This window comes from Paraburkholderia solitsugae (genome assembly GCF_013177695.1).
Taxonomy (GTDB): Bacteria; Pseudomonadota; Gammaproteobacteria; order Burkholderiales; family Burkholderiaceae; genus Paraburkholderia; species Paraburkholderia solitsugae.
In genome coordinates this window covers 1-43,186 of record NZ_WOEY01000025.1, presented here as the reverse complement: position 1 = coordinate 43,186, position 43,186 = coordinate 1, and the positions used below count along the sequence as shown (strand labels likewise).

The following is a 43,186-nucleotide window of genomic DNA, read 5'->3' as shown; positions in this document are numbered from 1 at the left end:
CTGGACGCCAATCGGCGCAGTCACCCTCAATCCGGAGCGCGAGTCAGTCGTCACGATGGCCTCGCACGCCACACTTAAACAGCCTTTGGCTGCATGACTGAGGCGACAAGTACCTTGACACGCGCCGCAACGCGTCGAGCAACGCCTCCAGAAACAAAATACAAGTGAGCTGCTCGAAAGCTCCCGGGGTGTCGTTCTCAACGATCGACCGTTCGAAACCCGACCACAATCGATCGACGTGCCGCCGTTCGCTGGGCATTGGGCATACTGCGCCCGCCCAGAACTGTTCATCCGTGACCTCGGTGACGAAGTATCTGTTTTCTTGCCTGTAGCCTCTCGTCATCACGGGTTCGACCAGATCGTCTTTTAGACGGATATGGTGGATAGTGCAAACATCAAACACTGTGAGGCGCCAGCGCGAGCGAATGTGTCTCGACTGCGTCATGCACTCAGGGCAATACCTGATCTTGTTCACACGGGTATCACCAGTTTGGCCATTAGGATCGGGCGAAGCGCGTTTGCCCATTCGCCTTCCGGCACTTGCATGCATAGGTATTCGTCATTCAGACGTAGAATGCGTTCCTCATCGAGGCTCGACAGCCCAAGCTTCAAAATTTCGTCCACGACAAAACCTGCTATCGTCCTCCCGTCAGCCTTTCCATCCTGCGACTCGGAATCTTCGTTCGCAGCGCAGCGCCCGTGAACAGTGATCGGTCAATCATGCGGCATGATCGCGCGATTTTCTTTGGCGAGGCGTGAGTGACTCGAACACTCCACCTACGGAATAAGAGCACACGTCGAGAGCCTCCCTGACTACGGGCAGGCGCTCAGTATGTGACTTGTAAGGTGCCAAGGTAACGTGTAGCCCTTCTGCAACAGTGCAGAAACGACCTGGTCGAGTTCGGCTATGCGGCAAAGCAAGACACGCACCTCCTTCCAGAGATTCGAGCTGGAAGCCAAAATTGGGGGCGCATTCGGGGCATCTCTTCTGCTGGGATAGAAAGAGTGCTTATCTGTGGAGGAGTGGGGACCACGCGCCGCGCAAGTGGCGGCCAGTTGAAAAAGCGCTTTGTTTGATGCTGCCGGACACGCGAGCGATCTGACTTTTCTTTGGATACGTCAACTGGACCAGTTGCGTCGTCGACGCTGCCGGCGCAGCCCGCGCTGCTTACCCTCCTATGGGCGTCCTGCAAGGTGGTGGCAACAGGTCAATTTGTTTGCCGTAAGCGGATGGGCGCGACAGGCCCTAGCAGTCGGTTGCGCGACTTCGTCGGACGGTCAACCCCTGAAGGCCTTCGCCGGACCGATGAAGCATGGCACTTCGTGCGGCCAGTGTCTATTTGACGTGCTGCGGTCTCAATCAAAATGCATACACAGCGCCTACGCAGAATCCAGAAAGCAAAAAGCCCAGTCACAAGGACTGAGCTTTTTTGCTTGATTCTTTGGTCGGGCGTGAGTGACTCGAACACTCGACCTACGCATTAAGTGTATTAGCCGGCGCTCGACCGGTCGAACGATGTCAGCGGGGATTTCGGCCATTCCCGACCTAGGAAATGATTCTTCAGAGCGAGTCAAACCTCAAGCCTGCGCCTTTGGCGCACCGCTTCACGGCTTCGGGCTTGATATTCCCCCCGGAAAAGCCGCTATCAAGTCGGAAATCGACGGAATGAACTGACGCTGTCAGTCGAGTCAAATCCGGCTGACTACACGTTAAGAGTCTGCAAATCACGATGACGGGCAGATTTTTCTAAAGATGTAGGTCAGTCGCAGGAACTTTGTCCGGTAGTCGCAAAACTGTGGCGCCAGTCGCACTTACTCTGGCGCCCTACGGCCCGACACAGGTATCAAACGTCAATATTCCCCGCCCGCAACGCATTCGACTCAATGAAAGCCCGACGCGGCTCCACATCATCCCCCATGAGCGTCGTAAAGATGCCATCAGCCGCAATAGCATCCTCAATCTGCACACGAAGCAAGCGACGCACAGTCGGATCCATCGTAGTTTCCCAAAGCTGCCCAGGATTCATCTCACCGAGACCCTTATAGCGCTGCTTGGAAATATTGCGCTCAGCATCAGCCAGCAACCACTTCATAGCGCTCTTGAAGTCGGTAACAGCCATACTCCGCTCACCACGTTTAATGACGGCACCCGTCCCAATCAACCCCTTAAACGTATTAGCGGTATTGATCAGCTGTTGGTAATCCGCGGTCAACTGAAAATCCTGATCCAACACAGAAATCTTCTGATTCCCGTGATGAGTCCGCGCAACGCGCAGCGAGCGCAGCTCACGCACCGGGTCATACATCGTGGTGACCTTAACCTCAGGCTTCAGCGCATCATCACGCAGCTTCGCTTCCAAAGCCACAGCCGAAGCCTCAGCCGCTTCCTCACTGGAGAGGTCAATAACAACTCCATCCATCACAGCCTCAAGCGCCCCAGCGTCATACAACCGGCTCAGACGGTTAACAACAGCTTGAGCCAGCAAATAAGCCCGAGCCAACTCGCCCAACGCATCCCCAGTAATCGGCGTAGCCCCTTCAGAAGCCAACAACTCCGACCCCTGCAACGCCAGCTTCAGAATGTGAGCATTAACCTCAGCCTCATCCTTCAGATACCGCTCATCCTTACCCGCCTTGATCTTGAACAGCGGCGGCTGCGCGATATAGATATACCCACGCTCGATCATGTCCGGCATCTGACGATAGAAGAACGTCAGCAGCAGCGTGCGGATGTGCGCGCCGTCCACGTCAGCATCGGTCATGATGATGATGCGGTGATAACGCAGCTTGTCGAGGTTGTAGTCTTCCTTGCCGATCCCGCAACCCAGCGCCGTAATCAGCGTCACAATCTGCTCCGAAGAAAGCAGCTTGTCATAGCGCGCCTTCTCCACGTTGAGCACCTTGCCGCGCAGCGGCAAGATCGCCTGAAACTTCCGGTCACGCCCCTGCTTCGCCGAGCCGCCTGCCGAGTCGCCCTCGACGATATAAATTTCCGACTTCGCCGGGTCCTTCTCCTGGCAATCCGCCAGCTTTCCAGGCAAACCAACGCCATCCAGCACGCCCTTACGACGCGTCATTTCACGCGCCTTCCGAGCCGCATCACGCGCCCGCGCCGCATCAACAATCTTGCCGCAAATGATCTTCGCGTCGTTCGGCGTTTCAAGCAGGAATTCTTCGAGCGCCTTCGCGACCACATCCTCCACCGGCGCGCGCACTTCCGACGACACCAGCTTGTCCTTGGTCTGCGCGCTGAACTTCGGCTCCGGCACCTTCACCGACAGCACGCACGAGAGCCCTTCGCGCATGTCGTCGCCGGCCGTCTCAACCTTCGCTTTCTTCGCGACTTCGTGATCGGTGATGTACTTGTTCAACACGCGCGTCATCGCCGCACGCAAACCGGTCAAGTGCGAGCCGCCGTCGCGCTGCGGAATGTTGTTCGTGAAGCAGAGCACGTTTTCGTTGTAGCTGTCGTTCCACTGCATCGCGACTTCGACGGCAATGCCGTCCTTCTCGCCGGCGACGTGGAAAATGTTCGGGTGCAGGACGGCCTTGTTCTTGTTGATGTACTCAACAAAACCCTTCACACCGCCCACAAACGCGAAATCTTCTTCCTTGCCGCTGCGCAAGTCGTGCAGGCGAATCCGCACGCCGTTATTCAGGAACGACAGTTCGCGAATCCGCTTGGCCAGAATGTCGTAGTGATATTCGACATTGCCGAAGATCGTCTCGTCGGCCATGAAGTGCACTTCGGTGCCGCGGTTTTCGGTGTCGCCAATCACCGGAATCGGCGACACAGCCACGCCGTCGATCTCTTCGATCACGCGGTTCTGCGGTACGCCACGGTGGAATTCCATGAAGTGCTTCTTGCCGTCACGGCGCACCACAAGGCGCAGCCACGACGACAGCGCGTTCACGCACGACACACCCACGCCGTGCAGGCCGCCGGACACCTTGTAGCTGTTCTGGTCGAACTTGCCGCCGGCGTGCAGCTCGGTCATCACGATTTCAGCGGCACTGCGCTTCGGATCGTGCTTGTCGTCCATCTTGAGACCGGTCGGCACACCGCGGCCGTTGTCGGTGATCGAAATCGAGTTGTCCGCGTGGATGGTGACCTGGATGTCGTTACAGTACCCGGCCAACGCTTCGTCGATCGAGTTGTCGAGCACTTCGAACACGAGGTGATGCAGGCCGGTGCCGTCCGATGTATCGCCGATATACATCCCGGGACGCTTGCGCACAGCCTCCAGACCTTCAAGGATCTGAATGGACGAGGCGCCATAGCCGCTATTGTCGGGTTGCGAATTGTTCGTTTCAGTCATGGATTTTTTCCGGTTCTGCGTTACTGCAAGGTTGCTGCTCGGGACTTTTCAAAACACCATAAAAACGCCAAAGGGGCGCTGCGCCCCTTGGTGTGTTCTTGGTTTTTGGACGCGTTAGATGCGCATCGGCATCACGACGTATTTGAATTCGTCGTTCTCGGGAATCGTGATCAACGCGCTGGAGCTGGCGTCGCCAAGGCTCACTTGCAACATGTCGACCTTCAGGTTCGCGAGCACGTCGAGCAGATACGTGACGTTGAACCCGATATCGACGCTGTCGCCGTCGTACGCGATTTCCAGTTCTTCCTGCGCCTCTTCCTGATCGGCGTTGGTCGACATGATCTTCAACTGGCCCGGCTCGATGATGCAGCGCACGCCCTTGAATTTGTCCGACGTCAGAATCGCGGCGCGTTGCAGCGAACGCTGCAGTTCTTCACGGCCGATCAAGAACTGATTCTTGTGCGACTTCGGAATCACGCGCTGGAAGTCGGGGAATTTGCCTTCCACCAGCTTCGACACCAGTTCGACCTGGCCGAAGGTGAACTTCACCTGCGTCGCGGCGATGTCGATCTTCAGCGTGTCGTCGATGTCTTCCAGCAGACGCTGCAGTTCGAGAATCGTCTTGCGCGGAATGATCACTTCCTGGCGCGCGAACGATCCTTCGATCTTCATCGACGAGAACGCCAGACGGTGGCCGTCCGTTGCGACTGCCATCAGCTGGTCGCCGTCCACCACCAGCAGCATGCCGTTCAGGTAGTAGCGGATGTCCTGCTGGGCCATCGAGAAATGGACCATGCCGAGCAACTGACGGAACGTCTTCTGGGGAACCACCAGGTTCGCGCCGTAGTCTTTAGCTTGAGCGACGGTCGGGAACTCGTCGGCCGCCAGCGTTTGCAGCGCAAAGCGGCTCTTGCCGGATTGCACGGTCAAACGCTTGTCGTTCAGGGTCAGCGTCACTTGCCCGTCGGGCATCGCGCGCAGAATGTCGAGGAGCTTTCTTGCTGCCACCGTGGTCGCGACCGAATCGCCGCCCACGCCGAAATCGGCACGCGTGGTGATCTGCAACTCGAGGTCGGTCGACAGGAACGACACGTCAGGGCCGTTCTTGGTAATCAGCAAATTGGCGAGGATCGGCAACGTATGGCGGCGTTCGACGATGCCGCTCACGGTTTGCAGCGGCCTGAGGAGGTTATCGCGTTCGGTCTTGACCAGTTGCATAGAGTTCCTTCGTTGATATAACGGCCTGCGCGCCTGACTTGCCAGCCTTACAGCGCGCAACCGCGGCTCCCCGCCGGCGCCACGCAGCGCCTGTCACGGCGTGAATTCCGCCCGCGGCCGCCGGGCGGTTAAACCTGTATTGTGCCTGAAAACAGAACCGCTCCCCTAAAATGGGGGCGAGTTCCGAAATAAACAGGTCGATTTTTACGTCCGGGTTGCTTAACCCTTCAGCGTTTGCTCCAGCACGTGCAGTTCGTGGTTCAACTGCGCGTCCGTGCCGCGCTCAGCGGCAATCTTGCGCACAGCGTGCAGCACGGTGGTGTGGTCGCGGCCGCCGAACAGTTCGCCGATTTCCGGCAAACTCTTCTGCGTCAGCTCCTTCGCCAGATACATCGCGATCTGCCGCGGCCGTGCAATGTTCGCCGGACGCTTCTTCGAATACATGTCCGCGACCTTGATGCTGTAGAAGTCAGCCGTGGTCTTCTGGATGTTTTCCACCGAAATCTGCCGATTCTGTACCGTCAGCAGGTCTTTCAGCGCTTCTTTTGTCACTTCGATCGTGATTTCGCGGCCGTGGAACTTCGAATACGCGAGGATCTTGCGCAGCGCGCCTTCCAGTTCACGCACGTTCGAGCGCAGATGCTTGGCGACGAAGAACGCGACGTCTTCGTTCAGGCTCACGAATTCGGATTGCGCCTTGCGCATCAGAATCGCGACGCGCATTTCCAGCTCGGGCGGCTCGATCGCCACCGTCAGGCCGGAGTCGAAGCGCGAGATCAGGCGGTCGTCGATGCCGGAGATTTCCTTCGGATACGTGTCGCTGGTGATGATCACCTGCGCCTTGTTCGCGACCAGCGCCTCGAACGCGTAGAAGAATTCCTCTTGTGTCCGCGACTTGCCGGAGAAAAACTGAATATCGTCGATCAGCAGCAGGTCGAGCGAGTGGTAGTAACGCTTGAAGTCGTCGAACGCCTTGCGCTGGTAGGCCTTCACCACGTCGGACACGTACTGTTCCGCGTGGATGTAGCGAATCCGCGCGCCGGCCTTGTCCATCAGAAGCTGGTTGCCGATTGCGTGAATCAGGTGGGTCTTGCCCAGGCCCACGCCGCCGTACAGAAACAGCGGGTTGTACGAGATGCCGGGGTTGTCCGCGACCTGAATCGCCGCGGCGCGCGCCAACTGGTTGGCCTTACCGGTCACGAAATTGTCGAAGGTCAGCACGGGGTTGAGCTTCGAACGCTCGTACATCGAGTCGTTCTCACCATTGCCGCTCGAGCTCGCGCTTTGGCCCGGACGCCACGTGCGGCGTGCGGCCGCAGCTTCATTCGCGTCGAGGCTGGGGAGATCGAGGTCGGCAGCATCTTCAGCCGCCGCGCGGGCGTTCGCGTTGTGGTCAGCCGCAGCGCGTGCATTCGCGTTGAGGGTCGCCATCGCGCTGTTCGCGCCGTTGGCGCGCGCGGCTTGCGACGCTTGTACGGCACCGACGGCTGCGTCCACGGCGGCCCCACCGCCGTTTGAACCAGACGAATGGCCGCCGCCCATCGGGCCAGACGCGGAAGACGGACGCGACGGAGCCGGCGACGAGGTCGCCGCCGGTGCGCGCATACCGGCTTTCGGGTCCAACACAAATTGCACATCGACCGGCGTCTGCCAGAAATCGCGGGCCATATCGGAAATGCGGCCGGAGAACTGGCTCTTGACCCAATCGAGCTTGAAGCGGTTCGGCGCAGCGATGCTAAGCGTGTTCGCAGCGGCGTCGAAGGCGACCGGGGCCAACGGTTTGATCCACGTCACGTACTGCTGGGGCGTAAGCTCACGCTCCAGCAATGCGGAACAGTGTTGCCAGAAATCGTTCATCGAGTTGCTGTCGTTATGGTGTGCACGGCGGTTCGCCGCTGCCCCTGTCGCGCATACGCAACAAGGCCCTGAGCAGCCAGGCCGAACCAGGCGCGATGGCTCCAGGCGCTTGTGCCACAAGGGTTTGCGGGGCAAGCGAGCCGGAGCAGCGTGCAGAATTTTTGGGAAGTAAGGCGAGATTCTAACGCCAAAACGTCGGCGAAAGGGAGTTATCCACAGGGACTGATCATCTGGCGAAGTCTTCCTGGGGTCAGGCCGAGCCAAGCTAAACTATTGACGGCCAAAAGAAAACCGGTTTAAATAGCGGGTTCCGCGAAAACCAATTCTGTAAACCTCCGGCCATTGCCGCTTCAGCGATGATCGTGCGGTTAATTTTCGATCAGTCGATCAAGTGAGAGCAACATGAAACGTACTTACCAACCTTCCGTTACCCGTCGCAAGCGCACCCACGGCTTCCGCGTTCGCATGAAGACCGCAGGTGGCCGCAAGGTCATCAACGCACGTCGCGCGAAGGGCCGCAAGCGCCTCGCCATCTAAGGTAGGCGAGCGGATTGCGCGCTGTGACTGACGCCCGCGGTGAAGCGGGAACGGCAGGGGCGCCGCAACTGGGCTCGGTTCCGTTGCGAGCGCAAGCCGCCTTCCCCAAAGCCGCAAGGCTACTGAAAACGGATGAATTTTCATCCGTTTTTCGTTTGCGCCCGTGGCGCCGCACCGCGCACTTCGTGGTGTACGGCCGGCCCACCGGTAATGACGCTCGCTTAGGTCTCGTGATCGGCAAGAAGTATGCGCCGCGCGCGGCCACGCGTAATCTGGTACGTCGACTCGCGCGTGAAGCCTTCCGGCTGCGTCGCGCGGAATTCGGCGGTTGGGATGTGCTGCTGCGTTTGCACACGCGCTTCGACAAGAAAGCTTTGCCGAGCGCCTCGTCGCCGCCGTTGAGGGCGTTGTGCCGCAGCGAGATAGAGGCGCTGCTCGACAAGGCAGCGCGCGAAATTGTCCGTCGCGAGGCGCCGCCCGCGGAAGCGCCCAAGACGGAATGACGCTCAAGTGACCACCCGCTTTGCAGCTATAGCAGTCAGGCTGCGCGGGCGTCGCCCGGTACTCCACGTTGCGCGGCGCCGTCCGGCCGCACCAGCCATGCAAACGGTACTCATCGCTTTACTGCGTTTCTACAAGGTTGCTGTGAGCCCTATGCTCGGCAACCGGTGCCGTTTTTACCCTTCCTGTTCTGATTACGCGCGCGAAGCAATCCAGTATCATGGCGCCGCGCGCGGGACTTATCTCGCCGCCAGGCGTATTTGCCGCTGCCACCCGTTTTCCGCGGGCGGCATCGATCTCGTCCCGCCTCCCACTTCTGAAAAGCGCTGACGCGCCGTTCCATCGACACTGAGACAACGCATGGATATCAAACGCACCGTCCTATGGGTCATCTTTTTCATGTCAGCGGTCATGCTGTTCGACAACTGGCAACGCGACCACGGACGCCCGTCGATGTTCTTCCCGAGCGCCAACCCGACCAAGACCGTCGGTAGCGCCGCACCGGGAACCACGACGCCGGGAACCCAGTCCGCCGATCTGCCGGCCACCAACGGAGCAGCGCCCGGCAATGCGCCGGCTGCTGCGGCCCAAGGCCAGCTGATCAGCTTCAGCACCGACGTCTATAACGGCGAGATCGACACCCGCGGCGGCACGCTGTCGAAGCTGTCGCTCGTCAAGCAAGGCGACGGCAAGACGCCCGATCTGGTCATCACGCTGTTCGATCGCACCGCGAACCATACGTACCTGGCGCGCACCGGTCTGCTCGGTGGCGATTTCCCGAACCATACCGACATCTACACGCCGCTGCCGAACCAGCCGCACGATCTGACGGGCGACGCCAAGTCGTTCCAGCTCAGCTTCGAGTCGCCGGTCAAGGGTGGTGTGAAGGTCATCAAGACCTACACGTTCACGCGCGGCAGCTATGTGATCGGTGTCGACACGAAGATCGAGAACGTCGGTACCGTGCCGGTCACGCCGTCGGTCTATATGGAACTGGTACGCGACGACACGCCGGTGGAAACGCCGCGCTTCTCGCACACGTTCATCGGACCGGCTGTCTACACCGAGCAGCACCACTTCCAGAAGATGACGTTCAGCGACATCGACAAGAACAAGGAAGACTTCGTCAATTCGGCCGACAACGGCTGGATCGCGATGGTGCAGCATTACTTCGCGTCGGCGTGGATTCCGCAGCAGGGTGTGAAGCGCGACATCTATGTCGAGAAGATCGATCCGGCGCTGTATCGCGTCGGCGTGAAGCAACCGGTGGCGACCATCGCCCCGGGCCAATCGGCTGATGTGTCCGCGCGTCTGTTCGCCGGTCCGGAAGAAGAGCGCATGCTCGAAGGCATCGCGCCGGGTCTGGAACTGGTGAAGGACTATGGCTGGGTCACGATCATCGCGAAGCCGCTGTTCTGGTTGCTCGAGAAGATCCACAGCTATGTCGGCAACTGGGGCTGGTCGATCGTGCTGCTCACGCTGCTGATCAAGGCCGTGTTCTTCCCGCTGTCGGCAGCGAGCTACAAGTCGATGGCGCGCATGAAGGCGATCACGCCGCGTATGACGGCGCTGCGTGAACGCTTCAAGGGCGATCCGCAGAAGATGAACGCCGCGCTGATGGAGCTGTACAAGACCGAGAAGGTCAATCCGTTCGGCGGCTGTCTGCCGGTCGTGATTCAGATTCCGGTGTTCATCTCGCTGTACTGGGTGCTGCTGTCGTCGGTGGAAATGCGCGGCGCGCCGTGGATTCTCTGGATCCACGATCTGTCGCAGCAGGACCCGTTCTTCATCCTGCCGGTGCTGATGGCCGTCTCGATGTTCCTGCAGACGCGTCTGAACCCGACGCCGCCGGACCCGGTTCAAGCCAAGATGATGATGTTCATGCCGATCGCGTTCTCGGTCATGTTCTTCTTCTTCCCGGCCGGTCTGGTGCTGTACTACGTCGTGAACAACGTGCTGTCGATCGCCCAGCAGTACTACATCACGCGGATGATGGGTCAGTCGAAGACGAAAACGGCCTGATTGATGTCTTGCCTAAGGCGGGCGGTGGTAGCGCCCGCTGGCTGACAGAAGCAGCAGCTAGCCGTAAAAAAAGCCGCCCGGTTTGCGCCGGGCGGCTTTTTTGTTGGCCGTCGATCTACTGGCCCTTTTGATTTGACGCGTCTTCCGGCGCGGCGGCGGTTTCCTGCTGCGTGCCGCCGTCAAATTCAGTGATCAGTTCTTCCACCAGATTGCGCTGACGCGGCGATAAACCCGCGAACCGGTTAGCCATCTGCGTAACCAACTCGATCGTTTCCGGCGTCATTGGATACTTCTCGCCACGGGCAAGCGGTTTAGTCTTGCCGGATGGCGCGGGCCCGTAGTGCAGCCAGTGAACGTCCTTTTGCAGCCACGTCGCTAAAACCTGCAACTTATCGCGCTTCGGAATCGTCGTACCCGCTAGCCATTTGTGCGCGGTTTGCGGCGAGACGGCAGGGCCACTGCTATAAAGCAGATTGAATTCCCTGGCTAAATCGGTCCCACCCTTAACGTCGTTGGGGAGTGAGTCTTTCAGCCGTTTGGCGAAAGCTGCTTTTTCTTTGGAGGTCGGCATGGGCCCGATTGTGCAATTCGGCGCATAATCAGTGGACAACCAAACGCGCAATTTTATTGCTCAAATGAGCTATTTTTAGCCTGAAATCGCCAGCTAATAACGTGTTTCGCGATTTCGTCGAATGTCGTCTTTTCCTTGTCCAGCGTACGTTTTAGGCATTCTAGTGTGTCCATTTTTCGCAAATGTGTCTTAGGCTATCTTAGCTTGTGTGGGATAAATCCCTACTTGTCTTAAGAAACTCATGCCACGTTAGGAATCCGGCCCGGGGCCAGAGCCGGTGGATGCCCGCGTTACAATGCCCCGCGCCCGCTCATGCGCATTCAATCCCTTCTGATAGCCTCGTCCCATGCTCGCCACCCATTCCGATCCGATCGTCGCCATTGCCACCGCACCCGGCCGAGGCGGAATCGGGGTCGTGCGGATTTCGTTCGGCCGCGCCGGGGAAGCCGCCGCGCAGCCATTGATGCAAGCACTCACTGGCCAGGCGCTCGCGCCGCGTCACGCGAGCTATGTGCCCTTCCTTGACGACAGCGGCAGCGCACTCGATCGCGGCATCGCGCTGTACTTTCCCGCCCCGCACTCCTATACCGGCGAGCATGTGCTCGAGTTTCAAGGCCACGGCGGTCCGGTCGTGCTGCAACTGGTCTTGCAGCGTTGCATCGACGCCGGCCGGGCGTTCGGTCTGCGTCTGGCCGAGCCGGGCGAATTCACGCGCCGTGCGTTTCTCAACGACAAGCTGGATCTGGCGCAAGCGGAAGCTGTCGCCGATCTGATCGAGGCCAGCACTGAGGCCGCGGCGCGCTCGGCGGGTCGTTCGCTCGACGGCGCGTTTTCGCGCGACATCCACGCCCTGGTCGAAGAGGTCATCACGCTGCGGATGCTGGTCGAAGCGACGCTCGATTTCCCGGAAGAAGAAATCGACTTTCTCGAAGCCGCCGATGCCCGCGGCAAACTCACGCGGATTCGCGAGCGCCTCGCGCACGTGCTGAGCGAAGCGCGTCAGGGGGCACTGTTGCGCGAGGGTTTGTCGGTGGTGCTGGCGGGACAGCCGAACGTCGGCAAGTCGTCGCTGCTGAACGCGCTGGCCGGCGCGGAGTTGGCCATCGTCACGCCGATCGCCGGCACGACGCGCGACAAGGTCGCGCAAACCATCCAGATTGAAGGCATCCCGCTGCACGTGATCGACACGGCCGGCCTGCGCGATACCGAAGACGAGGTGGAAAAGATCGGCATTGCGCGCACGTGGAGCGAGATCGAGCGCGCGGACGTCGTGCTGCATCTGCTTGATGCGCGGACCGGCATGACTGCCGAAGACGGAACGATCGCTGACCGTTTCCCGAGCGGGGTGCCGGTGGTGCGCGTGCTGAACAAGACGGATCTGACCGGGCTTGCGCCGGCCGCGACACCGCTGGACGCGGATCTCGAGCTCAGCGAAGTGCGGTTGTCGGCGAAACAAGGCGATGGTGTCGCGTTGCTGCGTGAAGAGCTACTGCGAATCGCCGGTTGGCAGGCCGGCGCGGAGAGCGTCTACCTCGCGCGCGAGCGGCATCTGATTGCGCTGCGCGCGGCTCAGGAGCATCTGGCGACCGCTGCAGCGCACGCCGATCAGAACGCCCAGGCGCTGGATCTGTTCGCCGAGGAGCTGCGGCTCGCGCAGGACCAACTGAACTCGATCACCGGGGAATTCAGCTCGGACGACCTGCTCGGCGTGATTTTCAGCCGGTTTTGCATCGGCAAATAACCTGCTGCCAAACGGCGACCTATCATCGCGAGCATTTCGCCAGAGGTCGTCGTCCGCCGAGAAAACGAAAATTGCCTCTGAGCGGCCAGACTGCCCGCCCAAGACCATTTCGGTGAAGCCGCCAGAATGGTACCCCTTGGATCTGGAGCAATGCGCGGGATCACCGACTACCCCTGCCCCATGTCTGCACTGCCGTGCATTGAACATCCTCTGTTGACCAAAAGCCACTTATTTCGTTGGTACACAAAAGCCAGCCAGTCTAAAATTGCCGGCATCCCCGTATCAAACGATCCGCCATGCCAAAACTAGCCGCCCCCCTCACCGAAACGCAGATCCGCGCGCTCGAGCCGCGCGCCACCCGATATTGCGTAGCGGACGGCAACGGCCTCGTCATCGAAATCATGACGACGGGCACCAAGGTCTGGCGCTTCCGCTATTCACTGAACGGCAAGCGCCAGCCGCTCGTCACCATCGGCGACTACCGGATGATTTCGCTGCGGGTCGCGCGCGCCAAGGCGCAGAAGTACGCGGAGATGGTCGCAAGCGGTGTCTCGCCAGTGGCGACAGCGCGCCGCGACCGCGGTGCGGAGAGCAAGGCCGAGGTGCTGCGCGAGGGCGCGGAGCTTTATCTCGCAACGGAGATGGCCGGCAAGTCGGCGGAGTATCAGCGCACCACGCGGCGCGCGCTCGAAAAAGATGTTCTCCCTGCCATTGGCGCCAAACCGATCAAAGCCGTGACGGACGACGACATCCGCGCGATATGCGACCAGATCAAAAGCCGTGGCTCGCCCAAGATGGCGCTGCACACGCGCAACGCGGTCAAGCGGCTCTATGAGTACCTGATCGCCCGGCAACTCGCCACGGCCAATCCGGCAGAGCTCATCCCGGCACGCTTCATCGCAACGCCGGACAGCCGCACCCGCGTGCTCGCGCCAGACGAAATGGGCGCCATGCTCCGGGCGATCTATGCATCGAACATTCGGCGCCCGCTGAAACTGGCTTTGCATCTGCTCGTGCTGACGATGGTGCGAAAATCGGACATCGTCGAGGCGGCCTGGTCCGAATTCAACCTCAACGCAGCGCGATGGACGATCCCCGCCGCGCGAATGAACAAGGTCCGTGAGCATGTGGTGTATCTCTCGCATCAGGCGGTCGCCTTGCTGCGAGAGCTTCAGGACACGAAGACCAGTCGAAATTTCGTCTTCCCGAGCGTCAGGGGCGACGATCGGCCGATCGCCAAAAGTACGCTCAATCAGGCCGTCAAATCGCTCGGACTCGACGTCGAGCATTTCGTCCTGCACGACTTTCGACGCACCGCCGCGACCCACTTGCGCGAGATGGGGCAGCCTGCGGACGCAATTGAAAATGCGCTGGCGCATAGCGTCAAAGACGCTCCGAGCGAAGACAACCACGCCGAACATGCCACGGAACGGCGTCGAACCTTGCAACGGTGGGCGGATTTTGTCGACGAGCAGATCGAGAGCGGCCGACAGGGCGTGATCGGTTAAGCGTGGCAGGTGTGGCAATTTCCTGGCCGGTTGCCGCAGCTCATCTCACCATCGCGCCAGCAGCGCTGCCAGCGCCAGCGCCAGCGCCAGCGCCAGCGCCAGCGCCAGCGCCAGCATATTTTATGGTACACAGAGAAATAAGCATCCACTGCAAGTACCAGCCTATAAAAAGAAAATAATCTTCTTCGCTAGGTTCTTAGTGGCTATCTTCCATACCGCTGTCAGCGCATCCACGCCCATTCCACCGCGCTGCCAGCCAACCCTTCACAGCGTCCTTTTTTCCCGCCGATCATCGTCTAAACTACTAGGACGGATGCAAGCCGGGACGGAGGCTCCCATGTCTGAATCGTTAATGGCTTATTTGCTGGGACCCTTGGTGATGCTGCTGGTCGGCGTGGCGATCTGGGCCGCGTCCCACTATCGCGACAAGACCAAGCCGGAGCGCCTCGAACGCTGGCTCGACACGCATTATGCGGAGTGGCTGCATCACAAGCATTGAGCAGAGATACCCAACAAAAAAAGGCCGTTGCAATTGCGACGGCCTTTTTCTCTGTAATGCGCGAGCATTCAGACTGCGCGCGCTCGCGCTTTTCATTTACCAGCCCGGTTGCGGCTCCTGCGGATACCCGTATTGTGCGGGCGGCGGCGCACCGCACGCCACATACGCGCGCTGGTACTGGTCATAGCAGTATCCCGGCGGCGGCCCCGCATACGCGGGTGCCGGCTGATACACCGGCTGCGCGTAGACCGGCTGCTGGTAAGCGACCACAGGCGCCGGATTCAAGGCGGACGTCACCACCGCGCCCAGCACGGCACCGCCGATCAGCGCACCGACCACATCGCCGCCATCGCCATGAGCCGACGCTTGCCCCGCCACGCTCAGACTCCCGACCATCAACAACGCCATCGCAATTTTTTTCATGTTTCGCTCCCGCCGTTTAGGCATGGAACAGATTGTGTAGGGCGCGCGCGGAAATAGATGCTGCAGTTGGTAACTGGGCATTACGGGTGTAACGTCGCGCGAGCGTCATTGCTCACCATTTTTCCCAAACGGCAAAAATGGTGAGCCTATGTCTGGCGCCCAGCGCTGCATCCGGCCAACACCGCAAAATGCATCCTGGTCTACCGTCATCCATTCCCACGATCAATGTAAAATTCGCCGCATGACCCGTCGGACAAATCCGACGACCCGCAAAGCTTTCCGATTCTTCGACCCCGAGACCCACCAGTCGACAACCGGGCGTCGAGCCCAAGCCAAAAAGTTAAGGGGCGTGCGCGTGAAACAATGGACCATCCGGCAACGGATTCTGTGCAGCTTCGGGATCGTGCTGATCGTGATGCTGGCAATGGCAATCGTCACCTTCGAGCAACTCGGCGGCATCGACCGCGACGCGAAGAGCCAGCAGCAGGACTCGATGCCCGGCCTCTACTACGCGACCGCGATGCGCGCGGCCTGGTTCGAGAACTACACCGTCACCCAGCGTCTCATCTATGTCGATGCGGACCCCGATTCCGTCAAGCGCGACACCGCGCGCCTCGTCGAGACACAGCAAACGCTGCAGAAGCTGCTCAACGATTACGGCGGCACCATCTTCCGTCAGGACGACCGTGACCTCTTCAACGACTTCCGGCAGCAGCACACGCAATACCTGCCGATCCAGGCGTCGCTGATGACCACCCTGCAGACCTCGAAAGAGGGTGCCGTCCGGATCTCCAGCACGCAGCTCACGCCGATCTGGGAAACGGGCCGCCTCTCGTTGCGTAAGCTGGTGGACGACAACAAGACCTACGCCGACCAGGCCGCCGAAAGCATCCGCAGTTCGGTCGAGACGACCCGTATCGTGTTGCTCGTGATGCTGCTGATCGCCGCCGCCGCCGCTGTGCTGTCCGGTTACTGGCTGCTGCGCGCAGTGACCACGCCGATGGCGAAGGTCCTGCAAGTCGTCGACATCATGCGCACGGGCGACCTCACGCAACGTCTGCAACTGAACCGCGCGGATGAAATCGGCGCGCTCGAAGCGGGCTTTAACCGCATGACCGACGAGCTCACCGCACTGGTCGGCCAGGCGCAGAAGTCGGCGGTCCAGGTCACCACGTCGGTGACGGAAATCGCCGCGACCTCGCGTGAACAGCAAGCCACCGCGAACGAAACCGCAGCGACCACGACCGAGATCGGCGCCACGTCGCGCGAAATCTTCGCGACCTCGCGCGATCTGCTGCGCACGATGAACGAAGTCTCCGAAGTGGCAGGCCAGTCGGCGGCGCTCGCCGGCACCGGCCACGCCGGCCTCGCGCGCATGGAAGAGACCATGCGCCTCGTGATGGAAGCCGCCGGCTCGGTCAACGCGAAGCTCGCGATCCTCAACGAGAAGGCCAGCAACATCAACCAGGTCGTCGCCACCATTACCAAGGTCGCGGATCAGACCAACCTGCTCTCGCTGAACGCGGCGATCGAAGCAGAAAAGGCCGGCGAATACGGCCGCGGTTTCGCGGTCGTGGCGACCGAGATTCGCCGTCTCGCCGATCAAACCGCCGTGGCGACCTATGACATCGAACAGATGGTCAAGGAGATCCAGTCGGCGGTGGCTGCCGGCGTGATGGGCATGGACAAGTTCTCCGAAGAAGTTCGGCGCGGCATGCTCGACGTACAGAACGTGGGCGGCCATCTCACGCAGATCATCCAGCAGGTGCAGGCGCTCGCGCCGCGCTTCTCGATGGTCAACGAAGGCATGCAGACGCAAGCCACAGGCGCAGAACAGATCACCCAGGCGCTGACGCAGCTCTCGGAGGCCGCGCAGCAGACGGCGGAATCGCTGCGCCAGTCGACTCAGGCCATCGACGATCTGACGCACGTCGCCAATAGTCTGCGCACCGGTGTATCGCGCTTCAAGGTGATCGCCTGACGCGCCGCGGCGGGCTCGCTCAGACACGCGACGCACACCACCCGTACTCCACCTCAGCCCACGTCCACGCCGATGCTCTTCATCCTCTTCACGCTCGATAGCGAGCGCTACGTGATCGACGCGACGCAGGTGGAGCGCATGATGCCGCTCACGCCGCAGTCGCCGCCGAAGACGATCCCCGGCGCGCCGTCGTGGGTCGCGGGCGTGCTCGATCACGAAGGTGCACCGCTGCCGGTGATCGATCTGCCGGCGCTCGCGCTCGGCCGTCCCGCCGCGCAGTTGATGTCGACGCGTGTCGTGCTGGTGCGCTATCCGCATGCGGGCACCGTGCGCCTGCTCGCGCTCCTGCTCGAAGGCGCAACGCGCACCATCCGTCTGAACAGCGACGCGTTTCATGATGCCGGCATCGACATGCCGCACGCGCGCTATCTGGGCCCGGTCGCCAGCGAAGCAGGTGGTCTGGTGCAATGGATTCGCGTCGAGCATCTGCTGCCCGACGACGTCAAAGCGCTGCTGTTTCCCGAGGCGCACGCATGAACGCGCATCACGACAACGCGCCGCTCTATCGACGCTTCGTCGATCTGCTGCATCGAACCATTGGGCTCGATGCAGCATCGCTCGGTCATAGCGCGATCGAGCGCGCGATCGATCAGCGCGCCGCGGCCTGGTGCGAGGACGGTCACGCCAGCGCCACGCTCTCCGACTACTGGGATGCCGCGCAAGCGTCGCCCTCGATCATGCAGGCGCTGGTCGAAACGGTGGTGGTGCCGGAGACCTGGTTCTACCGCGACGCCGACGCGTTCAGGGCACTCGCGCGTCTCGCGCACGAACGCCTTGACGAGCGCGGCACCGCGCTGCCGCTGCGAATTCTCAGCCTGCCCTGCTCGACCGGCGAAGAGCCGTACACGATCGCGATGACGCTGCTCGATGCCGGCATCGACGCCGCGCACCTGCGCATCGACGCCATGGATATCAGCGAGCGCTCGCTGGCCGTCGCGCAGCGCGCCGTGTACAGCCGCAACTCGTTTCGCGGCAACGCGTTCCCGTTTCGCGACATCCACTTCACGCGCGCCGAAGACGGTTGGCGTCTCGCGCCGCGCATCGCCGAGACAGTCCGGTTTTCGCGCGCCAACCTGATGCAACTCGATGCCACGGCGCTCGGCATCTATGACTTCGTGTTCTGCCGCAACGTGCTGATTTACTTCGACCGTGACGCACAGCAAAGGGCCTTGTATGCGCTCAACAACGTGCTGGCTGAAAACGGCACGCTGTTCGTCGGTCCTGCGGAAACCGGGCTGTTGATCCGTTACGGCATGCAGTCGGCGAAGATTCCTTTGGCGTTCGCATTCCACCGCGCCACGCCCGCTGAAGCGCAGCTCAACGGCTGGCACACCGCGCCGCTCGCCACCGCCGCGGCACTCGCGATGGCGCATTCGCCCGTGCCCGCGCTCGCGCCGCTGCAGGTGTTCTCAGCAGCGCCTTTCGCGTGGCCCGATCCGGTTGCGCGCACATCGTTTAACGCTAACTTACCGCTCACGTTTTCCAGCGGTACGCCGCGGCACGCGACACTCAACGAGATGCCGCCGCACACACCGCTTAACGGCATGTCGGGACGCCCGGCCGACCCCTTGAAACCCACGTCGCAATCGCAAGATCTAACGCAGCCGCAGATCACCTCGCCCACCAACGCCGCACGCGATACGCTGCAAGCCGCGCACGCGTTGGCCGACGCGGGCCGTCTGACGGAAGCCGCGAACGCGATCAACGTCTATCTGGAACAGCACGCACCGCACGCCGAGGCGTTCTACCTGCTCGGTGTGCTGGCCGACGCCAGCGGCGATACGAACCTCGCACGCGGCCAGTATCGCAAGGCGCTCTATCTCGATCCGCAGCACGGCGAAGCGCTCGCGCATCTGGCGACGCTGCTCGAACTCGAAGGCGATCGCAACGGCGCGCGTCTGTTGATGGACCGCGCGTCGCGCGCACAGGGAGCGCAACGTGGTTGAAGACCGCACGGTGACCTTCGACGATTGCTGGAACCGCATCGGCGTGCGTGGTGATTCGTCGTGCGAGCGGCTGGTCGAATACGTGCGTTGTCTGAATTGCCCCGTGTTCGAAGCGGCTGCGGCGAAATTGCTGGAACGGCCGATTCCGCTCGTGGACCTCGCGCAGCATGACGCCCGCACACCGGCGCAACAGCAACGACATGATCCGCAAGGTGCGAGCGAGTCGTTCCTCGTCTTTCGTATCGGCCGCGAATGGCTCGGACTGCCCACGCCAATCTTCAAGCGCATCGTGCAGACTCGGCCGATTCATACGTTGCCGCACCGGCAGCATCGCGCGGTACTGGGCGTGGTGAATGTGCAGGGCGACTTGCTGGTGTGCCTGTCGCTCGCGCATCTGCTGGGTTTCGAGGCCGACACCAGCGCGGCCGACGATAAAGCGCGTCACGATCTGCCGCGTTTGCTCGTGGTCGCGCGCGCAGAAGAGCATGCTGTGCTGCCCGTCGATCAGGTCGACGGCGTGCATCGGATCGCGGTCTCCACCTTTTGCCCGCCGCCGGCGACGCTGTCACACGCTGCCGCTGCGCATACGCGCGCCGTGGCCCCGTGGCGCGGTATGACGGTCGGCCTGCTCGACGCCGATGCATTGTTCGATACCTTGAACCGGAGTCTCGGATGACGGACGACCCGCGCCGCCCGTCGCTGATCGATCTCTTCCGCGAAGAAGCGCGGACCCAGGCACGCGTGCTCAACGACGACCTCCTCGCCCTCGACCGCGCGCCGCGCGATGCCGCCGCGCTCGAGGCCTGCATGCGCGCGGCGCATTCGCTGAAGGGCGCGGCGCGCATCGTCGGTGTGCAGGTCGGTGTCGAACTCGCGCACGCGATGGAAGATTGCTTCGTCGCGGCGCAGGAAGGGCGCGCGTTGCTCGACGCCGCGTGGATCGATGAGTTGCTGCGCGGTGTCGATATCGTTGCGCGCATCGGCAATCATGAGGACGAGTCGGCGCGTGACGCCGTGAGCGCATGCGTGGCGTCGCTGCAAGCGCGTATGGCGGGTGTCGTGCCGCATGGGGCGGCAATGCGGCGGGATGCCGTGCCGCTGGCTGCCTCTGCGCCTGCTGCGAGTCCTGCGCGCATCGCCGGATTTGCATCTGCACCCAGCGTAGCCACCGAGCCGCAAGCCGCATCCGCCGCCGGTGATCACGACGCCGACGCCGCATTCAATCTGCTAGCCAACGCCCTGCGCGCCGAAGCGACGTCGGCCTCAACCGCACCGGCCAGCACGACTGCAAGTGGGTCCACGCCCGCCTCCGCAACCCAATCTTCTCCTACAAGCGCCTCAGCGTCCGACTTTGCAACCGCGTCCGTTCCTGCGAGCGCCTCTGAGGCCACCGCCGCCACCGCATCCACCTCGAACGAAGCAAGCACCCCGGCAACCGACCCCGGCCGCATGCTGCGCGTACGCGCCGACAACCTCGACCGGCTGTTGTCCCTATCCGGTGAATCGCTGGTCGAATCACGCTGGCTCAAACCCTTCGCGCAATCCATGCTGCGGGTCAAGCGCGTCCAACGCGACGGCTCGCGCGCGCTGGATCAGTTGCACGAAACGCTCGCCGACCTGAAGCTCGACCCGCGCGCGCACGCCGCGCTCGAAGAATTGCGCCGCCTCACGGCGGAATCGCAGCATCTGCTCGCCGAGCGTCTGGCCGATCTGGAAAGCTTCGACCGCCGCTCGACGCATCTGTCGCAGCAGCTTTATGATGCCGCGCTGCAATGCCGGATGCGCCCCTTCGGCGACGGCACCAGCGGTCTCGCGCGCATGGTGCGCGACGTCGCACGTTCGCTCGGCAAGAAGGTGCGCTGGCAACTGGTCGGCGAATCGACCCAGGTGGACCGCGACATTCTCGATCTGCTCGAAGCGCCGCTCGGCCACATGCTGCGCAACGCGCTCGACCACGGCATCGAAGCGCCTGCTGTACGCCTCGCGCACGGCAAGCCCGAAGAAGGCACGCTCACGCTCGACGCGCGCCACACCGCCGGCGCGCTGCTCATCACCGTCACCGACGACGGCGCGGGCATCGACCTCGACGCATTGCGCACCTCGATCGTCCGCAAAAAACTGGCGAGCGCGGAAACGGCCGCGCGCCTGTCCGAGACCGAACTGCTCGAATTCCTCTTTCTGCCCGGTTTCTCGCTGCGCGATCAGGTCACCGAGGTCTCGGGCCGCGGTGTCGGACTCGATGCGGTGCATAACGTCGTCAAGCGCGTGCGCGGCACGGTGCGCATCACGCACGAACCCGGCCTCGGCACGCGCGTGCAGTTGCAGTTGCCGCTCACGCTCTCGGTGATCCGCAGCCTGCTCGTCGAAGTCGCGGGCGAGCCTTACGCCGTGCCGCTCGCGCATGTGAATCGCACGCTGCACGTGAGCCGCGCGGAGATCGAATTACTCGAAGGCCATCAGCACATTGCCTTCGACGGCCGCCGCATCGGTGTCGTCACCGCACATCAGATCCTCGACACTGCGCCGCCGGCCAACGAAACCGATACTGTCAGCATGATCGTGATCGGCGACGGTGCGCAGACCTACGGCGTGGTGGTCGATCGCTTCCTCGGCGAGCGAATGCTGGTCGTGCAGCCGCTCGACCCGCGCCTCGGCAAGATCCGAAACATCACCGCCGGCGCGCTGATGGAAAACGGCGACCCGGTGCTGATCGCCGACGTCGACGACTGGCTGCGCTCGGTCGAACGGCTTGTGGCAGGCGGCGATCTGAAACATACGCAGCACGGCGCCGCTCTCGCCGCCCGGCGCGTCACGCGGCGCGTGCTGGTGGTCGACGATTCGCTCACCGTGCGCGAACTCGAACGCAAGCTGCTGGCGACGCGCGGCTACGACGTGACGATCGCCGTCGACGGCATGGACGGCTGGAACGCGGTGCGCAGCGAGCGCTTCGACCTCGTGATTACCGACATCGACATGCCGCGGATGGACGGCATCGAACTCGTCACGCTCATCAAGCGCGATCCGCAACTGCAAGCGCTGCCTGTGATGATCGTCTCGTACAAGGATCGTGAAGAGGACCGCCGCGCCGGCCTGAATGCAGGCGCGGATTACTATCTGGCGAAAGGCAGTTTTCATGACGAAGCACTGCTCGATGCAGTGCGTGATTTGATCGGCGAAGCTTACGGTTAAGCCCACGGGTAAAACGAATGAAAATCGGAATCGTCAATGACCTGCCGCTCGCCGTCGAGGCGCTGCGCCGCGCGCTTGCGGCGCGCCACGACTACGAGGTGCTGTGGGTTGCGCAGGACGGCCAACAGGCGGTCGATTTCTGCACCGCGCAGCGGCCCGACATCGTGCTGATGGACCTGGTGATGCCGAATGTCGACGGCATCGAGGCGACACGCCGCATCATGGCGACCGCGCCGTGCGCGATCCTGATCGTGACCGTCGACGTGGGCGCGAACGCGTGGCGGGTCTACGAAGCGATGGGCGCGGGCGCGCTCGATGCGGTGGATACCCCCTCGCTGAGCGGCCCGGACGCGCACAAGAGCATCGCCACCCTGATCGCGAAGATCGACCGCATCGCTGCGCTGGTCACCGAGCGCAACGCGCCTGGCGCGACGGCTGCGGCGCCGCCCCAAAGCGCGACGAATCGCGACACGCCGCTGGTTGCGATCGGCGCTTCGGCGGGCGGGCCGGCGGCACTCGCCACACTGCTCGCCGGCTTGCCGAAGGATTTCCCGGCGGCCGTCGTTATCGTCCAGCACGTCGACGCGGCATTCGCCGTCGGCATGGCCGACTGGCTCAACCAGCAATCGGCGCTGCCGGTGCGGATCGCCCGCGAAGGCGACCGGCCGCAAGCAGGCGTCGTGCTGCTCGCCGCCACCGACGATCATCTGCACCTGAAGCTGCCCAACGTGCTCGGCTACACGAACGTGCCGGCTGAAACGCCCTACCGGCCTTCCGTCGACGTGTTTTTTCATAGTGTCGTGGCACGCTGGCATGCGCGGGCAATCGGTGTGCTGCTGACCGGCATGGGCCGCGACGGCGCGATCGGCCTCAAGGCGATGCGTACCAAGGGCTATCACACGATCGCACAGGACGAAGCTAGCTGCGCCGTGTACGGCATGCCGAAGGCGGCCGCGGCGCTCGATGCCGCCGCCGCGATCCTGCCTCTGCCGCGTATTGCCGCTGCACTCGCGGCCGCGGTCGCTGCGCGTTAAGACCCGGTAGGCGCACACTAGCTGCACATTAGCCCGCTACGACTCATTGACATTCATTCTGGCTGACCAACATGGACACTCCGAAACCGCATCAGGCCACCACCGCGCAGGAACTCGCAGAACACGATGCGAACGCGCAGGCATACGCGGAGGACGCACCCAATAGCGCCATCGATGACGCGTTAGCGCGCATCCTCGGCAATCCACCCGCGGCCGAGTGCCCGATCATGGTGTTGCTGGTCGACGATCAGGCGATCATCGCCGAGGCGGTCCGCCAGGCGCTGGCCGACGAAGCGAGCGTCGACTTCCATTACTGCGCGTCACCTGAAGAGGCGTTGCGCTGCGCCGAGGAAACCCGCGCGACGGTGATCCTGCAGGACCTCGTGATGCCCGGCACCGACGGCCTCACCCTCGTGCGGCAATACCGGCAAAATCCGGCGACGCGTGATATTCCGATCATCGTGCTGTCGACCAAGGAAGAGCCGCTGGTGAAAAGCGCGGCCTTTGCCGCCGGCGCCAACGACTACCTCGTGAAGCTGCCGGATCGCATCGAGTTGATCGCGCGGATTCGCTATCACTCGCGCTCATATCTGAACCTGCTGCAGCGCGACGAGGCCTATCAGGCGCTGCGTCAGTCGCAACAGCAGTTGCTCGCGACCAATCTGGAACTGCAGCGGCTCACGCATTCGGATGGGTTGACGGGTTTGTCGAATCGCCGTTATCTCGATCAGTACCTGGCCGCCGAATGGCGTCGCGGCACGCGCGACAAGACCGCACTCGGCTTTTTGATGATCGATGTGGATAACTTCAAGGCCTACAACGACACCTATGGCCATGTCGCTGGCGACGAAGTGCTTAAACGCGTCGCGCACACCGTCGAGTCGTGTCTGGGCCGTTCGCCCGATCTCGCGGCGCGGTTTGGCGGTGAAGAGTTCGCGGTGGTGTTGCCAGGGACGTCATCGGGTGGCTTGCGCTTGCTTGCCGAGAAAATCCGCCTCGCAATTGAAGGGCTCGCGATCCCGCATGCAGGATCGGCGGCGGGCGTCGTAACGATCAGCATCGGCGCGGCGAACATCGTGCCGTCCGCAAGCGAACCGGTGACGACGTTGATCGAAGCCGCCGACGTCGGACTGTATCGAGCGAAACGCGATGGGAAGAATCAGGTCTCGGTGAGCGGCTGATCAGCATTGCCACGAAGCAGCGCCCCCGGGCGTATCGCCGCGATACTTGCTGCGTGCTTCGGCGAGCACGCTCGCATCGATTGCGCCTTCGTCCACCAGCGCCTTCAACGCGGCGATCACGATCGACTTGCGGTCCACTTCGAAGAACTCGCGCAACGCCTGACGCGTGTCGCTGCGACCGAAACCGTCCGTGCCGAGCGTCACATAGCGGCGCGGCACGTAGGCTCGAATCAGTTCGGGCACCGCGCGGACATAGTCGGTCGCGGCGATAATCGGGCCGTGCGATGCTTCGAGTGCTTTCGTGACGTACGGTGCATCTGTCGCGTCGCCAAGGCGCTCGTTTCTCTCCGACGTCATCCCGTCACGCTGCAATTCGGTGAAGCTGGTCACGCTCCACACCGCGGCCTCAATATGCCAGTCGTCTTTGAGCAGTTGCTGCGCCGCGATGACTTCACCGAGGATCGCGCCCGCGCCGAGCAACTGCACCTGCGCTTGCGCTTGAACTGGTGAAGTTGTCGCCTGCGCATCCCCGCCAAGCGGATAGATACCCTTAAGAATGCCCTCCCGCAGCGCCTGCAAATCCCCACCCGGCACCGAAGGCTGCGCGTAGTTCTCGTTCATCACCGTCACGTAATAGAACACGTCGCGCTGTTCTTCGACCATCTCGCGCATCCCCTCGTCGACGATCGCGGCAACCTCATAAGCGAACGCGGGATCGTACGCACGGCAGTTCGGAATCGTCGATGCCGCCAGATGGCTCGTGCCGTCCTGATGCTGCAAGCCTTCTCCACCGAGCGTCGTCTTACCCGATGTCGCGCCGATCAGAAAACCTCTCGCGCGCTGATCCGCAGCCGCCCAGATCAAATCGCCAATCCGCTGGAAGCCGAACATCGAATAGTAGATGTAGAACGGCAGCATCGGCAGGTTGTGCACGCTGTACGAAGTCGCCGCCGCGATCCACGACGACACCGCGCCCGCTTCCGAAATCCCCTCTTCGAGAATCTGCCCTTTGGTGTCCTCGCGGTAGTACAGCATCGAGCCGAGGTCCTCCGGCTCGTACAACTGCCCGAGCGGCGAATAGATGCCGACCTGGCGGAACATGTTCGCCATGCCGAAGGTGCGCGCCTCGTCGGCGACGATCGGCACCACGCGTGGGCCGACTTCCTTGTCCTTGAGCAGCGCGGTCAGCATGCGCACGAGCGCCATCGTCGTGGACATCTCGCGACCGTTCGAGTCCAGCGCGAATTGCCCCCAGGAGGACATCGGCGGGACGATCAGCCCCTTCGATGCCACTCTCCGCCTTCTGGGCAGATAGCCTCCCAGGGCAGCTCGGCGAGCATGCAGGTATTGCATCTCCGGACTGTCGTCCGCTGGCTTGTAAAACTTCACCTGTTCGACGTCCTCATCGGTGAGCGGCAGGCGGAAGCGGTCGCGAAACGCCTTGAGGTCGTCGAAGCCGAGTTTCTTTTGCTGATGCGTGGTCATGCGGCCCTGGCCCGAGGTGCCCATGCCGAAGCCCTTCATCGTCTTCGCGAGAATCACCGTCGGCTGGCCGCGATGCGCGAGCGCCTTCGCATACGCTGCGTGCAGCTTGCGCACGTCGTGGCCGCCGCGGCGCAGACGGTCGATGTCGTCGTCGCTCAACTGCGCGGCGAGCGCGGCAAGCTCCGGGTTCTGGCCGAAGAAACGCTCACGGTTGTACGCGCCATCGTTGGCCGAGAAGGTCTGGAACTGGCCGTCGACGGTGTGTGCAAACGCGCGCAGCAGCGCGCCGGTGCGGTCACGTGAAAACAGCGCGTCCCAGTCGGAGCCCCACACCACCTTGATCACGTTCCAGCCGGCGCCGATGAAGTGCGCTTCGAGCTCGTCGATGATGCGGCCGTTGCTGCGCACCGGGCCATCCAAGCGCTGCAGATTGCAGTTGATGACGAACACGAGGTTATCGAGCCCCTCGCGCGCCGCAATCGAGAGCGCGCCGGTCGATTCCGGTTCGTCCATCTCGCCGTCGCCGAAAAAGCCCCACACCTTGCGGCTTTCCGTTTGCACGAGGCCACGATTGGCGAGATACCGCATGAAGCGCGCCTGATAAATCGCGTTGATCGGACCGATGCCCATCGAGCCGGTGGGGAACTGCCAGAAGTCCGGCATCAGCCACGGATGCGGATACGAGCACAGCCCCGGCCCGCCGATCTCGCGACGGTAATGCTGCAGGTGTTCCTCAGAGAGAAAGCCTTCGAGATAAGCCCGCGCGTACACACCCGGCGACGAATGCGGCTGGAAGTACACGAGGTCGCTCGTGCCCTCCTCTCCGCCCGGCGCCGCGGCGCGAAAGAAGTGGTTGAAACCGACCTCGAACAGATCCGCCGCCGACGCATAGCTCGCGATATGGCCGCCGAGTTCGCCGTACGCCTGGTTCGCGCGCACCACCATGGCCAGTGCATTCCAGCGCAGCGCGCCGGCCAGACGTTCTTCGAGATCGAGATTGCCCGGATAGCGTGGCTGCTGATCGAACGGGATCGTGTTCTGGTACGGCGTGACGTTGGTCCGCGCCGATTCCACACCCAACGACAGCGCATGCCCCGCGAGCTTGTCGAACAGAAACTGCGCGCGATCACGGCCGACATGAGCGACCACGGCATCGAGCGCTTCCAGCCATTCGGCGGTTTCCTGCGGATCGGTATCTTCCCGCTCCGCACGTTCCGCGCGCTGGAGATCCACAGACCGCAACTGCTCGCTACCGCTGGACAAATCCGTCATGGCACCACTCCCGCATCAACGCGTTCGGCTCAAGATCGAGTGAGTCAATGGTAACCACGTGCTCACAAAATGAGCATCTCAATTGCTTGTGATCCCACACTGAGATAGGCTATTTATTCCGGATTTGGCCCACACCACAGAATATTTACTCTATGACCACGCCACCCAGACGACTCGACCGCATCGACATCGGCATCCTGAGCCAGTTGCAGCAGAACGCGCGCATCACCAATGCTGATCTGGCCCGCTCGGTGAATCTGTCGCCCACGCCCTGCTTCAACCGCGTGCGCGCGCTCGAAAAGCTCGGCCTGTTCAAGCAGCAGGTCACACTGCTGAATCCAGAGCCGCTCGGGCTGCGCATCAACGTGTTCATTCAGGTGAGTCTGGAAAAACAGGTGGAAGACGCGCTGACTCGCTTCGAGCAGGCGATTTCGGAGCGCCCCGAGGTGATGGAGTGCTATCTGATGACGGGCGATGCCGACTATCTGCTGCGCGTGGTGATGCCGGATATGCAGACGCTGGAGCGCTTCATCGTCGACCATCTGACGAAGATTCCGGGCATCTCCAACATTCGTTCGAGCTTTGCGCTCAAGCAGGTGCGCTACAAGACGGCCCTGCCGTTGCCGTCGTCGGGACTGACACTGGTCGATCCCGACGACGTTTCAACCGACTGGCGCTAGGCGCTCGCCAGACACGCATTCGGCCGCCCGCTGATCCGCGCGTATCACGCACGGCCGGCAGCTTATGCGACAGGTTCTGCTCCGGATGTCGGCGAACGGTGCTGAAGCGCTCCCAATCAGCGGCACCCGGCAACATCAAGCACACTAAGCCACCGATGACCCGCGCGTATAACGCGCAGCCGGCACGCTGTGCGACAGGTTCGGCCCCAGATGCTGGCGAGCGGCGTTGAAGCGCTCCCAATCGGCCGCGTCCGGCAAGGACGGAATCGTCACCAGTTCATGCTGGTCGAGGCCCACGAGCGCGGCGTCCACCATGTCCTCGGCGGTCATCACGATCTGTGACGGCAAATGCTCGACCGCGAGACCGGCGCGGTCCCAGAATGCGGTGCTGGTGGCGCCCGGCAGCACGGCCTGCAGCTGCACGCCCTTACCGCCCACTTCATGATGCAGCGACTGCGTCAGGTTCAGCACGTAAGCCTTGGTGCCGCTGTAGGTGCCGTTCAGCGTCTCCGGCGATAGCGCAACGATCGACGAGATATTGATCACGACGCCGTTGCCGCGCTCCACGAAACCCGGCACGGCCGCTGCCGTCAGGCGCGTCAGCGCTGTCACGTTCAGCTCGATCATGCTGTCGAGGTCGTCGACATTCGAGTCGATCAGCGACGCCGTCGCGCCGACGCCGGCGTTGTTGACCAGCATGGTGATGCCGCGGTCGGCGCGCAAACGCTCCTCGATACGTCGCTGGTCGCCCTTGACGGTCAGATCGGCGGCGATGGTCTCGACATGGCGGCCGGTTTCCGCGGTCAGACGCTCGGCTACGCCCGTCAGGCGTTTGACGTCGCGCGCCACCAGAATCAGGTCGTAACCGCGCCGCGCGAGGCGGTCCGCATAAACCGCACCGATGCCCGACGATGCGCCCGTGATCAATGCTGTGCCCTTGTTTGCTTGCGTTGCCATGTAAAGCTCTCCTTGCGGGCTTAGCGTGTCACCCCTGAGCCCTGATCGATGAATGGGGAAAACTGAAACCGCCGCCGCTGTGCCTTTTTTGTGGGCATCGCGGTGTTGACGAGTGAAGTCTAGGTGCGTAGCCTCTTGTCTCAAATGTCGTATTTACCTCGTTTTAGGACATCGCAATGAAGCGCGTCGGCGTGGTGGTTTTTCCCGGCTTCCAGATCCTTGATATGGTGGCGATCTCTGTGTTCGAGCTGGCGAACCTCGAGGCCGGGCAGCCGGAATACCAGGTGGAAGTCATCTCCGAACAGGGCGGGATGGTGCGCAGCTCGTCGGGCGTCGAGATTGCGACACAAGCGTTCGGCGACCCGGCGTATGACACCGTCGTCGTCACAGGCGCGATGCAGATCGAGCCGTCATCGGCGGGATTGCTGGCGTTTTTGAACGACGCCCTCGCCGCCTCGCGCCGCACCACCAGCATCTGCACCGGCGCTTTCGTGCTGGCCGAAGCGGGCATCCTCGACGGCCGGAATGCCACGACCCACTGGTACCATGCCCGCGACTTGCAGCAGCGCTTTCCCGATACGCGTATCGACGAAGACCGAATCTTTATCGTCGACGGCACCGTGTGGACCTCGGCCGGCATGACGGCCTGCATCGATCTGTGTCTGGCGCTGATCGAAAGCGATCTCGGCGTCGAAGTCTCGCGCGCCATCGCCAAGAAACTGGTGGTCTACCACCGGCGCACCGGCGGCCAGTCGCAGTTCTCGGCCATGCTCGACCTGGAGCCGAAGTCCGACCGCATTCAGGACGCGCTGTCATACGCCAAGAACCATCTCCGCGAGCCGTTGACGGTCGAACAGCTCGCCGACGTCGCGCATCTGAGTCCGCGCCAGTTCAGCCGCGCCTTTCGCGACGAAACGCGCCAATCGCCGGCCAAGGCCATCGAGGCGCTGCGTGTGGAAGCGGCCCGCGCCATGCTCGAAGCGGGCCGTCACTCGATGGAAGCCGTCGCGGCCGAAACCGGCTTTATCGATACCGAACGGATGCGGCGCGCCTTTCTACGCGCGTTCGGCCAGCCGCCGCAAGCGATCAAACGCGCAGCGCGCACGGCGTAGAAGCGTGATGTAACAGATGTAGTGGACAATATGGCCGACAGCAGCTCCACCTTGAACCGCACCGCAACCCGAGAGGACGCGTGATGAATTACGACGACAGCAATCCCTTCGCGAAGATTCTGCGCGGCGAACTACCCTGCATCAAAGTGGCGGAAAGCGACGCCGCGCTGGCCTTCATGGACCTGATGCCGCAAGCCGACGGCCACGTGCTGGTCGTGCCGAAAGAAGCGGCAGTTGAGATTTTCGAGTTGTCGGATGCCTCGACGGTGGCCTGCATGCGCATGGCGCAGAAGCTCGCCATCGCCGTTCGCGCGGCGCTACGCCCCGACGGCGTGTTCATCGGACAGTTCAACGGCGCCGCGGCGGGGCAAACGGTGCCGCATGTGCATTTTCACGTGATCCCGCGCTGGGAAGGACAGCCACTGCGCATGCATGCGCGCGATGTCGCCGATGCCGCCACGCTCGAAGCGCTGGCCAAGCGCATCCGCGACCATTGGCGCGCCGACTGACACCGGGCGCGGCGCAACTGGTCACGCCCCGTAATATGTGTAATGGCCGGTGAAACCAGCCGAACGCGCTGTGCGGCTAGACTGGCGTCTGCCTTGTACCCGCAAGGCATTGAGTGTGGATCTCTTTTTAGCCTGCCCGAAACGGCAGGCTTTTTTATTTGCGGGTCTGATTGGCTCGCGAGTGGCTCGCGAATCGGCCTCACCTCACGGCGACGCGCGCAGCGCGAAGATCCATGCAGGCAGCCGGCCCAACGACTCAAACCCGATGCCGCGAGCGGCGCAGCGGATGCCGCCAGTCAATGCGACGAGGTCTCCCGTACATGGGTTCCATGTGGTCGTGCAGATGCCGATGTTCTTGCCACAATTCGTCAGAGAAAAGAAACGCGACGATAAGCAGCGGGATGACCAGAAAAGCGCCTAATATCAAGTGCTCGATCACGGTAGCCTCCATCGCAAGAGCCTGATTTCATTGTAGAGCACCGCATGTGCCCACACGGTGCCGCGCCCCTCACAAATTTGCGATAAGCGGCCTGCGACAACGCGACGCCCCGCCCTCGCCGAACCCGCGCAGCGCCTCGCGCTGTGCAAGAACGCGTTACGCCGGAGCGAGGCGTTGCAAGAACTCCCCGCGCTGAGCCCGGACTAACAGGAAAGGCAAGCTTGGGCTCTCACATTGAGCTTGCGCACTCAAACCAATAATTCTGAAGGGGAATCCAATGACTATCGAACGCAGCAGCGAACTGACCCTGCGCCCGCTCGAGCGCACCGATCTGCGCTTCGTCCACGAAGTGAACAACAACGCAAAGATCATGCGTTACTGGTTCGAAGAACCCTATGAAACGTTCTCTGAGCTGACCCAGTTGTACGACCAGCACGTGCACGATCTGCGCGAGCGCCGCTTCGTGGCGATCGACAACGCGGGCGAAACCGTCGGCGTCGTCGAGTTGATCGAGCTGGACTATATCCACCGGCGCGGCGAGTTCCAGATCATCATCGCGCCGCAAGCGCAGGGCCGCGGCTATGCCACCGTCGCAACACAACTCGCGATCGACTACGCGTTTTCGGTGCTGAATCTGCGCAAGGTCTACCTGATCGTCGACAAGTCGAATACCGCTGCCATCCACATCTATGAGAAGTGTGGTTTCCGGCACGAGGCCGAGTTGATCGAGGAGTTTTTCGGCAATGGCCGCTATCACAATGCGTTGCGCATGTGCATGTTCCAGTCCGAGTTTTTCAAGGCCAACGAGCACGGCGCGTGACCCCAGTCTAGGTCGCCCAGGGACGCCATGCTGCGTCGCCTGGCAGACCTGGCACCGTTTATCTTCTGCACATACACCGTTATTTCGTGATTTTTGATTAGTCGGGTGAATGACTTTGTGTGCAACGCACCAAATGCGCTCGCCAATTGTATTAATTCACTTAATTGGTGCCCCTCGTTTACGCCAATACGCACCGCAAAGCTTTACTGGTTAAAGCGGTGCGCCCTGCCCGTCTTTTAGTTATCCGTTGCAATCCGCCCTGTTTAAGCTGCTGCTTAAGGTTTAAGCAGGCGCGACAGGCGGTGCGACAATTCGCCGCTGTTGCGACCGCACACAAGATGTGCTTGTCGTTCTCTCGCGTTCTCCTAAAGTGCAAGGTGCGGGTTCGACGTTAAAGTTAAATACATAGCTAACCTGAGTAATTCAACCCGCACCGGAGGAAAATATGAAAATGCGAATCGCCCTTGTTTTCGCCATCGCGGGTTTGGCTGCCGCTTCTGTTCAGGCGCAAGACGCCATGGTCAAGCCGCAGCAAACGATCCAGTTCAAGGCCAATGCGTATGGCTGCCTGTCGAAGGATAAACTCGACGCCGCCGATCAACATGCGCAAGCCGGCGAACAGCAAAAGATGGAGGAATTCTTCTCTGGATATCAATGCGTTTCCACGCCGGAAAACTCAAGTTTCCGCGTTGTGCGTGTGGTCGGCCATGATGTCGAATTTGTGAATTCCGCCAATAGCGATACGCAGGGTCTCTGGGCAAACGATCGATTTATTAAGCAATAAGCTAAACGCCAGCGCGCTGGCGAAACGTCGGCGCGTTTGATTTCGGTGTAAACCCTTCGGCTATAAAAGCCGAGGGGGCTGTGAACCTGCGAGTTATAAAGCGGCTGGGCATTGAGTGCCCGGCCGTTTTTATTTGCGCCCATTTTTCCCATGAGGTGAAGCCGATAAAAAAGCCGATGCGGGCTGTCGATCCGCATCGGCAATACGCCTTCTCGCAAAGCGCAGGGAGAAACGTCTAGCCGTTCAAACGGCGATCAATGCGAGTCGCGCGGTACCGGCGCGCCGCTCGATCCGACCAGGAAGTCGAGATCCGCACCCTGGTCCGCTTGCAGCACGTGTTCGACGTAGAGCTTGTAGTAGCCGCGGTTGGGCGGCGCAGGCGGCTGCCAGGCCGCGCGACGACGCGCGAGTTCTTCGTCGGTGACGTCCAGATGCAGACGACGCGCGTCGACGTCGAGTTCGATCATGTCGCCGGTTTGCACGAACGCGAGCGGCCCGCCTGCGGCCGCCTCCGGCGATACATGCAGCACCACCGAGCCATAGGCCGTGCCGCTCATGCGGCCGTCCGAAATGCGCACCATGTCCGTGATGCCTTTTTGCAGCACCTTCTTCGGCAGCGGCATGTTGCCGACTTCCGCAAAGCCCGGATAACCCTTAGGCCCCGCGCCCTTGAGCACCATGACGCAGTGCTCGTCGATATCGAGCGATTCGTCGTCGATCTTCGCGTGAAATTCCTCGATATTCTCGAACACCACGGCGCGACCGCGATGCTTCAGCAACTGCGGCGTCGCTGCCGACGGCTTGATCACCGCGCCGTTCGGCGCCAGGTTGCCCTTGAGCACTGCAATGCCGGCCTTCGGCTTGAACGGTTCGGCGAACGTCGTGATGACCTTCTCATCATAATTCGGCGCGTTGCGCACGTTGTCCCAGATCGTCTTGCCGTTCACCGTCAGTGCTTCACGATGCAGCAGGCCTTGTTCGCCGAGTTGCTTGAGCACCGCAGGCAAACCGCCCGCGTAGTAAAAGTCTTCCATCAGGTATTCGCCTGACGGTTGCAGATTCACCAGGCACGGTACGTTCGAGCCGAGCTCCCAGTCTTCCAGCGAAAGCTCAACGCCGATGCGTTTGGCCAGCGCGATCAGATGCACGACTGCGTTGGTCGAGCCACCGATCGCCGCATTGGTGCGGATCGCGTTTTCGAACGCCTGGCGCGTGAGGATCTTGTCCATCGTCAGATCCTCGCGGACCATGTCGACGATGCGCCGCCCAGCGAGATGCGCGAGCACCTGCCGGCGGGCGTCGACGGCGGGAATCGCCGCGTTGTGCGGCAAGCCCATGCCGAGCGATTCGACCATCGAGGCCATTGTCGACGCCGTGCCCATCGTCATGCAGTGGCCGCGCGAGCGGTTCATGCACGACTCGGCTTCGGTGAATTCTTCCTGCGTCATGGTCCCGGCGCGCACTTCCTCCGACATTTGCCAGACACCCGTGCCCGAGCCGATGTTCTTGCCGCGAAAGCGGCCATTGAGCATCGGGCCACCGGAAACAGCAAGCGCAGGCAGGTTGCACGACGCCGCGCCCATCAGCAGAGCGGGCGTGGTCTTGTCGCAACCCACCAGCAGGATCACGCCGTCCATCGGATTGCCGCGAATCGACTCCTCGACATCCATCGAAGCGAGGTTGCGGAATAGCATGGCGGTCGGCCGCAAATTGGTTTCGCCGAGCGACATCACCGGAAACTCCAGCGGCAAGCCGCCCGCTTCGTGCACGCCCTTTTTTACATACTCGGCGAGCTCGCGAAAATGCGCGTTGCACGGCGTCAGTTCGGACCAGGTATTGCAGATACCGATCACCGGGCGTCCGTCGAATTCGTCGTGTGGGATACCCTGGTTTTTCATCCACGAGCGATGCAGAAAACCGTCGCGGTCCTTGAGGCCAAACCACGCCTGGCTGCGCAGCGGCTTTTTAGTCTGGTTGGAATCAGCCATGAAATCTCCTGTTGGCAAGCATGTGGGGCGGGGCGTGCGTCAGCGTCAGCGTCAGTGCACGCGCTTGCTGCGGCGGTACTGGTCGAACAGCACCGCGAGCAGCAGAATTCCGCCGCGAATCAGGTATTGGTAGAAGGTCGGCACATTCATCAGGCTCATTGCGTCCTGCACGGAGCCCATGATCAACACGCCGACCAGCACACCGGAAATCGTCGCGACACCACCCGTCAGCGAGACGCCGCCGAGCACGCACGCGGAGATCACGCCGAGTTCGAGACCCACCGACGTTTTCGGGTCGCCGAGACTCATGCGCGACGCCAGCATTACGCCCGCAAAACCCGTCACGAGGCCCTGCAATACGAACACTGTGATCTTGATCCGCGTGACGGGCAAGCCCGCGAGTAAGGCGGCCTCGCTATTGCCGCCAACCGCCAGCACGTTCTTGCCGAACACGGTTTTCTTCAGCAGAAAACCGAACAGCACGAAGCCGACGATGTTGCTCCAGATCGGATACGAAATGCCGAGGAAGGCACCGCCGCCGAGGTCGAAGAAACGCTCCTCCGAAATCATCACCGCGTCGCCGTTCGACGTGATGTAGGCGAGGCCGCGCACGACTTCCATCATCGCGAGCGTGACGATCAGCGAGTTGATCTTGTAGCGCGCGACCAGCACACCATTGACCAGTCCGACCGCGCCACCCGCGAGCACGCCAGCGGCGATGCCAAGCGTCACGCTATGCGTCGCGGTGATCAGGGTGGACGCCACCACGCCGGCGAACGCAACGATCGACGCCACCGACAAGTCCACCTCGCCCAGCGCGAGCACGAACATCATTGTTACGGATATCGAACCAATTAGCGTGACAGAGAGCAGCAGGCCCTGGATGTTTCGCGAGCTTAGAAAATCCGGCACGGTGAACGACAAAACCGCGAACAGGATGACGAACACCATCACGATGCCGGATTTGTTGATCAGGTCCCAGGTGCGCGCGGCGCGCGCGCCCAGGCCCGCGGAAGCGACGGCTGGCGGAGAGGAGTCGGTGGAGGGTGTGTGCATGGTGTCTATTCCGTTTTCGATGGCGCGATTCAATTGGCTTCGGTTGCCTTCAGTGGCCTGATGAGTGCGGCGTGCCTAGCGAGGCAGCGCGAGCTTGATCAGCGCATCGGGCGTGGCCTGCGCCTTCGGCAGATTGCCGACGATGCAACCTTCCTTCATCACGATCACGCGATCCGCCACGCCGATCACTTCGGCCAGATCGCTCGACACGACGATGACCGTGCGGCCCGCTTCAGCGAGCCCATACAGCAGGCCGTAAATCTCGCTGCGCGCACCGACGTCGATGCCGCGCGTGGGTTCGTCCATCAGGAACACGTCGATGTCTTCGGCGAGCCAGCGCGACAGAATCACCTTCTGCTGATTGCCGCCGGAGAGCGTGCCGATCGGCGTGTCGCCGTTGCGCGTTTTGATCGAGAGTTTGCTAATGAACTCCTTGGCGGTCTGCGCTTCTTTGCGGCCGTTGAGCACGTTGAAGCGGCTGAAGTGACGGCGGCAACTGATATTGAGGTTGTCCGACACTGACGCGATCGACACGATGCCTTCCTGCTTGCGATCTTCCGGACACAACGCGACGCCTGCACGCACGGCATCGCGCGGCGTGGCGAAGCGCACGCGCTTGCCTTTGAGCACGATCTCGCCGGAAGCCGGTTTGACTGCACCGTAGATGAGCTTCATCAGCTCGGAACGTCCCGCGCCGACCAAGCCGAAGAAGCCGAGGATTTCGCCCTTACGTGCCTTAAACGAAGCCGGTTCGCGCAAGCCTCGCCCCATCAATTCCCTGACGTCGAGCTGCACGCCGCCGAGTTCGCGTGAGCGGTAGCCGTACACGTCGGCGATTGAACGACCCACCATGCAACTGATCAGGCGATCGCGATCGAGCCCATCACCGGCTTCGAACGTATCGATGCGGCGGCCGTCGCGAAACACCGTCACGCGATCGCACAGCTCGTAGACTTCATCCATCCGGTGCGTGACGTAGATGATCGCGCGGCCCTCGGCCTTTAAAGCGCGAATGATCCGGAACAGTTGCGTGGTTTCGCGCGACGACAACGAACTGGTCGGTTCGTCGAACGCGATCACGCGCGCATCGCGCATCAGTGCCTTGCCGATCTCGATCATCTGCCGCTGACCGATCGACAGATTCTTCACCTGCTGCGCAGGATCGATTTTTTCGCCGAGTCTTTCCAACTCGCGCACCGCACGTGCAAGCAGCGCCTTTTCATCGAGCACGCCGAAGCGGTTGGGCAGGGCGCCGAGCATCAGGTTTTCGGCAACCGTCAGCTCGGGCACCAGATGCAGTTCCTGATAGATGATCGCAACGCCCGCCGCGATGGCCGCCTTGGTGGTGACGAACTGCTGCTCGACGCCATCGAGCAGCAAGCTGCCTGCCGCCGGCTGATTCACGCCGGACAGCACTTTGAGCAGCGTCGATTTGCCGGCGCCGTTTTCGCCCATCAAACCGTGTACTTCGCCGCGTCGTACGTCGAGTGACACCTGGTCGAGCGCGAGCACGCCGGGAAAACGCACGGTGATACCGTCGAGTTGCAGATACGGATCAGTCGACGTAAGCGCAGGCGAGGGCGCTTGCGCGGGTAGCGCCACTTGGCCCGTTTCGCCAGTGTGAGAAACCGTCATCGAAAGCCTCTAGCGGGTGGACAAGCTGTGCGGGCCGATCTCGCGTTGACATGCGTGTGAACGCCAATGTGAAAAAGGCCCGCAGCGTGCAGACTCGAATACCGCTTAAATGCCGAGTTCTTTACGCACGTCCAGCCAGTTGCTGCGCACCATCAGCTTGCCGGTGGTTTGCGTGTCGGCGGGCGGCTGTTTGCCGTCCTTGATCCATTCGACGAGGTTCTCCGTGCTCTCCTTGCCGTGCATCGTCGAACTCACGGCGATCGTGCCGTAGAAGCCCGTCGGTTCCTTCTTCTGGAACTCGGCAAACGCTTCGCCCGCACCGTTGATGCCGACGCCAATCACATCCGCTGCTGGAATGTGCAGTTGTTCCGTCGCGCGAACACCGCCCAGCACGCTTTCCTCGTTAAGCGCGAAGATCACCCACTTCTTGATGTTCGGATGCTGCGCGAGCACCGGCGACGACGCGTTGAAACCGCCTTCGTCATCGGTCGTCTTTTGCGGCGCATCGAAGATGTTTTCCTTCTTGAAGCCACCGGCCAACAACGTTTCCGTTGCGCCGTCGGTACGCAGTTTGGCCGTCGGCAGTTCGTAGTTCGTGATGCGCAGCGCGCCGACTTCTTCCGGCTTCCAGCCACGGCGCTTCATCTCTTCGGAGATCGCCGTGCCGACCTGATTGCCGATCTTGAATGCGGACATGCCCAGATGCGGCACGTTCGGCAACGGCTTGCCGGTGGAGTCGACCAGTTGATCGTCGACCGTGACGAACTTCATGTTGTAGCGCTTCGCGCGCGCCTGAATCGCCGGCCCGAGTCGCACGTCGGGCGCGCAGATCACGAAGCCTTGGGCACCTTGCGCGCCGAGGTTGTCGATTGCGGCCAGCACTTTTTCACCGTCCGACGCGCCGATATTGACCACCGAGAAGCCGTCCTTCTGCCCGAGCGCGGTGGCGGCTTTCTGTTCGTTGATGAACCAGGCCTGTTCCGGCATCTTCACGAGGAAGCCGACTTTGAGTGGCTGATCCGCGTGCGCGGAGAATTGTGCGGCAAAAGGTGCGGCGAGCGCCGCGGCGGCAATCGCGGATAGCGTCAAACGGCGAAGCGTGCTGGTCATACCTGTCTCCTAAGATTGAAAACGCTGCGTTGATTTCGTTTATTTGCAGCGCGGGAACTTACGGCCGGTGTCAGCCGGACGTGGACGAGCGTTGGGGTGGGGCGTGGGTCACGAGAGTCTCCCAACCGTCATTGATGTCATGGCGGCACGGACTAGTAACGCGCGGGACGAGCGGATCGCGATTCATCGACGGGAGGGCGCCAGCTAAGAAAACGGGTGAGGAAGCTCAGAAAGTCCACGAATGGTATGAGCCGCCCCAATAACTTTCCAATCCCTTTTTAGGCCACCCCGATATCAATTTCGATATGGCATGATGGAGGCTTAACGACGGCAAATCGTCCGACAGACGGCTTCATGCCGCATAGGGAGACTGGCCATGACGCGTAGCTACTCGAACTGGTTCGTGCGAGCGCGGCTCAAGACGCGGCAATTGCAGCTGCTCGCGGCGATGGAAGAGGAGGGTAATGTCCGGCGTGCCGCCGACGTGCTCGGCATGACCCAGCCCGCCGCGTCACGGCTCCTGAAAGAGCTGGAGGACATGCTGGAAGTGAGCCTGTTCGACCGCACGCCGCACGGCATGCACGCCACGCTGTATGGCGAAGTGATGATCCGTCACGCGCGCATGGTGCTCTCGAATCTCAGCCACGCTCACGAGGAAATCTCGGCACTGCGCGCCGGTCTGGCCGGCCAGGTGCGCATCGGTGTGATCGCCGCGGCCGCCGCGACGATGGTGCCGCGCGCCATCGCCAGCGTGAAAGAACGTTATCCCCAGTTGCAGATCTGGGCGGAGGTGGAAACATCAGACGTTATGTTGCCGAGGCTCGCCGAGGGCGAACTGGATATCATGATCGGCCGGGTACTGGAGCGGCAAAACCAGTTCAAGGCCGACGTCCATTACGAACCACTCGCCGACGAGCCGCTGTGCGTAGTGGCGCGCCCCGGCCATCCTCTCGAAAATGAAACAGGTTTGACACTGCGGGGAATCGTCAACGCGAGCTGGGTTTTGCACCCGCCGGGCAGCGTGTTGCGCCATCGCTTTGATCTGATGTTTTCGCAGATTGGACTGAATCCGCCTCAAAACGTGGTGAATACGAACAATTTCCTGGCGATTTCGAGCTTATTGCTCCAAAGCGACATGTTGGCGGTTTTACCTGATGAAGTGGCGCGTCAGTACCAACAGTACGGTGTTCTCAAGCAGGTACCGATCGATTTACCGTGCAGAATGGATACATTCGGTATCATCACGCGCCAGTCGCACCTGCTTTCGCCGGCGGCCTCCATCGTGCTCGAAGCCTTGCGGGAAGCCGCTTCCGAGGTCTATGGCACCGCTTTCGAGTCGGCAGTGGCGCGATAAATGCTTCTCCCTTTGCGATAGTCGCATTAGCAGCCGGTCTCCGGCTCGGGAGGGACACGCGATGTACCACACACACCGAAAACGGCAACGCGCCGTCGACGATTCTTTTTCTGCTCGCTCCGGTGGAGCGAGCGCCTGGTTTAGTAACGGCATGGCTCTCAAATCGACGATTTACAAGGCAGAACTCCAGATCGCCAACATGGACCGGCACTACTACGCCGACCATTCCCTGACGATCGCCCGCCATCCCTCGGAAACCGACGAACGGATGATGGTCCGCGTCGCCGCGTTCGCGCTGTTCGCGCAGGAACGCCTCGAATTCTGCAAAGGTTTGTCGGACATCGACGAACCGGACCTCTGGCAGAAGGACCTCACCGGCGCGATTGAAACCTGGATCGAAGTCGGTCAGCCGGACGAACGGCGCATCGCCAAGGCGAGCGGCCGCTCGAACGAAGTAATCGTGATCGCCTATGGCGGCCGCACGTCGGACATCTGGTGGCAAGGCGTACGCAGCAAGGTCGAACGCATGCGCAATGTGACGGTATGGTCGCTCGGCGAAGACGTCGCCGCCGCGCTCAGCAAGCTCGCCGAACGAACCATGCGTCTGCAATGCACCGTGCAGGACGGCGAAGCATGGCTCGGCAGCGCCGAGGCCGACGCGGTGAAGATCGAGTGGACGGTATTGAAGGCGCCCGCCAACGCGTGATGCGCCTGAAAGCGCCGGTAGCAGCTGCTGTCTGAGTTCGTCTACGCCTGTGGGTGCGTGTCTGCCTTGACGCCTGCGTGTTGCACCGGTTGAGAAGCAGCGGCCACGCCCATTACAGCGACGTCACACGCGACGCTTCGGGTGGCCCTTTGAGCTCGACCATATTGCCTTCCGGGTCGAACAGATATATCGACTGCCCAAACCCATCCGCGCCGTAGCGCAAAGCCGCCTCGCCAGGTCTTGCACCGTGTTCGGCCAGATGCGCCGTGAGCGCCTCGGCGTCGAACGGGTCAACACGCAAACATACGTGGTCCATATTCCGCCCCGCGCCCGGCACGCCGTTTTCGGGGTGATCGAGCTTCCCGCCGACCTTTAACAGGTCGATCAGCGAGCGCCCCGCCCGCAATTGCGTCAGGCCCAGATCGGCCTGCTCCTTCTCGACGCTGCAACCGAGCACCTCGCAATAAAAGCGCGTCATCTCCGGAACGTTCGACGCCCGAATGACGATGTGATCAATCTCGCGAATGTGGATTCTCATGTCGAACGCCCCTTGGCTGGTTCGCAGAAAGGTTGAACAGCCATCAGTGTAGGAGAAAGAAGGGGACAGCGAGAGCGGGCGATGAACCCGCTGCGAGGGACAGATCAGAAATGATCAGACGAAAAAAAGCCCGCTCTATGTGGAGCGGGCTGAATCCATATCAGGAGGAGACATGGAGGAGACAGGTACTAATATACACATGGGGTTGGTGCGACGCAATAACTTTTTAAGGGAAAACCCGATATCGTGCCAAATTGTCGCAGTTTGAGGCGAAACGAGCGCCTGGCGGGGCCTCAGGTCTACGAGGAAGCGCAATGACAGAGCAAGAACCGGGGCGTAGTGTGTTCGCATGCGGCCTACATTGGTGAGCATCGACACCGCCTTTCCGGGACCATCATGAACCGCACCGACCGTACCGATACCGGCGCCGCACCCGCCGTCGGCACCGCCCACTGGGCCACTGACGCCGAGCGCTGGGAAGCCATCACCCGCCGCGAGCCGCAGGCCGACGGCGCGTTCTTCTACGCCGTCAAAACGACGGGAGTGTTCTGCCGCCCGTCGTGCGCGTCGCGCCAGCCGCGCCGCGAAAATGTCGCGTTCTTCACCGATGCAAACGCCGCGCGCGCCGCGGGCTATCGCGATTGCAAGCGTTGCCAGCCCGGCGGCCTGCCGCGCGAGCTGGAGATCGTCAATCGCGCGTGCGCCGCGCTGGATGCAGATCCGCAGCAACGGCTCACACTCGCGCAATTGAGCGACGCGGTGCACGTCAGCCCGTTCCACCTGCAGCGTCTGTTCAAGCGCGTGGTGGGCGTGTCGCCGCGTCAGTATCAGGCTGCGCAACGCGGCGCCGCGTTGCGCGATGCGCTGCAGAGCGGGTCGGACGTGACGCGCGCCACGCTCGACGCCGGCTTCGGCTCGCCGTCGCGGATGTACGACAGCGCCTCGGCGGAATTGGGCATGGCGCCGTCCGCGTTTCGCCGCAAAGGCGCAGGGCTGACCGTGCGCTACGCCAGTGCGCCGACCTCCCTCGGCTTCGTGCTGGTAGCCGCAACCGACAAAGGCATCTGCAAAATCGGTTTCGGCGACGATGCCGCGATACTCGCCGACGATCTGCGCGGCGAGTTCGCCAACGCCGAGCTGGTCGAAGACCCAACGCGGCTTGCACCGTTCATCGCCCAGATCGACGCGTATCTGCGCGGCACCCGCCAGGACTTCGATCTGCCACTGGATATCGCCGCCACCGCGTTCCGGCAACGTGTATGGGACGCACTGCGGCGCATTCCCTACGGTGAGACGCGCAGCTATTCCCAGATCGCGGAAGCGGTCGGCTCACCCCGCGCCGTACGCGCGGTGGCGAGCGCGTGCGCGACGAATCCGGTCGCATTGGCGATTCCCTGTCATCGGGTCGTGCAAAAGGGCGGGGCGCTGGCGGGGTATCGCTGGGGCCTGCCGCGCAAGGCCGCGCTGCTCGACAACGAAGCCCAGCACGCACGCGGTGTCTCGCTCGATGAACCCAATCGCCGCGAGCACGCGGCCGTTGCTGCCACCACCACCAACCTGGACCACGCCGCGTGAGTACGCTTGACGACGTCGCAACACTCGAACTGCCCTTCAAACCACCCTTCGACTGGCCGCGCCTGCTGCGCTTTTTCGGCGGGCGTGCGACGCCCGGCGTCGAAGCGGTCGAAGACGGTGCCTATCGCCGCGCGATCGACTGGGCCGGCGACAGCGGCACGCTAACCGTGAGCCTGCATCCGCGCAAGCGCTGCATCGTCGCGAACATCGAAGGTCCGGCGAGCCGCCATGCCGACGCGCTCGTCGCGCCGATCGCAAGAATGTTCGATCTGCACGCCGATCCGAAGAAGATCGGCCGCGAACTGGCCGCCGACCCATGGCTCGCGCCATTGATCGAAGCTGTGCCGGGCTTGCGCGTACCGGGCGCGTGGTCCGGCTTTGAGCTGGTGGTACGCGCTATCGTCGGCCAGCAGGTCAGCGTGAAGGCGGCGACCACGATCATCGGGCGATTGGTGCAGCGTGCCGGCGAGCGCATCGAAGGGCATCCGCATGAGAACACCGCGTGGCGCTTTCCGACGCCCGCCGCGCTCGCGACTGTGGATCTGGAAAAGATCGGCATGCCGGGTAAACGCGCAGCGG

General features: G+C 62.0%; 36 protein-coding genes and 1 pseudogene. 23 read left to right on the top strand and 14 right to left on the bottom strand.

The window, feature by feature from the left end; translation table 11 throughout:
- Positions 1-379 precede the first annotated feature (379 nt).
- From GNZ12_RS45500 to dnaA, 4 genes and pseudogenes are all read right to left on the bottom strand, one after another.
- A pseudogene (locus GNZ12_RS45500) lies at positions 380-526 on the bottom strand (TniQ family protein); the annotation flags it as partial.
- A gap of 1,318 nt (positions 527-1,844) precedes the next feature.
- Entirely contained in the window at positions 1,845-4,319 is a 2,475-nt protein-coding gene (gene gyrB / locus GNZ12_RS06325; RefSeq protein ID WP_172309534.1) for a DNA topoisomerase (ATP-hydrolyzing) subunit B, read from the bottom strand.
- A 114-nt stretch (positions 4,320-4,433) separates the two neighbouring features.
- Entirely contained in the window at positions 4,434-5,537 is a 1,104-nt protein-coding gene (gene dnaN / locus GNZ12_RS06320) for a DNA polymerase III subunit beta (protein ID WP_074281733.1), read from the bottom strand.
- A 219-nt stretch (positions 5,538-5,756) separates the two neighbouring features.
- Positions 5,757-7,394, bottom strand: a complete 1,638-nt coding sequence (dnaA, locus tag GNZ12_RS06315) for a chromosomal replication initiator protein DnaA (RefSeq protein ID WP_216673109.1) — start codon at positions 7,392-7,394, stop codon at positions 5,757-5,759.
- Positions 7,395-7,796: 402 nt separating this feature from the next.
- Here dnaA and rpmH point away from each other — a divergent pair, with 402 nt between their 5' ends.
- The 4 genes from rpmH (at position 7,797) to yidC (ending at position 10,454) form a co-directional block, all read left to right on the top strand.
- Complete coding sequence (rpmH, locus tag GNZ12_RS06310; RefSeq protein ID WP_004198824.1) at positions 7,797-7,931, top strand: 50S ribosomal protein L34; 135 nt, start codon at positions 7,797-7,799, stop codon at positions 7,929-7,931.
- 23 nt (positions 7,932-7,954) lie between these two features.
- Complete coding sequence (gene rnpA, locus GNZ12_RS06305; RefSeq protein ID WP_172309533.1) at positions 7,955-8,434, top strand: ribonuclease P protein component; 480 nt, start codon at positions 7,955-7,957, stop codon at positions 8,432-8,434.
- 97 nt (positions 8,435-8,531) lie between these two features.
- Positions 8,532-8,762: a membrane protein insertion efficiency factor YidD gene (gene yidD, locus GNZ12_RS06300; protein WP_007180115.1), complete on the top strand. Its 231-nt coding sequence runs from the start codon at positions 8,532-8,534 to the stop codon at positions 8,760-8,762.
- Positions 8,763-8,792: 30 nt separating this feature from the next.
- On the top strand, positions 8,793-10,454 hold the full coding sequence (gene yidC / locus GNZ12_RS06295; RefSeq protein ID WP_172309532.1) for a membrane protein insertase YidC: 1,662 nt from the start codon (positions 8,793-8,795) through the stop codon (positions 10,452-10,454).
- 115 nt (positions 10,455-10,569) lie between these two features.
- On the opposite strand, the gene GNZ12_RS06290 is transcribed toward yidC, so the two are convergent.
- Positions 10,570-11,025: an XRE family transcriptional regulator gene (locus GNZ12_RS06290; protein ID WP_172309531.1), complete on the bottom strand. Its 456-nt coding sequence runs from the start codon at positions 11,023-11,025 to the stop codon at positions 10,570-10,572.
- 346 nt (positions 11,026-11,371) lie between these two features.
- Here GNZ12_RS06290 and mnmE point away from each other — a divergent pair, with 346 nt between their 5' ends.
- The 3 genes from mnmE to GNZ12_RS06275 all read left to right on the top strand — a co-directional run bounded on the left by mnmE (position 11,372) and on the right by GNZ12_RS06275 (position 14,773).
- Complete coding sequence (gene mnmE / locus GNZ12_RS06285) at positions 11,372-12,766, top strand: tRNA uridine-5-carboxymethylaminomethyl(34) synthesis GTPase MnmE (RefSeq protein WP_172309530.1); 1,395 nt, start codon at positions 11,372-11,374, stop codon at positions 12,764-12,766.
- 296 nt (positions 12,767-13,062) lie between these two features.
- Positions 13,063-14,274 carry a tyrosine-type recombinase/integrase gene (locus tag GNZ12_RS06280; RefSeq protein WP_172309529.1) on the top strand — a complete coding sequence of 404 codons (1,212 nt, stop codon included), beginning with the start codon at positions 13,063-13,065 and terminating at the stop codon, positions 14,272-14,274.
- A gap of 337 nt (positions 14,275-14,611) precedes the next feature.
- Positions 14,612-14,773 (top strand): hypothetical protein, encoded by a 162-nt coding sequence (locus tag GNZ12_RS06275; RefSeq protein ID WP_172309528.1) that lies wholly within the window; start codon positions 14,612-14,614, stop codon positions 14,771-14,773.
- Between the two features lie 96 nt (positions 14,774-14,869).
- Here the strand turns inward: GNZ12_RS06275 and GNZ12_RS06270 are convergent, their stop codons facing one another.
- Positions 14,870-15,196 (bottom strand): ecotin precursor, encoded by a 327-nt coding sequence (locus GNZ12_RS06270; RefSeq protein WP_172309527.1) that lies wholly within the window; start codon positions 15,194-15,196, stop codon positions 14,870-14,872.
- 355 nt (positions 15,197-15,551) lie between these two features.
- On the opposite strand from GNZ12_RS06270, the gene GNZ12_RS06265 reads away from it, so the two are divergent.
- From GNZ12_RS06265 to GNZ12_RS06235, 7 genes are all read left to right on the top strand, one after another.
- Positions 15,552-17,177, top strand: a complete 1,626-nt coding sequence (locus GNZ12_RS06265) for a methyl-accepting chemotaxis protein (RefSeq protein ID WP_172309526.1) — start codon at positions 15,552-15,554, stop codon at positions 17,175-17,177.
- Between the two features lie 72 nt (positions 17,178-17,249).
- On the top strand, positions 17,250-17,714 hold the full coding sequence (locus tag GNZ12_RS06260) for a chemotaxis protein CheW (protein ID WP_172309525.1): 465 nt from the start codon (positions 17,250-17,252) through the stop codon (positions 17,712-17,714).
- Positions 17,711-19,183 (top strand): CheR family methyltransferase, encoded by a 1,473-nt coding sequence (locus GNZ12_RS06255; RefSeq protein WP_172309524.1) that lies wholly within the window; start codon positions 17,711-17,713, stop codon positions 19,181-19,183. The genes GNZ12_RS06260 and GNZ12_RS06255 overlap by 4 nt, the downstream gene beginning before the upstream one ends.
- Positions 19,176-19,859 (top strand): chemotaxis protein CheW, encoded by a 684-nt coding sequence (locus GNZ12_RS06250; protein WP_172309523.1) that lies wholly within the window; start codon positions 19,176-19,178, stop codon positions 19,857-19,859. Before GNZ12_RS06255 ends, GNZ12_RS06250 begins: the two co-directional genes overlap by 8 nt.
- Positions 19,856-22,372, top strand: a complete 2,517-nt coding sequence (locus tag GNZ12_RS06245; RefSeq protein WP_172309522.1) for a hybrid sensor histidine kinase/response regulator — start codon at positions 19,856-19,858, stop codon at positions 22,370-22,372. The genes GNZ12_RS06250 and GNZ12_RS06245 overlap by 4 nt, the downstream gene beginning before the upstream one ends.
- A 17-nt stretch (positions 22,373-22,389) precedes the next feature.
- On the top strand, positions 22,390-23,406 hold the full coding sequence (gene cheB / locus GNZ12_RS06240) for a chemotaxis response regulator protein-glutamate methylesterase (RefSeq protein ID WP_172309521.1): 1,017 nt from the start codon (positions 22,390-22,392) through the stop codon (positions 23,404-23,406).
- A 71-nt stretch (positions 23,407-23,477) separates the two neighbouring features.
- Positions 23,478-24,587 carry a diguanylate cyclase gene (locus tag GNZ12_RS06235; RefSeq protein WP_172309520.1) on the top strand — a complete coding sequence of 370 codons (1,110 nt, stop codon included), beginning with the start codon at positions 23,478-23,480 and terminating at the stop codon, positions 24,585-24,587.
- Here the strand turns inward: GNZ12_RS06235 and mdeB are convergent, their stop codons facing one another.
- A complete protein-coding gene (gene mdeB, locus GNZ12_RS06230; RefSeq protein ID WP_172309519.1) occupies positions 24,588-27,344 on the bottom strand; it encodes an alpha-ketoglutarate dehydrogenase in 2,757 nt (918 codons plus the stop codon).
- A gap of 152 nt (positions 27,345-27,496) precedes the next feature.
- Between mdeB and GNZ12_RS06225 the strand changes: the two genes are divergently transcribed.
- Positions 27,497-28,024: an Lrp/AsnC family transcriptional regulator gene (locus GNZ12_RS06225; RefSeq protein ID WP_054037036.1), complete on the top strand. Its 528-nt coding sequence runs from the start codon at positions 27,497-27,499 to the stop codon at positions 28,022-28,024.
- 144 nt (positions 28,025-28,168) lie between these two features.
- On the opposite strand, the gene GNZ12_RS06220 is transcribed toward GNZ12_RS06225, so the two are convergent.
- A complete protein-coding gene (locus GNZ12_RS06220; RefSeq protein ID WP_172309518.1) occupies positions 28,169-28,981 on the bottom strand; it encodes an SDR family NAD(P)-dependent oxidoreductase in 813 nt (270 codons plus the stop codon).
- Positions 28,982-29,157: 176 nt separating this feature from the next.
- Here GNZ12_RS06220 and GNZ12_RS06215 point away from each other — a divergent pair, with 176 nt between their 5' ends.
- Together GNZ12_RS06215 and GNZ12_RS06210 are read left to right on the top strand one after the other, a co-directional pair.
- Entirely contained in the window at positions 29,158-30,093 is a 936-nt protein-coding gene (locus GNZ12_RS06215) for a GlxA family transcriptional regulator (protein ID WP_172309517.1), read from the top strand.
- A gap of 83 nt (positions 30,094-30,176) precedes the next feature.
- The gene (locus GNZ12_RS06210) at positions 30,177-30,602 is read left to right on the top strand and encodes an HIT family protein (RefSeq protein WP_172309516.1); all 426 of its coding nucleotides are present in this window, start codon (positions 30,177-30,179) and stop codon (positions 30,600-30,602) included.
- Positions 30,603-30,858: 256 nt separating this feature from the next.
- On the opposite strand, the gene GNZ12_RS45240 is transcribed toward GNZ12_RS06210, so the two are convergent.
- The gene (locus tag GNZ12_RS45240) at positions 30,859-31,041 is read right to left on the bottom strand and encodes a hypothetical protein (protein ID WP_328805959.1); all 183 of its coding nucleotides are present in this window, start codon (positions 31,039-31,041) and stop codon (positions 30,859-30,861) included.
- A 277-nt stretch (positions 31,042-31,318) separates the two neighbouring features.
- On the opposite strand from GNZ12_RS45240, the gene speG reads away from it, so the two are divergent.
- Both speG and sap1 read left to right on the top strand, forming a co-directional pair.
- Complete coding sequence (gene speG / locus GNZ12_RS06200) at positions 31,319-31,861, top strand: spermidine N1-acetyltransferase (protein ID WP_172309514.1); 543 nt, start codon at positions 31,319-31,321, stop codon at positions 31,859-31,861.
- Positions 31,862-32,306: 445 nt separating this feature from the next.
- A complete protein-coding gene (gene sap1, locus GNZ12_RS06195; protein ID WP_172309513.1) occupies positions 32,307-32,645 on the top strand; it encodes a surface attachment protein Sap1 in 339 nt (112 codons plus the stop codon).
- A gap of 254 nt (positions 32,646-32,899) precedes the next feature.
- On the opposite strand, the gene GNZ12_RS06190 is transcribed toward sap1, so the two are convergent.
- The 4 genes from GNZ12_RS06190 to GNZ12_RS06175 all read right to left on the bottom strand — a co-directional run bounded on the left by GNZ12_RS06190 (position 32,900) and on the right by GNZ12_RS06175 (position 38,434).
- The gene (locus tag GNZ12_RS06190; protein WP_172309512.1) at positions 32,900-34,633 is read right to left on the bottom strand and encodes an IlvD/Edd family dehydratase; all 1,734 of its coding nucleotides are present in this window, start codon (positions 34,631-34,633) and stop codon (positions 32,900-32,902) included.
- Between the two features lie 51 nt (positions 34,634-34,684).
- Entirely contained in the window at positions 34,685-35,689 is a 1,005-nt protein-coding gene (araH, locus tag GNZ12_RS06185; protein ID WP_120302717.1) for an L-arabinose ABC transporter permease AraH, read from the bottom strand.
- 75 nt (positions 35,690-35,764) lie between these two features.
- On the bottom strand, positions 35,765-37,324 hold the full coding sequence (gene araG / locus GNZ12_RS06180) for an L-arabinose ABC transporter ATP-binding protein AraG (RefSeq protein ID WP_235993616.1): 1,560 nt from the start codon (positions 37,322-37,324) through the stop codon (positions 35,765-35,767).
- Positions 37,325-37,429: 105 nt separating this feature from the next.
- A complete protein-coding gene (locus GNZ12_RS06175) occupies positions 37,430-38,434 on the bottom strand; it encodes an arabinose ABC transporter substrate-binding protein (RefSeq protein WP_172309511.1) in 1,005 nt (334 codons plus the stop codon).
- A gap of 376 nt (positions 38,435-38,810) precedes the next feature.
- Here GNZ12_RS06175 and GNZ12_RS06170 point away from each other — a divergent pair, with 376 nt between their 5' ends.
- A complete protein-coding gene (locus tag GNZ12_RS06170) occupies positions 38,811-39,788 on the top strand; it encodes a LysR family transcriptional regulator (RefSeq protein ID WP_172309510.1) in 978 nt (325 codons plus the stop codon).
- A gap of 151 nt (positions 39,789-39,939) precedes the next feature.
- Positions 39,940-40,494 (top strand): YaeQ family protein, encoded by a 555-nt coding sequence (locus GNZ12_RS06165; RefSeq protein WP_172309509.1) that lies wholly within the window; start codon positions 39,940-39,942, stop codon positions 40,492-40,494.
- Between the two features lie 112 nt (positions 40,495-40,606).
- Here GNZ12_RS06165 and GNZ12_RS06160 read toward each other — a convergent pair whose 3' ends face one another.
- Positions 40,607-41,032 (bottom strand): VOC family protein, encoded by a 426-nt coding sequence (locus tag GNZ12_RS06160; protein ID WP_172309508.1) that lies wholly within the window; start codon positions 41,030-41,032, stop codon positions 40,607-40,609.
- Positions 41,033-41,428: 396 nt separating this feature from the next.
- On the opposite strand from GNZ12_RS06160, the gene ada reads away from it, so the two are divergent.
- Both ada and GNZ12_RS06150 read left to right on the top strand, forming a co-directional pair.
- Complete coding sequence (gene ada / locus GNZ12_RS06155) at positions 41,429-42,607, top strand: bifunctional DNA-binding transcriptional regulator/O6-methylguanine-DNA methyltransferase Ada (RefSeq protein WP_172309507.1); 1,179 nt, start codon at positions 41,429-41,431, stop codon at positions 42,605-42,607.
- Positions 42,604-43,186: DNA 3-methyladenine glycosylase 2 (locus tag GNZ12_RS06150; protein ID WP_172309506.1), on the top strand; the 583-nt coding region annotated here is incomplete at its 3' end. The genes ada and GNZ12_RS06150, both read left to right, overlap by 4 nt.

Bases quoted from the DNA above. Each gene is read 5' to 3' on its own strand.
- gyrB (WP_172309534.1), bottom strand. From the start codon at position 4,319: ATGACTGAAACGAACAATTCGCAACCCGACAATAGCGGCTATGGCGCC.
- dnaN (WP_074281733.1), bottom strand. From the start codon at position 5,537: ATGCAACTGGTCAAGACCGAACGCGATAACCTCCTCAGGCCGCTGCAA.
- dnaA (WP_216673109.1), bottom strand. From the start codon at position 7,394: ATGAACGATTTCTGGCAACACTGTTCCGCATTGCTGGAGCGTGAGCTT.
- rpmH (WP_004198824.1), top strand. From the start codon at position 7,797: ATGAAACGTACTTACCAACCTTCCGTTACCCGTCGCAAGCGCACCCAC.
- yidD (WP_007180115.1), top strand. From the start codon at position 8,532: ATGCAAACGGTACTCATCGCTTTACTGCGTTTCTACAAGGTTGCTGTG.
- yidC (WP_172309532.1), top strand. From the start codon at position 8,793: ATGGATATCAAACGCACCGTCCTATGGGTCATCTTTTTCATGTCAGCG.
- GNZ12_RS06290 (WP_172309531.1), bottom strand. From the start codon at position 11,025: ATGCCGACCTCCAAAGAAAAAGCAGCTTTCGCCAAACGGCTGAAAGAC.
- mnmE (WP_172309530.1), top strand. From the start codon at position 11,372: ATGCTCGCCACCCATTCCGATCCGATCGTCGCCATTGCCACCGCACCC.
- GNZ12_RS06280 (WP_172309529.1), top strand. From the start codon at position 13,063: ATGCCAAAACTAGCCGCCCCCCTCACCGAAACGCAGATCCGCGCGCTC.
- GNZ12_RS06275 (WP_172309528.1), top strand. From the start codon at position 14,612: ATGTCTGAATCGTTAATGGCTTATTTGCTGGGACCCTTGGTGATGCTG.
- GNZ12_RS06270 (WP_172309527.1), bottom strand. From the start codon at position 15,196: ATGAAAAAAATTGCGATGGCGTTGTTGATGGTCGGGAGTCTGAGCGTG.
- GNZ12_RS06260 (WP_172309525.1), top strand. From the start codon at position 17,250: ATGCTCTTCATCCTCTTCACGCTCGATAGCGAGCGCTACGTGATCGAC.
- GNZ12_RS06255 (WP_172309524.1), top strand. From the start codon at position 17,711: ATGAACGCGCATCACGACAACGCGCCGCTCTATCGACGCTTCGTCGAT.
- GNZ12_RS06245 (WP_172309522.1), top strand. From the start codon at position 19,856: ATGACGGACGACCCGCGCCGCCCGTCGCTGATCGATCTCTTCCGCGAA.
- cheB (WP_172309521.1), top strand. From the start codon at position 22,390: ATGAAAATCGGAATCGTCAATGACCTGCCGCTCGCCGTCGAGGCGCTG.
- GNZ12_RS06235 (WP_172309520.1), top strand. From the start codon at position 23,478: ATGGACACTCCGAAACCGCATCAGGCCACCACCGCGCAGGAACTCGCA.
- mdeB (WP_172309519.1), bottom strand. From the start codon at position 27,344: ATGACGGATTTGTCCAGCGGTAGCGAGCAGTTGCGGTCTGTGGATCTC.
- GNZ12_RS06225 (WP_054037036.1), top strand. From the start codon at position 27,497: ATGACCACGCCACCCAGACGACTCGACCGCATCGACATCGGCATCCTG.
- GNZ12_RS06220 (WP_172309518.1), bottom strand. From the start codon at position 28,981: ATGGCAACGCAAGCAAACAAGGGCACAGCATTGATCACGGGCGCATCG.
- GNZ12_RS06215 (WP_172309517.1), top strand. From the start codon at position 29,158: ATGAAGCGCGTCGGCGTGGTGGTTTTTCCCGGCTTCCAGATCCTTGAT.
- GNZ12_RS06210 (WP_172309516.1), top strand. From the start codon at position 30,177: ATGAATTACGACGACAGCAATCCCTTCGCGAAGATTCTGCGCGGCGAA.
- speG (WP_172309514.1), top strand. From the start codon at position 31,319: ATGACTATCGAACGCAGCAGCGAACTGACCCTGCGCCCGCTCGAGCGC.
- sap1 (WP_172309513.1), top strand. From the start codon at position 32,307: ATGAAAATGCGAATCGCCCTTGTTTTCGCCATCGCGGGTTTGGCTGCC.
- GNZ12_RS06190 (WP_172309512.1), bottom strand. From the start codon at position 34,633: ATGGCTGATTCCAACCAGACTAAAAAGCCGCTGCGCAGCCAGGCGTGG.
- araH (WP_120302717.1), bottom strand. From the start codon at position 35,689: ATGCACACACCCTCCACCGACTCCTCTCCGCCAGCCGTCGCTTCCGCG.
- araG (WP_235993616.1), bottom strand. From the start codon at position 37,324: ATGACGGTTTCTCACACTGGCGAAACGGGCCAAGTGGCGCTACCCGCG.
- GNZ12_RS06175 (WP_172309511.1), bottom strand. From the start codon at position 38,434: ATGACCAGCACGCTTCGCCGTTTGACGCTATCCGCGATTGCCGCCGCG.
- GNZ12_RS06170 (WP_172309510.1), top strand. From the start codon at position 38,811: ATGACGCGTAGCTACTCGAACTGGTTCGTGCGAGCGCGGCTCAAGACG.
- GNZ12_RS06165 (WP_172309509.1), top strand. From the start codon at position 39,940: ATGGCTCTCAAATCGACGATTTACAAGGCAGAACTCCAGATCGCCAAC.
- GNZ12_RS06160 (WP_172309508.1), bottom strand. From the start codon at position 41,032: ATGAGAATCCACATTCGCGAGATTGATCACATCGTCATTCGGGCGTCG.
- ada (WP_172309507.1), top strand. From the start codon at position 41,429: ATGAACCGCACCGACCGTACCGATACCGGCGCCGCACCCGCCGTCGGC.